The 57,671-nt window shown below is 41.8% G+C and carries 59 protein-coding genes (1 of these 59 running past the window's edge); 14 read left to right on the forward strand and 45 right to left on the reverse strand.

All coding sequences use genetic code 11. The features are described 5' to 3' along the window. The first annotated feature begins 382 nt into the window (after positions 1-382). The 5 genes from CYK47_RS06915 (at position 383) to CYK47_RS06935 (ending at position 4,305) form a co-directional block, all read left to right on the forward strand. Positions 383-1,255, forward strand: a complete 873-nt coding sequence (locus CYK47_RS06915) for an MlaA family lipoprotein (RefSeq protein ID WP_122900182.1) — start codon at positions 383-385, stop codon at positions 1,253-1,255. Between the two features lie 115 nt (positions 1,256-1,370). Then, positions 1,371-2,339: an RsbU family protein phosphatase GigA gene (gene gigA / locus CYK47_RS06920; protein ID WP_122900183.1), complete on the forward strand. Its 969-nt coding sequence runs from the start codon at positions 1,371-1,373 to the stop codon at positions 2,337-2,339. 113 nt (positions 2,340-2,452) lie between these two features. Beyond that, positions 2,453-2,968 (forward strand): anti-anti-sigma factor GigB, encoded by a 516-nt coding sequence (gene gigB, locus CYK47_RS06925; RefSeq protein ID WP_122900185.1) that lies wholly within the window; start codon positions 2,453-2,455, stop codon positions 2,966-2,968. A gap of 12 nt (positions 2,969-2,980) precedes the next feature. After that, positions 2,981-3,811 (forward strand): carbon-nitrogen hydrolase family protein, encoded by an 831-nt coding sequence (locus tag CYK47_RS06930; RefSeq protein WP_122900187.1) that lies wholly within the window; start codon positions 2,981-2,983, stop codon positions 3,809-3,811. A gap of 101 nt (positions 3,812-3,912) precedes the next feature. After that, the gene (locus tag CYK47_RS06935; RefSeq protein WP_122900189.1) at positions 3,913-4,305 is read left to right on the forward strand and encodes a DUF4951 domain-containing protein; all 393 of its coding nucleotides are present in this window, start codon (positions 3,913-3,915) and stop codon (positions 4,303-4,305) included. On the opposite strand, the gene gspE is transcribed toward CYK47_RS06935, so the two are convergent. Continuing rightward, positions 4,306-5,793 (reverse strand): type II secretion system ATPase GspE, encoded by a 1,488-nt coding sequence (gene gspE, locus CYK47_RS06940; RefSeq protein WP_122900191.1) that lies wholly within the window; start codon positions 5,791-5,793, stop codon positions 4,306-4,308. Between the two features lie 88 nt (positions 5,794-5,881). Between gspE and CYK47_RS06945 the strand changes: the two genes are divergently transcribed. Together CYK47_RS06945 and CYK47_RS06950 are read left to right on the forward strand one after the other, a co-directional pair. After that, the gene (locus CYK47_RS06945; protein ID WP_122900193.1) at positions 5,882-6,688 is read left to right on the forward strand and encodes a DUF432 domain-containing protein; all 807 of its coding nucleotides are present in this window, start codon (positions 5,882-5,884) and stop codon (positions 6,686-6,688) included. Positions 6,689-6,696: 8 nt separating this feature from the next. Further along, on the forward strand, positions 6,697-7,620 hold the full coding sequence (locus CYK47_RS06950; RefSeq protein WP_122900195.1) for a mechanosensitive ion channel family protein: 924 nt from the start codon (positions 6,697-6,699) through the stop codon (positions 7,618-7,620). Positions 7,621-7,651: 31 nt separating this feature from the next. On the opposite strand, the gene CYK47_RS06955 is transcribed toward CYK47_RS06950, so the two are convergent. Next, positions 7,652-10,306 carry a DUF2339 domain-containing protein gene (locus CYK47_RS06955; RefSeq protein ID WP_122900197.1) on the reverse strand — a complete coding sequence of 885 codons (2,655 nt, stop codon included), beginning with the start codon at positions 10,304-10,306 and terminating at the stop codon, positions 7,652-7,654. Between the two features lie 110 nt (positions 10,307-10,416). Here CYK47_RS06955 and polA point away from each other — a divergent pair, with 110 nt between their 5' ends. Next, positions 10,417-13,173 carry a DNA polymerase I gene (gene polA / locus CYK47_RS06960; protein WP_122900199.1) on the forward strand — a complete coding sequence of 919 codons (2,757 nt, stop codon included), beginning with the start codon at positions 10,417-10,419 and terminating at the stop codon, positions 13,171-13,173. 52 nt (positions 13,174-13,225) lie between these two features. Here the strand turns inward: polA and CYK47_RS06965 are convergent, their stop codons facing one another. From CYK47_RS06965 to ppx, 5 genes are read right to left on the reverse strand one after another with little or no spacing between them, the layout of a single operon-like run. Further along, entirely contained in the window at positions 13,226-13,774 is a 549-nt protein-coding gene (locus CYK47_RS06965; RefSeq protein ID WP_122900201.1) for a YggT family protein, read from the reverse strand. Between the two features lie 25 nt (positions 13,775-13,799). Beyond that, positions 13,800-14,630 (reverse strand): pyrroline-5-carboxylate reductase, encoded by an 831-nt coding sequence (gene proC / locus CYK47_RS06970; protein ID WP_122900203.1) that lies wholly within the window; start codon positions 14,628-14,630, stop codon positions 13,800-13,802. Positions 14,631-14,647: 17 nt separating this feature from the next. Further along, positions 14,648-15,988, reverse strand: coding sequence for a tRNA lysidine(34) synthetase TilS (tilS, locus tag CYK47_RS06975; protein ID WP_122900205.1), 1,341 nt, complete (start codon positions 15,986-15,988; stop codon positions 14,648-14,650). Further along, positions 15,925-16,746 carry an acetyl-CoA carboxylase carboxyltransferase subunit alpha gene (locus tag CYK47_RS06980; protein ID WP_122900207.1) on the reverse strand — a complete coding sequence of 274 codons (822 nt, stop codon included), beginning with the start codon at positions 16,744-16,746 and terminating at the stop codon, positions 15,925-15,927. Before CYK47_RS06980 ends, tilS begins: the two co-directional genes overlap by 64 nt. A 33-nt stretch (positions 16,747-16,779) precedes the next feature. Then, complete coding sequence (ppx, locus tag CYK47_RS06985) at positions 16,780-18,300, reverse strand: exopolyphosphatase (RefSeq protein ID WP_122900209.1); 1,521 nt, start codon at positions 18,298-18,300, stop codon at positions 16,780-16,782. Positions 18,301-18,565: 265 nt separating this feature from the next. On the opposite strand from ppx, the gene trxA reads away from it, so the two are divergent. The 3 genes from trxA (at position 18,566) to CYK47_RS07000 (ending at position 21,196) form a co-directional block, all read left to right on the forward strand. Further along, the gene (gene trxA / locus CYK47_RS06990; protein WP_122900211.1) at positions 18,566-18,886 is read left to right on the forward strand and encodes a thioredoxin; all 321 of its coding nucleotides are present in this window, start codon (positions 18,566-18,568) and stop codon (positions 18,884-18,886) included. Between the two features lie 336 nt (positions 18,887-19,222). Further along, positions 19,223-20,491: a transcription termination factor Rho gene (rho, locus tag CYK47_RS06995; RefSeq protein WP_004812998.1), complete on the forward strand. Its 1,269-nt coding sequence runs from the start codon at positions 19,223-19,225 to the stop codon at positions 20,489-20,491. A 420-nt stretch (positions 20,492-20,911) separates the two neighbouring features. Continuing rightward, on the forward strand, positions 20,912-21,196 hold the full coding sequence (locus CYK47_RS07000) for a hypothetical protein (RefSeq protein ID WP_122900213.1): 285 nt from the start codon (positions 20,912-20,914) through the stop codon (positions 21,194-21,196). 121 nt (positions 21,197-21,317) lie between these two features. Here the strand turns inward: CYK47_RS07000 and CYK47_RS07005 are convergent, their stop codons facing one another. The 3 genes from CYK47_RS07005 to pheS all read right to left on the reverse strand — a co-directional run bounded on the left by CYK47_RS07005 (position 21,318) and on the right by pheS (position 25,149). Beyond that, on the reverse strand, positions 21,318-21,614 hold the full coding sequence (locus CYK47_RS07005) for an integration host factor subunit alpha (protein WP_067731076.1): 297 nt from the start codon (positions 21,612-21,614) through the stop codon (positions 21,318-21,320). Continuing rightward, positions 21,611-23,992, reverse strand: coding sequence for a phenylalanine--tRNA ligase subunit beta (gene pheT, locus CYK47_RS07010; RefSeq protein WP_122900215.1), 2,382 nt, complete (start codon positions 23,990-23,992; stop codon positions 21,611-21,613). The genes CYK47_RS07005 and pheT overlap by 4 nt, the downstream gene beginning before the upstream one ends. Positions 23,993-24,168: 176 nt before the next feature. Continuing rightward, the gene (gene pheS, locus CYK47_RS07015; RefSeq protein ID WP_122900217.1) at positions 24,169-25,149 is read right to left on the reverse strand and encodes a phenylalanine--tRNA ligase subunit alpha; all 981 of its coding nucleotides are present in this window, start codon (positions 25,147-25,149) and stop codon (positions 24,169-24,171) included. 153 nt (positions 25,150-25,302) lie between these two features. Between pheS and CYK47_RS07020 the strand changes: the two genes are divergently transcribed. After that, on the forward strand, positions 25,303-26,304 hold the full coding sequence (locus CYK47_RS07020) for a hypothetical protein (RefSeq protein ID WP_122900219.1): 1,002 nt from the start codon (positions 25,303-25,305) through the stop codon (positions 26,302-26,304). Between the two features lie 60 nt (positions 26,305-26,364). On the opposite strand, the gene CYK47_RS07025 is transcribed toward CYK47_RS07020, so the two are convergent. From CYK47_RS07025 to rpmI, 4 genes are all read right to left on the reverse strand, one after another. Then, positions 26,365-26,559, reverse strand: coding sequence for a hypothetical protein (locus CYK47_RS07025; protein WP_122900221.1), 195 nt, complete (start codon positions 26,557-26,559; stop codon positions 26,365-26,367). 226 nt (positions 26,560-26,785) lie between these two features. Then, positions 26,786-27,349, reverse strand: coding sequence for a hypothetical protein (locus CYK47_RS07030; protein ID WP_164709163.1), 564 nt, complete (start codon positions 27,347-27,349; stop codon positions 26,786-26,788). 162 nt (positions 27,350-27,511) lie between these two features. Further along, the gene (gene rplT, locus CYK47_RS07035) at positions 27,512-27,871 is read right to left on the reverse strand and encodes a 50S ribosomal protein L20 (RefSeq protein WP_004647525.1); all 360 of its coding nucleotides are present in this window, start codon (positions 27,869-27,871) and stop codon (positions 27,512-27,514) included. A gap of 11 nt (positions 27,872-27,882) precedes the next feature. Beyond that, positions 27,883-28,077 (reverse strand): 50S ribosomal protein L35, encoded by a 195-nt coding sequence (gene rpmI, locus CYK47_RS07040; RefSeq protein WP_122900225.1) that lies wholly within the window; start codon positions 28,075-28,077, stop codon positions 27,883-27,885. A 202-nt stretch (positions 28,078-28,279) separates the two neighbouring features. Between rpmI and CYK47_RS07045 the strand changes: the two genes are divergently transcribed. Then, positions 28,280-29,005 carry an energy transducer TonB family protein gene (locus CYK47_RS07045; protein ID WP_122900226.1) on the forward strand — a complete coding sequence of 242 codons (726 nt, stop codon included), beginning with the start codon at positions 28,280-28,282 and terminating at the stop codon, positions 29,003-29,005. A gap of 5 nt (positions 29,006-29,010) precedes the next feature. Here the strand turns inward: CYK47_RS07045 and CYK47_RS07050 are convergent, their stop codons facing one another. Genes CYK47_RS07050 through CYK47_RS07060 form a run of 3 tightly spaced genes read right to left on the reverse strand, consistent with a single transcriptional unit; the run spans position 29,011 to position 30,386 of the window. Continuing rightward, entirely contained in the window at positions 29,011-29,433 is a 423-nt protein-coding gene (locus CYK47_RS07050; RefSeq protein ID WP_122900228.1) for a YqaA family protein, read from the reverse strand. A gap of 1 nt (position 29,434) precedes the next feature. Continuing rightward, complete coding sequence (locus CYK47_RS07055; protein WP_122900230.1) at positions 29,435-29,719, reverse strand: hypothetical protein; 285 nt, start codon at positions 29,717-29,719, stop codon at positions 29,435-29,437. 43 nt (positions 29,720-29,762) lie between these two features. After that, a complete protein-coding gene (locus CYK47_RS07060) occupies positions 29,763-30,386 on the reverse strand; it encodes a glutathione S-transferase N-terminal domain-containing protein (RefSeq protein WP_122900355.1) in 624 nt (207 codons plus the stop codon). A 240-nt stretch (positions 30,387-30,626) separates the two neighbouring features. Here CYK47_RS07060 and CYK47_RS07065 point away from each other — a divergent pair, with 240 nt between their 5' ends. Continuing rightward, positions 30,627-31,091 (forward strand): Hsp20 family protein, encoded by a 465-nt coding sequence (locus CYK47_RS07065; RefSeq protein ID WP_122900232.1) that lies wholly within the window; start codon positions 30,627-30,629, stop codon positions 31,089-31,091. 47 nt (positions 31,092-31,138) lie between these two features. Here CYK47_RS07065 and infC read toward each other — a convergent pair whose 3' ends face one another. The 28 genes from infC to CYK47_RS07205 all read right to left on the reverse strand — a co-directional run. Beyond that, on the reverse strand, positions 31,139-31,687 hold the full coding sequence (infC, locus tag CYK47_RS07070) for a translation initiation factor IF-3 (RefSeq protein ID WP_122900234.1): 549 nt from the start codon (positions 31,685-31,687) through the stop codon (positions 31,139-31,141). A 5-nt stretch (positions 31,688-31,692) separates the two neighbouring features. Then, positions 31,693-33,615, reverse strand: a complete 1,923-nt coding sequence (gene thrS, locus CYK47_RS07075; protein WP_122900236.1) for a threonine--tRNA ligase — start codon at positions 33,613-33,615, stop codon at positions 31,693-31,695. Between the two features lie 468 nt (positions 33,616-34,083). Then, a complete protein-coding gene (gene yjgA / locus CYK47_RS07080) occupies positions 34,084-34,617 on the reverse strand; it encodes a ribosome biogenesis factor YjgA (RefSeq protein ID WP_122900238.1) in 534 nt (177 codons plus the stop codon). Between the two features lie 2 nt (positions 34,618-34,619). Continuing rightward, a complete protein-coding gene (locus CYK47_RS07085) occupies positions 34,620-34,889 on the reverse strand; it encodes an HPr family phosphocarrier protein (RefSeq protein WP_122900240.1) in 270 nt (89 codons plus the stop codon). Next, positions 34,886-35,737 (reverse strand): RNase adapter RapZ, encoded by an 852-nt coding sequence (rapZ, locus tag CYK47_RS07090; protein WP_122900242.1) that lies wholly within the window; start codon positions 35,735-35,737, stop codon positions 34,886-34,888. Before rapZ ends, CYK47_RS07085 begins: the two co-directional genes overlap by 4 nt. Positions 35,738-35,758: 21 nt before the next feature. After that, complete coding sequence (panC, locus tag CYK47_RS07095) at positions 35,759-36,604, reverse strand: pantoate--beta-alanine ligase (RefSeq protein ID WP_122900244.1); 846 nt, start codon at positions 36,602-36,604, stop codon at positions 35,759-35,761. A gap of 3 nt (positions 36,605-36,607) precedes the next feature. Then, positions 36,608-37,417, reverse strand: a complete 810-nt coding sequence (gene panB / locus CYK47_RS07100) for a 3-methyl-2-oxobutanoate hydroxymethyltransferase (protein WP_122900246.1) — start codon at positions 37,415-37,417, stop codon at positions 36,608-36,610. A 46-nt stretch (positions 37,418-37,463) separates the two neighbouring features. Then, entirely contained in the window at positions 37,464-37,949 is a 486-nt protein-coding gene (gene folK / locus CYK47_RS07105; protein WP_122900248.1) for a 2-amino-4-hydroxy-6-hydroxymethyldihydropteridine diphosphokinase, read from the reverse strand. Further along, positions 37,946-39,406 (reverse strand): polynucleotide adenylyltransferase PcnB, encoded by a 1,461-nt coding sequence (gene pcnB, locus CYK47_RS07110; RefSeq protein ID WP_122900250.1) that lies wholly within the window; start codon positions 39,404-39,406, stop codon positions 37,946-37,948. Before pcnB ends, folK begins: the two co-directional genes overlap by 4 nt. A 138-nt stretch (positions 39,407-39,544) precedes the next feature. Continuing rightward, a complete protein-coding gene (locus tag CYK47_RS07115) occupies positions 39,545-39,931 on the reverse strand; it encodes a ComEA family DNA-binding protein (RefSeq protein WP_122900252.1) in 387 nt (128 codons plus the stop codon). Beyond that, on the reverse strand, positions 39,932-40,690 hold the full coding sequence (gene mazG / locus CYK47_RS07120) for a nucleoside triphosphate pyrophosphohydrolase (protein WP_122900357.1): 759 nt from the start codon (positions 40,688-40,690) through the stop codon (positions 39,932-39,934). It lies immediately after the preceding gene. An 85-nt stretch (positions 40,691-40,775) separates the two neighbouring features. Continuing rightward, positions 40,776-42,185 carry a ribosome biogenesis GTPase Der gene (der, locus tag CYK47_RS07125; RefSeq protein ID WP_122900254.1) on the reverse strand — a complete coding sequence of 470 codons (1,410 nt, stop codon included), beginning with the start codon at positions 42,183-42,185 and terminating at the stop codon, positions 40,776-40,778. 163 nt (positions 42,186-42,348) lie between these two features. After that, positions 42,349-43,497, reverse strand: coding sequence for an outer membrane protein assembly factor BamB (bamB, locus tag CYK47_RS07130; RefSeq protein WP_122900256.1), 1,149 nt, complete (start codon positions 43,495-43,497; stop codon positions 42,349-42,351). After that, positions 43,497-44,201 carry a YfgM family protein gene (locus CYK47_RS07135; RefSeq protein WP_122900258.1) on the reverse strand — a complete coding sequence of 235 codons (705 nt, stop codon included), beginning with the start codon at positions 44,199-44,201 and terminating at the stop codon, positions 43,497-43,499. Before CYK47_RS07135 ends, bamB begins: the two co-directional genes overlap by 1 nt. Positions 44,202-44,224: 23 nt before the next feature. After that, positions 44,225-45,520: a histidine--tRNA ligase gene (gene hisS, locus CYK47_RS07140; RefSeq protein ID WP_122900260.1), complete on the reverse strand. Its 1,296-nt coding sequence runs from the start codon at positions 45,518-45,520 to the stop codon at positions 44,225-44,227. A gap of 3 nt (positions 45,521-45,523) precedes the next feature. After that, on the reverse strand, positions 45,524-46,645 hold the full coding sequence (gene ispG, locus CYK47_RS07145) for a flavodoxin-dependent (E)-4-hydroxy-3-methylbut-2-enyl-diphosphate synthase (protein WP_122900262.1): 1,122 nt from the start codon (positions 46,643-46,645) through the stop codon (positions 45,524-45,526). 16 nt (positions 46,646-46,661) lie between these two features. Further along, a complete protein-coding gene (locus tag CYK47_RS07150) occupies positions 46,662-47,441 on the reverse strand; it encodes a helix-turn-helix domain-containing protein (protein ID WP_122900264.1) in 780 nt (259 codons plus the stop codon). Beyond that, on the reverse strand, positions 47,432-48,244 hold the full coding sequence (gene pilW / locus CYK47_RS07155) for a type IV pilus biogenesis/stability protein PilW (protein ID WP_228722432.1): 813 nt from the start codon (positions 48,242-48,244) through the stop codon (positions 47,432-47,434). Before pilW ends, CYK47_RS07150 begins: the two co-directional genes overlap by 10 nt. Before the next feature lie 22 nt (positions 48,245-48,266). Continuing rightward, on the reverse strand, positions 48,267-49,499 hold the full coding sequence (gene rlmN, locus CYK47_RS07160; protein ID WP_122900268.1) for a dual-specificity RNA methyltransferase RlmN: 1,233 nt from the start codon (positions 49,497-49,499) through the stop codon (positions 48,267-48,269). Between the two features lie 123 nt (positions 49,500-49,622). Further along, positions 49,623-50,054, reverse strand: coding sequence for a nucleoside-diphosphate kinase (gene ndk / locus CYK47_RS07165; protein ID WP_122900270.1), 432 nt, complete (start codon positions 50,052-50,054; stop codon positions 49,623-49,625). A 106-nt stretch (positions 50,055-50,160) separates the two neighbouring features. Continuing rightward, on the reverse strand, positions 50,161-50,361 hold the full coding sequence (iscX, locus tag CYK47_RS07170) for a Fe-S cluster assembly protein IscX (RefSeq protein WP_122900272.1): 201 nt from the start codon (positions 50,359-50,361) through the stop codon (positions 50,161-50,163). A 48-nt stretch (positions 50,362-50,409) separates the two neighbouring features. Continuing rightward, the gene (locus CYK47_RS07175) at positions 50,410-50,961 is read right to left on the reverse strand and encodes a phosphatase PAP2 family protein (protein WP_122900274.1); all 552 of its coding nucleotides are present in this window, start codon (positions 50,959-50,961) and stop codon (positions 50,410-50,412) included. 26 nt (positions 50,962-50,987) lie between these two features. Next, a complete protein-coding gene (locus CYK47_RS07180) occupies positions 50,988-52,265 on the reverse strand; it encodes a glycosyltransferase family 4 protein (protein WP_122900277.1) in 1,278 nt (425 codons plus the stop codon). Positions 52,266-52,340: 75 nt separating this feature from the next. Continuing rightward, positions 52,341-53,105: an XAC2610-related protein gene (locus CYK47_RS07185; RefSeq protein WP_122900279.1), complete on the reverse strand. Its 765-nt coding sequence runs from the start codon at positions 53,103-53,105 to the stop codon at positions 52,341-52,343. Positions 53,106-53,187: 82 nt separating this feature from the next. Beyond that, positions 53,188-54,516 (reverse strand): putative phage abortive infection protein, encoded by a 1,329-nt coding sequence (locus CYK47_RS07190; RefSeq protein ID WP_122900281.1) that lies wholly within the window; start codon positions 54,514-54,516, stop codon positions 53,188-53,190. A 60-nt stretch (positions 54,517-54,576) separates the two neighbouring features. Next, complete coding sequence (gene ilvC, locus CYK47_RS07195) at positions 54,577-55,593, reverse strand: ketol-acid reductoisomerase (protein WP_122900283.1); 1,017 nt, start codon at positions 55,591-55,593, stop codon at positions 54,577-54,579. Positions 55,594-55,710: 117 nt separating this feature from the next. After that, positions 55,711-56,202 carry an acetolactate synthase small subunit gene (gene ilvN / locus CYK47_RS07200; protein ID WP_122900285.1) on the reverse strand — a complete coding sequence of 164 codons (492 nt, stop codon included), beginning with the start codon at positions 56,200-56,202 and terminating at the stop codon, positions 55,711-55,713. Beyond that, positions 56,202-57,671, reverse strand: the 3' portion of a protein-coding gene (locus tag CYK47_RS07205; RefSeq protein WP_122900287.1) for an acetolactate synthase 3 large subunit. The gene runs 255 nt beyond the window's last position; the window shows 1,470 of its 1,725 coding nt (coding positions 256-1,725); its start codon lies off the right edge, out of view — the gene reads right to left on this strand; its stop codon occupies positions 56,202-56,204. Before CYK47_RS07205 ends, ilvN begins: the two co-directional genes overlap by 1 nt.

The raw sequence follows: 57,671 nt of genomic DNA on the forward strand, positions 1-57,671 counted from the left end.
CAATTACTGACAAAAAATTTGCTCAAATAAACTTCGAGAAATTCTTACCAATTATCAATGAAAATATATTCGATTGATCAACCAGTAAAAATCCACACAAGTTGTTCTTCATAATCTCTTAATGATTTTCTTACTTCTTCGTCAGAAGTAAGACGGTCAGCAAATCTCGTTCGCTACCGATGGATGAGCATTATAGAGAGATTTAAAGAGCTTGCAAGTGTTTTATTCAAAAAACGAATAAAAATACTTGTGCTCGAATATATTTTATCCATTTTAGGCTTTTTTCTGTATTTTTCGCCTAAATTTGCTTTAATAGCTTTTATACAACGCTGTGGCCTTGCCCGATTCACCTTGATAACACATTCATCAATTAGGATTTTATATGCGTCATTGTTCTTATCTATGGATAGGTCTTAGCGGTTTATTGCTAAGTGCGCCAAGTTTTGCAACAGAACATCAATCCAATACGTCAGCAAGCAGCGAAGTTTCGCGTCTTGAAAGCCTAAAACAATTAAAAGAATTGCGTGTTGATCAATTTAAAGTCGATGCTAATGCAGCTCAGAGTGAAGAGCTTAAAGATCCCCTGCAACCTTTAAACCGTCAGGTTTATGCATTTAATGAGGCTTTAGATCGTACTTTGTTAAGGCCTGTTGCGGTTACATATAGTGAAAAAGTACCTGAACAGGTGCGTGGTTCTTTTACGCAAGCGCGTAAAAACTTGGATGAACCTTGGAATGCTGTCAATCAACTGGTGCAAGGCAAACCGTTACGTGCTGCAAAAACCCTTGGCCGTTTTACCATTAATACCTTAACCACTTTAGGTTTAGCTGATCCTGCTCGTCGTTTAGGTCTAGACAGTGAAGATGAAAGCCTAGGCACGACTTTAGGCTTTTATGGGGTAGCATCTGGTCCTTATTTAGTATTGCCTTTACTCGGCCCAAGTACTCTACGTGATGGCATAGGCAGCATAGTCGATAGCCAAGCACGACCACAAAAATATATGCTTGATGATCATGATGGCTTATATTGGGGTGAAATTGCGTGGCGTGGTGTCGATACGCGGGCGCGTTTACTGGATTTAGAGAACGTTTTACAAGGTGATAAATATGCCGCAATGCGTGATATTTATTTACAACGTAAAAACTTTGAAATTGCGCAAAAACGCGATGCCGATGGTAGCTCTATCAGTTTTATTGATGATGAATTTGAAGATGCTAGTGATCTAGAGCAAGAAAAGCTTGAACTAGATCAATAAAATCTAAAAACTTTTGCAAAAATTGCAGCATCGCGTAATTGCTGCTGCACTTTTGCCGGCAATTGATTGCTATAGTAGTTCAACTTACTGTTATTTAGGATCATACACAGTCTTTATGTATTTCATTCAACCGACTCGCGATATCGCTTATTTAGATCAGGTCTTAGATACACTACCCAGTGTACAAATGATTCGCATAGAAGACATTCACTTGTATGACCCTACCATCATTGCCATCGCTGATGTGCAAGATTACTTGAACCATAAATGGAGCTTGCCTACCATCGTCTTGGCCTTCGATCAAGAAGGCAGTGCCTTGTCACAAGCATGGGAACAAGGCGCTTTAGCGGGTTGGATTTGGAATCGTTTACCTGAAAATCCACAAGCAGCATTATTGCGTATTGATGCTAAGTACAAACGCAATCAGGACAGTCGTGATTTACCTTCGGCAGCTGAATTACAACAACGTTTACTGCCAAATCCCATCGAACTACCAAATTACCAAATAGAAACGCTATTTAAACCTTCAGCATATCTATCTGGGGATTGGTACGACTATTGGAAAATCAGTGACAAAGAAATTATATTCTATTTAGCTGATGTTTCAGGTCATGGTGTGACGAGTTCTTTACTTACCTCATGGATGGCGGCTTTTCATGGTCGTTCTAAAACTCCACGCGAGCTACTCAAAAAACTCAATGGCATGTTGGTGCAAGAAAATATTGAAAAACATATCACCATGCTGGCGGGAATTTTAAACCTCGATACCCACCAAATCCGTTGGTCAAGTGCAGGACATTATCCACCTGCAATTATTTTTGAGAAAAATCAGCCACCTAAGGTACTCAACACCAGTAGTTTCCCTTTAGGCTTAACCGAAGATTTAGAAGTTGAAGAATTCGAATGTACTTTAAATCGCGACGCGCGGTTTATTATTTGTTCAGATGGTGCGCTTGAACCATTCACAGGCGGCTTAAGCGAACAATTTGAACAATTGGTATTTCACTTGCAAAATCAATCATTTCAAGCGCCTGAGCACGTTGCAGATGACATTGCCATCTTAAGTTTAAGACGTATGAAATAAAATATTTATCAAATAGTTACAATACTTACAAAGCCTATACGACTGATCCATACTTGAGTTATCCCTATCGGCTATGGGATAATTTTCTATCCTTCTCTGCAAATGGCATTTATATGTCAACAGGTCATGTTGAATACGCAAGTTTGGACGGAACGCACATTTTTAAGCTTATTGGCGAAGTGCGAGCCCAATCTTGTATCAGTCTCGATAAACTTCTCAATAAATTAGAACAACATGAAAATGTTGTGGGTGCGCTTGTGGATCTCACCCAAACCACCTTTATTGATAGCACTGTACTTGGTGTTTTGGCGAAACTTGGGCTGAAGCTGAAGCAAATCCACCAAATTCAAGCCGTGATGTTGTCCACCAATCCAGATATCACCACTTTGGCCAATAGTATGGGCTTAGGTCAGGTGTTTGTGATTTTAAATTATTGTGGCGATCCTCAGGTGTGTACCCGTGCTTTGGTAGACGAAAATGTTAACCATCGTAATATGTTGACGACTGTGCTCGATGCACATAAAACATTAATGAAGCTTAACCAAAATAACCAAAATATGTTTGAGCCTTTGGTTAAACAACTTGAAAAAGAACAAGAAAACTTACAACAGTCCAATCAAAATGTATAACACGGAGTAGCCATGACTTTAGTTTCTGTTGCACAAATGAATTCACAAGATGATATTGAAGCCAACTTCAGCGTCATTGAACAATTGATGCAGCAGAGTCAGGCAGCTGGCGCATCTTTGATTGTGTTCCCGGAAAACTTTGTCTGCTTTGCAGGTGGTAAACAACGCCAAACCGCAGAGCAGTTTGAAGTGCTTCAAGCACGTTTAGAACAACTGGCACATCGCTACAATCTATGGATTGTGGCGGGTACCTTACCCTGCCCTTATCGCCCGGATGGTTCGATCATTCAAGATGGTCGGGTACGTACTGTAAGCTTATGCATTAGTCCAGAAAAGACCGAAGCGCGTTATGACAAAATTCATTTGTTTGATGTGCAAGTGGGCGATGCAGTCGGTGGCTATCAAGAATCAAAGTATTTTGAGCCAGGTACCGATGTGGTCGTGGCAAACACGCCTTTTGGCAATATTGGTTTAATGGTATGTTATGACCTACGTTTTCCCGAACTTGCGCTTAAATTGCGTCAACAAGGCGCGAATATTTTAACTGCGCCTGCAGCGTTTACGTATACCACTGGTCAAATGCATTGGCAGTTATTATTGCAAGCTCGTGCCATGGACAGTCAATGTCAGGTATTAGGTTCAGCACAGCAAGGCTGGCATGGTGAAAAACGCCAAACTTGGGGACATAGCGCAGCCACACATTCCCGTGGTCATGTGCTTGCGCATATTGATACACAAGGTGCAGGCTTAATTACAGTGCCTTTTGATTTAGCCGAGCAAGCTAAGATTCGTGAATCAATGCCGCTGATGCAGCACCGTGTTTTAATCAATTATTCATTCTAATTTTCCGATACAAAAACAGCGCTAGTTAGCACCAATCTAGCAGCGCTGTTTTTTATAGTGAATTTTTCTATAATCAAAGATTATTTGTTTAGGTTATTCCAATGCTAAAACTGCTCTTTATCGCTGCGAGTCTTGTCGCACTTGCGCCTTTAGCACAAGCTGAATTAGTCATTTCTGAAAAAGTCCGTCCTGCGCTTAAATCTTTGGTGAATCCTGCTTATCAACGTTTGCAAATTCCAGCAACACCACATGACATGAATTTACCCGCATTTGGTAAAGGTGTGATTGCTTGGGGCGGTGGCCCACATGATGCCAAAGCACGTTTTGAGAATGTCACTCGTGCCGATGTAAACCTCATGAAACAAAAAGGCTTAACCTTAGACATGGCGCAAGCATGGCAAGCCTTTTATGAAAATGAAACCTTGCGCAACCCCGGCAATCCAACTGCACCGTTTCGTGATCAGTTAATGCAAAAAATTGTCAGCCTGTGGTAATTATTCACTAGCAGCATTGGTGACACGTAACACCTCTTCTAAAGTGGTCTTACCTTCTAAAACTTTTCTTAAACCATCGGCACGAATTGAGCCTGCCGACTGGCGGGCGTACTGTTCTAATTCAAATTCTGCGGCATTGCCATGAATTAAGCGGCGCATCTGTTCATCTACCGGCACAATTTCATAAATTGCAGTACGACCACTAAAACCAGTATTCCCGCAATGCTCACAGCCTTTAGGGTGCGGTAGCTGCAACTGCTGTTGTACAGTCACATCAGCAAAGACTTGTTGTTCAAACTCATCTGCCGCGCGCCACATCAGACAATGATGACATAAGGTTCGTACCAAACGCTGGGCAATCACGCCAATTAACGAGCTTGATAATAAAAACGGCTCAATGCCCATATCTTTTAAACGCGTTACCGCACCAATTGCGGTATTGGTATGTAATGTCGATAACACTAAATGACCGGTTAACGATGCTTGAACTGCAATTTCTGCGGTTTCTAAATCACGAATCTCACCTACCATGACCACATCTGGATCCTGACGTAGCATGGCTTTTAAGGCGCGTGCAAAAGTCATATCTACTTTGGTGTTGACTTGGGTCTGACCAATGCCTTCAAGTTGATACTCGATTGGGTCTTCAGCGGTTAAAATATTGCGTGAACCATCATTAAGATCCGCCAATGCTGCATACAAGGTGGTGGTTTTACCGGAACCGGTTGGTCCCGTCACCAAAATAATGCCATGCGGACGATGCACTAAAGTGCTTAAACGGCTGTAATCCTCTTGCATCAAGCCTAAATGACTCATATTTAAACGGCCGGCTTGTTTATCGAGTAAACGCATCACCACACGCTCACCATGACTCGATGGCAAAGTTGAGACACGCACATCTACTTCACGTCCGGCTAAACGTAGCGAAATACGCCCATCTTGTGGGACACGTTTTTCGGCAATATCTAAACGCGCCATGACTTTAATTCGTGACACTAAAAGGGGTGCGAGTTCACGGCGCGGTTGGACAATCTCACGCAATTGCCCATCGACGCGCAAACGTACCGAAAGTTTTTTTTCAAAAGATTCAATATGAATATCCGATGCACCCACACGAATCGCTTCAGACAATAAGGCATTGATGAGACGCACAATCGGCGCATCATCTTCTTGATCCATTAAATCTTCAGCTTCAGGTACAGAATCAGCTAAAGACAATAAGTCAGGATGATCTTCTAAACCTGCAGCCACTTGTTGTGATTCACCGCTATCCCCTGCAAAACTACTACTGAGCAGTTGGTTAAATTGTTGTTCATCATACAATTCATGCTGTGCAGGAACGCCTAAAATGCGTCTGGCTTCTTGAATGGCAAGTAAAGGGGTCTGGTCACGGCGCACGATAATGGGTTGATCACCTGCATAGCGAATTAAAATGGCATGCCGCTTGGCAAAACTATAAGGAAGTTGGACGTGTTTTAATGGCTGCATCACAAATTATCATGATGAAAAAAATTATTTTGAGTGTACTCTAAGCACATGACAGCGTGAAGTCAGTTTTTTGCGGACTAGGATATTAATGCACTCCAATGCCTTTAGCCCGATTGCCAAATGGTGGGGCGAATATAGTTTTGAGATTGGTCAGGCGCGTGCTTGGCAATTTGGTTCACTGCTCTTACGTTTAACGCGTGGCTTACAAGAGTGGCGCTTAGAATATCATCGCCCACAAGTGCAATATGATTATGAACAGCAGTGGCACCCAATAGAAGATCCTGCTTTTGCCTTTCCACAGCCAGTGCATATCGAACGCTATATGTTTAAAAGCACGCACGGTACTGTACAGTTGATGCCACGTTTAGCCAATCGTTCGGTGGTGATTAAACCCGTTGACCCGATTTATATTCCAGCCAGTCAACGCGGTACTTTATATATTAGTACTCCGCTTTGGATTGCAGGCTTTGTCGAAGGTCAACGTGAACCATTATTTGATATCCCCGTAATTTTACCCAAAGATACTTGGTTTGGCCCGAATCATCGTTTAGGTGAGATTTGTTATGCCACCTCTGTGGATGGTCGTACCGAACTTAATCAACTCAAGCCACGAGCCTTTCGTGCCATTACCCCCATTGAGTTTCATAACACCAGCAATCAACAACTGCGCTTTGACCGCATGAATGTGCCTGTTACTGCCCTGCCGCTTTTTTTTAGCGAAAGTACCGGACGTTTATGGACCTCACAAATTCGGGTCAATCATGAAGGCTTAGATCGACCGCCACGCATTCGTATTGAAAACCGCACCCCCATTCATGCTGGAGAAGTCACCTATCTACAGCCGCCACGCGAATCAGGCAGCGTATTATTTAATATGTTTGATTCATTCTTCTAGGGATTGTCATGTCAGATTCAAAAATTGTCGATGGTGTGTTTAGCAGTCTCTCTAGCACCTTTGCTGGTTGGAAAAGCGATCGCATTATTGAAATTATCATTGCTATTGTCATTATTAGCTTAGGTTTTTTTATTGCGCGAGTTGTGTCCAACACCTTTATTCGCACCGTAGGCACGAAGTTTAATGCCCATCAAAGTTTGGTGTGGCGGCGTGGGATTTTTTACAGTATTTTTTTACTGTTTATGATTGCTGGCCTAAAAGAAGCGGGTTTTAAACTCAGTGTATTTTTAGGTGCTGCGGGGATTTTGACGGTCGCCTTGGGTTTTGCCTCGCAAACATCTGCGAGTAACTTAATTAGCGGTATGTTTTTAATTGGCGAAGGCTCTTTTGAAGTGGGTGATACCATTCAAATTACTTTAATTCGTGGCCATACCATTGAAGGCGAAGTGATTTCCATTGATTTACTTTCAGTCAAACTCCTCACCCAAGATAACGTTTATGTGCGTTTACCTAATGAACAACTGATTCGTGCGCCTGTACAAAACTTATCTAAATTCCCGATTCGCAGAATTCCCATTACCCTTGCCATCAACTTTGATGAAGACATCATTAAAGTGCGCCGCGTGTTGTTAGATGTGGCACAAAAATATCCATTGGTTTTGGCTGATCCTAAACCTGCGGTGACCGTGACTTCCTTTGGAGAATCTTCGATTGAGATTTTATTTGCAGTGTGGTGTCAGCGTGAAAACTTTTTAAAAGTCAAAGATGAATTGCACGAGCGTATTCGTAATGGCTTTGTTGATAATCAAATTGAGATTCCCGTGCCTAAAATGGGCTTTGTCGATCGCCCAATTCCATCTGCTCAAAGCAAGCAGCTAGACGTTGATCAATATGCTAATCAAGAACAGATACAACGCGAACCTAAACTCTAAAAAAAGCCCAACTTCAAGTTGGGCTTTAGATTTAATGGCTTTGTTCAGGCATGGGGGCAATATAGGCAATCAGCAGCATCAGCCCACCTGCACCTAAAAATGATAAAACCCGACTTAAGGTACCAATATGGGCTAAGTCCAATAGCACTAATTTCAAACTCACCAATAGCAACACACTACCCCCTAACAGCCAAACACGTTTAAAGCGCTTACGACTGGCAAACTGCATGGTGATAAAGGCTAAACTGACCCACAGCAAAGTTAGGCTCATTTGTACGGTGGCATCTTGCCAAAGCGCAAGGCTGTTATAGGGCGTATCTAAATAAACATGTAAGGCACGCAGCACGATATAGCTGCTTAACCACAGCGCACCCAACACACTACATAAGCCCAACAAGCCACGCTCTAAACCAGATTTTTGCTGTTGCAGTAACAGCCAAATAAAGGTGATCAGCACCACAATACTGAGCGCATCAAATGGATTGACGATGGGCAATAGGTAAGCTTTAAAACTTTCTTGGGCAAATAACTGTGAGCTCAGCATCCACAGCGCCATCAGCACTAAACTACTGCGCGCTTGCCAAAGTTGCTGCCACAGCCCACCTTGCTGACTACAGTAAAATGCAAAACCAAGCGGTAACAACAACATACTCACAAATGGCATACTTGGGAGCAGACTCACACTGGCTAAAGCTAAACTAGTTAAAGTCGTTAGGCTCATCCATTCACGATCATGCGCAATGGCTTGCAAGGGTCGAATACAGACCATGCTTAGCAATAACAAAGCCACAAAAAATAAGCTCTGCTCCATTGTACTTTGCCAAATGATTTGACCTTGCTGGACATGCCCAAACAAGAGCCAAAATGCGTAAACAAATATCGGTAATATGCCAATCCATTTTGGCAACGCCCATGTCCATGTGGCACGGCGATACAGCAACACCTCATTGATCAGCATATAGCCGAAACTCATCACACTTAAGGTGATAACACTTTGTAAACTGCCCGCTAAAGCATCTAACAGCAGCACATGCAACATCAACACAGCAAGCAACATTAAGCCAGTTAAAAACACTACATCCAAGGTTTTGAGTTGCTCACGTGAAAGCTGCTGTAAATTACTCACAATCACCACAGCAATATAGCAACCAGCTAGAATCCAATAAACCGTACTTGGGAAATACGCTAAGTCAATAAGGTAATACCCTGCGCTACAAGCGGCAAACGTTAATAGCGCCATTGCCACATAACGGCTAATATCAGATTGACGCTGTAAGGCGAAGATAAATAGTGCCATGCCTAACACCGCCCAACCCACTACACTCCATTCTGCGGGCAATAAAATTGCCGGAATAAAGGCCATAAATATCAGCGCTAAATTAAAATAGCTCTGCTTAATCCATGCCAGATGATGCTGTTGTTTAGCAAAAAGATACAGCAACACATACAACACGGCATAAGCTGCACTTAACCAAGCCTGCTGGGTATTTTGCTGAAAATAAATGAGATAAATTGCGCCATAGCTTAACAGCGGTGCACCAAACAATAAGCCTAAATCTAGGGTTGGCTTTAGGGCAAAATGCTGCACATCTTGTTGCGACAATAACTGACTAAAACGAAACGCCAGCCAAATGAATACCATGCTATGCAGCACCACAAATGCAGCAAGGACATCTTGTTGGCTATCTTGCCCGTGTAAAAACACATAAGCTCCGCCCACCAACAGGGTAATTAAAAAGCCAACTTGGTTGAGCACTTTCCATGGGCGCAGCGTACTCAACACCGCAAGTGCGATATTGATTGCCAAATAATAAGCTAAGAATTCTGGTGCGGTCGCGTCACGCACAGGTAAGGTAAATGGTGCAATATAGGCAATCAGCATCGCCATTAAAGCAAGTTCAATACTATTTTGTTTCAGACTTAAATAAATGCTCAATGCCATCAATGCAGCAAAGATGCAACTTGCCACGGCAAAACTAGGTAAAATTTGATTGTAATAACTAAAAAATAAATCTAAACATAAAGTGGCAATGCCTAAACCTTGTAAAGCTAAGGCAAAGCTACGATTTTTAGGGGTTAAATACACGCCAAATGCAGTAGTGACTGCGGCTACAGCAGCTAAAGCGGCTAACTTTAAGCTTAAGCTGATCTGCCAATATTCAGTGGCAAAACGCAGTAATAAAATAATCCCGATGACTAAAACGACAATAGCGCCCTTTAAAACCGGATTACCGCCAAACAGCCAATTGCTTACACTATCACTGAGTGAAGTTGGCGCATGACTCGTTGGCTGTTCAAGTGCTGCAATTTCGGGGAATGGTGTAGCCATAACGCCATCAGTGCTGTGTTCGGGCAGCTGATTCAGCTTACGCTCCAGTTGTTGTAACCAACTAAGTAAAAAATAAACCCATAAACTTAAAGCCAACGCAAACAACCAAGACCAAGATAAAAATCCCGCCACCACCGCAGTAATCGAGCATAAATATAAAGGGATACGTGAACGTGGCGGTGTCTGAGTATGGGCTTTAGTGGCTAAGGCATTGACATACTGCATAATGCTCATCACAAAGGCCAAGCCACATAACAAGCTGATCACATAGTTGTCTAAGCTGACCCATGCCCCGACTCCGACAATCAGCAAGCACATTAACCACATCATGCGCAGTTCAGATTGCTTATTGGTCATTGTTTTGTTCTCAAGTGTTTTAATGATGATACAACAGCCGATGGGATGTTGAATGGCGTATGCTAAAATCAACAACAATACTATTGATGCTAAAAATTAGGATTTTTCCCATGCCACCATTTGTCTTGGTCGATGGCTCATACTTTTTATTCCGCGCCTTTCACGCGCTCCCACCGCTGACCACCTCTACCGGTTTACATACCAACGCGGTACGTGGCGCGATTTCTGCCATTCAAAAATTGATGCGTCGTATTGGCCCAACCCATATGGCGGTGATTTTTGATACCTCAGAACCGACCTTCCGTCATCATTTATCGCCAATTTATAAAGGCGATCGCCCCACTATGCCGACCGAATTGGCAGAGCAAATCCCTTATCTGCATGCGCTTATTCGCGCCTTAGGAATTCCGCTGCATTATTTAGCCGGTGCCGAAGCCGATGATATTATTGGTACTTTAGCCAAACGTGCTGAAGCCTTAGGTCATCAAGTACTGATTTCGACTGGCGATAAAGACATGGCGCAATTGGTCACAGAAAAAGTGACTTTAGAAGATAGCTTTAAAGACCGTCCGATGGACATTCAAGCGGTGTTTGATAAATTTGGGGTGTGGCCACATCAAATTATCGACTACCTTACCCTCATGGGTGATGCATCGGACGGCATTATGGGTGTACCGGGTGTCGGTGCCAAAACTGCAGCCAAACTGTTAACAGAATATGGTTCCATTGGTGGTATTTTAGAAAACGTCGATAAGATCAAAGGGAAAGTCGGTCAAAACCTCAAAGACAGCGTGGAAGGCATTGTGCTTGACCATCAATTGGCCAGTATTGTGTGCGACCTCGATTTAAACTTTGGTTATGATGATTTGAAACTGCAAGAACCGAATGTCGATGAGTTGCGTCGTTTATATACCGAACTTGAATTCCGTAACCAATTACAGTCTTTAGACCATCCTAATAACCCTAACAGCCCACAATATAAAAAGATCAATCAGGCTTTAGAGACTCAGCCGCAAAGCGTGGACGTGGTACAACACGCTGCGCAAACCAGTACAGATGATCAATTGGGTCAAGCCAAATACCATACGGTACTGAGTCAAGCCGATTGGGAAAATTTATGGGCGCGTTTAAATACTGCAACGCGTTTTGCTTTTGATACTGAAACCACGAGTCTTGATTATCGCGTAGCAGAAATTGTTGGTTTTTCAGTCGCATTTGATGCCACGGATGCCTACTACGTCCCACTCGCTCATGATTACGAAGGCGCGCCTGAACAGCTCAATCGCGATGCGATCCTCGCGCAAATCAAACCGATTCTAGAAAATCCAAACATTGATAAAATCGGTCATCATCTTAAATATGATGCGCATGTCCTAGAGAATCACGGCATTCATCTGCAAGGTTGGTATTTTGATACCATGCTGGCCTCTTATGTTCTAAATTCTGTAGCGACACGTCATGGTATGGATGATGTCGCACGGGTCTATTTAAGTCACTTTACCACCACATTTGAGCAAATTGCCGGTAAAGGTGCCAAGCAAAAAACCTTTAATCAAATTGAGATTGAAACGGCTGCCCACTATGCCGCAGAAGATGCGCATGTGACTTATCGTCTCTACCAAGTATTGGATGAAAAGCTGAAAGCCATCCCTGAACTCAGCAATATTTTGCATCATATTGAAATGCCAACCGCACGCGTATTAACGCTGATGGAAGAAAATGGCATTCAGCTTGATTTAGCTTTCTTGGAGCAATTAGGCAATGATTTTGCCACTGCCATTGCAGCGTTAGAGCAAAAGATCACTGAAATTGCCGGTGAAAGCTTTAACGTCAGCTCACCGAAGCAAGTCGGTGAAGTACTGTTTGAAAAATTGGGCTTAAAAGGCGGTAAAAAAACCTCAACCGGTCAATACAGTACCAGCGAAAGCGTACTTGAAAAAATTGAGCACCCAATCGCGGAATTGATTCTAGAATACCGTGGCTTAACCAAGCTAAAAAGCACCTACACCGATGGCCTGATCAAACAAGCCAATGATGCAAGTGCGCGTGTACATACCAGTTATCATCAAGCCTTAACCGCAACAGGGCGTTTATCCTCTACCGATCCTAACTTACAAAATATTCCAGTCCGTGAGCAAATCGGGCGTCAAATTCGTAAAGCCTTTGTGGCACCTGAAGGTCGTGTGTTACTCGCAGCCGATTACTCGCAAATTGAATTACGTCTCATGGCGCATTTCTCGCAAGATGAAGCCTTGGTGGATGCCTTTAATCATAATCAAGACGTGCATCGTCGTACCGCAGCTGAAGTTTTAGGAATTGCTTTAGACGATGTCAGCAATGACCAACGTCGCCAAGCCAAAGCGGTTAACTTTGGTCTGCTGTATGGCATGTCGGAATTTGGCTTAACTCGTCAGCTCGGCTTTAGCCGCCAAGAATCGCAAGAGTATATTAAAAAGTACTTTAACCGTTATCCGGGCATTTACGAATATATGCAGCGCACTCGTCAAGTGGCATTAGAGCAAGGCTTTATTGAAACTATTAGCGGGCGTCGTTTATATACGCCTGATATTGATGCACGTAATATGATGGTCCGTAAAGCCGCAGAACGTGCTGCGATTAACGCACCGCTGCAAGGTTCAGCCGCAGATATTATTAAAATGGCGATGATTGAAGTGGATAAAATCTTACCCAAAGATCAAGCCAAATTGTTACTACAAGTACACGATGAATTGGTGTTTGAAGTGGATGCAGCGATTGCCAATCAACTCGCTGAACAATTACGTGAAGTGATGCAATCTGTTGTTCAACTCTCTGTACCTTTAATTGTGGAAGTCGGCCAAGGTCAAAACTGGGACGAAGCGCACTAAAACGTGAAAAACAAAAAAGGACGCCACGGCGTCCTTTTTTTTGAAGCTTGATTTATACAATTGAGCTCAGCATCATTTGTGCAATATACAAGGTAAAGAATGCCAAGATCGGTGACAAGTCAATCATTCCCATATTAGGCATAATTTTACGAAACGGTGCTAACATCGGTTCAGCCAACTCTTGAATCACATCAATATACGGTGAGCGGGTTTGGCTAAACATTTGAATCCAGCTACAAATAATGTAAGCAAACAATAAATATTTAAGAATCGACACCAATGAATGCAACATCGAAAGTACAGTGCTCATAATAAAATAGCCTGCACCACCCATTGGCTGCGCATTTAAGTATTTAAAGCCAAAGACTTTGAGAAAATACAATAATATTGTAAGCACCAAAGCAGCTAAATTGACGCGACCGCCCGCAATTGTAGGCAAGATACTACCAAATACATCTACAATTTTAGTGGCTTTGGCCGTTGATTGGACCACTGGGTTATAGGCATTCACCCCAGCAAGCTGCATTAAAAAGCGGAAGAATACCAATAAAATTGCGACATTAATGATAATGTCAAAAAATAGCGCAGAGGTTGCACCCATACTTAAACTTTCCTAAATAAAAAACTTATTTACTGCTTTCGCTTAATTCTTGCGCCAACTCTTGGCTACGGGTTTTGGCTGCTGCCAATGCCGCTTGAATATTTTGTGAAATTTGCGCGTGATCAAACACTTCAATCGCAGCTTGGGTGGTACCATTTGGTGAAGTGACGTTTTTACGCAATTCTGCTGGCGTATTGGCACTGGTAATTGCCATTTGTGCTGCGCCTAAAGCGGTTTGCAAGGTTAATGCTGTGGCAGTTTTTTCATCTAAACCTAGATTTCTACCCGCACGAATCATACTTTCCATCATATAGAAGAAGTATGCCGGACCCGAACCTGACACTGCCGTCACTGCATCAATTTGTGACTCAGCAGGCACCCAAAGCGTTAAACCCGTTGCCGCTAATACTTGGCTGGCTAAATCACGATCCGCTTGATCGACTGCGTCGTTAGCAAATAAACCATGTGCACCGGTTTGTACTAACGCCGGTGTATTTGGCATGACACGTACAATACGCTGTGTATCTAACAAATGAGCGATGGTCGCGACTTCAGCACCTGCCACAATCGAAATCACCAATTTACCGGCAAATAACCCCTGTAATGGCTTTAAAACTTGCGCCAATACTTGTGGTTTAACGGCAAACACTACTACATCCGCATTTAAAATCGCCTGTGCATTGTCTGTGGTGACTTGTACACCTTTTTCAGCCAATAAATCACGTACCCCTTCAACTGGGTCAGATACTGTAATACGCGTCGGCGCTAAACCACGAGCAAGCAAGCCACCAATTAAGGCTTGAGCCATATTTCCGCCACCAATAAAACTAATATTACGATCTAAAACAGCACTCATGATTTTTTTGCTCAAAGTTAATGACACAATAATTTAGGTTGCCAGCCATTTTTTTTACAATAGATTGACTCGGCAAGCCAAAATCCTTTTGGGGTAAAAACACCTAGCATAACATCATCTTTGCTTAATATTTGTATCTGATGACGTTGCCACGGAAAAATTTGCGCCTCCTGAATGGCTTTTTTCAGTGGCCAGCGCCCGACCCGCCCATACAAATGAATTTTTTCACCGCCCATACGTGGGCTTAACATCAGGTTTTGACCCAAGAGTTTTGGGTCTAAGCCAAGTGGTGCTGTTTGAATAGCAAATTGCCCTGCGGCAACTTGAATTGTCTGTTGCTCATCAAGCTGTAAATTTTGCGTAGAGATCGGCTGTTGCTGTGCCAGATAATCAGCTTTACTGATTTTATACAGCATATTTTGATAACGCAGATAATAAAATCCAGCATGATGTAATGCCGCCTGCGCATCAGTTTTTGCCAAAATCACTTCCGCTTGAATGCGCTCCACCATGGCTAAACTTGGACGATATTGTGCACTGCCCTTCATCCAATTAGAGAGTAATTGCCTTTGCCGTGCATTGGACAGTTGTTGTAGTTTGACAATGTCCAATTGCTGCGCTGTGCCACAGTGTTGTAAATCTTGCTCGGCGACTTCTGCCAAAATTTGGTTGGCATCTTGCATTAAATAACTGCTACGACTCACTGCTTGCTGCATTTTAGGAAAACGCGAGTTTAACAGTGGCCACAAAGTTTCACGGCACCATGCACGGTCGTAATGGGTATCAAAATTGGTGGGATCTTGAATATAGGTAATGTTGCTTTGTTGAACCCAAAATTCGATATTTTCGCGTGATAAGTCTAAAAATGGACGCCAAATGGTCAAAGCATCACGCTGATCTACTGCCGACATCGCGCTTAAACCACCAACGCCACTGCCTGAAAACAAATTCAGCAGTACGGTTTCAGCTTGATCTTGTTGATGATGTGCCAGCACCAAAATTTCATTAGGCAAGATATGCTGCTTAAAGGCTTGATAACGGGCAATACGCGCTTGGTTTTCTAAATTACCTTGTTGCACGTCAACATTTGCAATAATGCACGGTACATCTAGTTTGTGACATTCTGCGCGCACAAAATCACCCCAACTGGTCGCAATATCTTGCAGTTGGTGATTAATATAAATGGCACGGATTTGATTGGGGAAGACAGCAGACATCACCTGTAGTAGTAGCATGGAGTCCATACCACCACTACAGGCGATTAAAAATTTTGACTCAGCACAAGGCCAAGTTTTTAAGATGCGAGACCTAAGTTGTTGCTGCCAAACTTCATTAAACGTTGGTAACGTGCTTCGCATCGTTCTTCGGCACTCATTGGTTGTAATTCAGCTAAAGCTTGTTTTAACACATCTTTAAGCGCATACATCACATTTTCAGGATCTAAATGCGCTCCTTCACCTTCATCGACCACATACTCAACAATACCAATTTGTTTGAGTTTTTCTGCAGTTAAGGCTAAAGCTTCACTGGCTTGTTCGGCTTTTTCAGCAGTTTTCCATAAAATAGATGCACAGCCTTCCGGTGAAATCACTGAATAAATACTGTGTGACAGCATAATCACGCGGTCAGCTACACCAATACCGAGTGCACCACCAGAACCACCTTCACCCAATACTGTTGCAACCACAGGCACTTTAAGGCTTGAAAGCTGTGCAAGGCTAGAAGCAATTGCTTCCGCTTGACCACGCTCTTCTGCACCTACGCCTGGGTATGCGCCCATAGTGTCAATAAAGGTAAATACGGGTAAGTTAAAACGCTCCGCCATATCGAGCAGACGTTGTGATTTACGGTAACCTTCTGGGTTACACATCCCAAAATTGTGTTGTAGTTTTTCACGTGTACTACGACCACGGTGCTGACCAATCACCATTACAGGTTGACCATCTAAGCGGGCTAAGCCACCAATCATGGCACCATCATCACCAAATAAGCGGTCGCCATGCAACGCATCAAATTCAGTGAAGATTTCACCAACATAATCCAAAAATTGCGGACGTTCCGGATGACGTGCAATTTGAACCGTTGTCCATGCTTTAGATACAGCTTTATTTTTCATAGGTCGACCATTATCCCTTAATTAACCCGTTCGTTAATCGATAAATTGTTCCGACTGAATATTCAATTCAATATCCCAATGCTTAAATTGCACTTGTTCATCATGTAACTCGGCAACGAGCAGAGGCCATTGTTTGGCATCACCAGAAACGCTAAGTTGCCATTGTTGCGCATTGATCACCTGTAATTCAATGGCAGGAAGCATCTCATCGCTACGACTGTGATTGAGCAAAACTGCAAGGCGAAGTAATAAACATAAATAGATGAGTTTTTGCCCACCCACGCGTGAAACGTCAATTCTAGCGTCACTGCGTAGCTTACGACGATGATGTGCAACTAAATGCGAGAGATAATTTTGGTCAATTTGTGAGAAGCCGGCAATATCGGAATGTTGCAAAAGATATGCACCATGACGATGGTAGCCACTGTGACTAATCGCTAAGCCAATCTCATGTAAATACGCGGCACGGCGCAGTAAATCACTGTCGTCTACTGTTAAATTTAAGGCATTAGCGACCCGTTCAAACAAATACTGCGCTGTTGCAACTACACGTTCTGCTTGTTTAGGGTCGGCATTATAACGTCCCATTAAAGCATGTACAGAACGATCACGAATGTCTTCATGCTGGAAACGACCTAGCAAGTCATACATCACCCCTTCACGTAATGCGCCATCTGAATAGACCAGTTTATTAATGTTTAATACATCAAAAACCGCATATAAAATGGCAATACCGGCTGGCAAAACTGCTCGACGGTCATCTTTTAGACCATCAAATTCCATATCGGCAACATGCTTATATTTGAGTAATTTGTCTTTGAGTTTTTCTAAGCCTTCACGAGTAAGTTCTTCTTTGTCGTTGCTCCAACCCATATTCACGCAAATTTGACGACAAGCTTTAATGGTGCCACTTGAACCAACGACAGTATCCCATCCAGATTCTTTATAGGTATTCACCAAGCCAGAGACCTCTTTACGTGCTGCTGTGGTCGCGCGTTCAAAGGCTTTGCTGCTAATTTCACCATCACTAAAATAAGCTTTGGTAAATGCCACACAGCCCATTTGTACTGATTCGGTATGAATTGGTTCAAATTCTTCACCAATGATCAACTCAGTTGAACCACCACCAATATCAATCACCAAACGGCGACCGCTATTTTCCATGGTATGTGACACGCCCAAGTAAATTAAACGCGCTTCTTCACGACCCGCAATAATTTCAATCGGTTTAGGTAGAATTTCTGCGGCTTTTTGAATAAATTCATGCCCATTTTTCGCTTGACGCAAAGCATTGGTTGCCACGATTCGTAAACGATTCGGTTGTACCGAACCCAAACGTCCAACAAAACGCGCCAAACATGCAAGGCCTCGTTGCTGTGCGGCTTCGGTTAAATTTTTGTTTTCATCTAGACCTGCAGCCAGCTGCACTTTTTCTGACATTGAGGCAACTTTTTTCACTTCGCCATGATCAACACGCGCAATCGCCAAGTGGAAGCTATTTGACCCCATATCAATAGCAGCAAGTAACTCTTCATCAATCAAAAAATCAGACATTATTTAAACAAATCCTTGCAGAATTGTGCCTAGATTAATTCACATATATGCAATTTAAAAGCCATTTATGCATTGATTTTACTAAGTTGGGCTTTTTTAGCCTTATGTGACAATTGTGTTACACGATAGTCGCAATCGTGATCATCTATTAGACAAATTCTCAAGAAAGCCGCAAAATCGTAATATTCCCCTACATTGTTCTAGATGGCTATGTAATACTAATAATTATAGAGCTATCTTAAAAATATCATTTGGAGCCAAATCCATGTCTATCGTAAATACCACTGAAGCAACTTTCGCGGCTGACGTTTTAGAGTCTGATGTACCTGTTCTGGTTGACTTCTGGGCTGGCTGGTGTGCGCCATGTAAAGCAATTGCACCAGTACTTGAAGTGCTTGCAACTGAATACGAAGGTAAAGTGAAAATTGTTAAAGTTGATGTGACTCAACTACAATCAGTTGCAGCTGATTATAACATTCGTAACATCCCTGCATTATTAATGTTCAAAAACGGTGAAGTTGTAGGTACACAAGTCGGTGCTGCACCTAAATCTAAATTAGCTGCTTTCATTGACGAAAATATCTAAGTTTTTTGTGGTCGCTTAAAGATCGCCAAAATACGCTGACACCGTTCAGCGTATTTTTTTGCCTGCTAAATTGACAAAGCACGCTTTCTCTTCTATATTGCATGTTCAAGGAATAAAGGATGTCAATCCTGTCATTTTCTTACAAGACACAACACATAACATGCCGCTCGGCAACAGCAATTGTTTTTACACAATTCTGAAACAATCGAACCAAATTTTGAATTTTTGAATTGTTGCTGTACAAAACAATGACGTGCATCTCTTGTCCGTTTGCGCTCGTATGTTGCTTCCTTTCTTACACTTTATCCTAGAATTTTACATTCTATCTGACCACCTATGAATTTAACAGAACTCAAGAAAAAACCGATTGGCGAACTCATCAAGATTGCCGAATTTATGGGCCTTGAAGGAATGGCACGTAATCGCAAGCAAGATATTATTTTTGCGATTTTAAAGCGCCACGCAATGAATGGTGAAGAAATCTTTGGTGACGGCGTTCTCGAAATTCTGTCAGATGGTTTCGGCTTTTTACGTTCAGCAGCGGGTTCTTATCTTGCCGGCCCAGATGACATCTACGTAAGCCCATCGCAAATCCGTCGTTTTAACTTACGCACGGGTGACACGATTACAGGGACAATTCGTCCACCAAAAGAAGGTGAACGTTATTTTGCCTTGCTTAAAGTCAATCAAATTAACTACGACACCCCTGAAAACTCACGCAATAAAATTCTATTTGAAAACCTAACGCCTCTTTTCCCAACCGAACAATTGGTGATGGAATTGGGTAACGGTACCACTGAAGATTTAACTGCGCGTGTGGTTGATTTAGTTGCGCCAATTGGTAAAGGTCAGCGTTCGATTATTGTCGCGCCGCCAAAAGCTGGTAAAACCATGTTGTTACAAAACATCGCGCAATCGATTGTTCGTAATAACCCAGAATGTTTCCTGATTGTACTTTTAATTGACGAACGTCCTGAAGAAGTTACCGAAATGGAACGTACTGTACGTGGTGAAGTGATTGCATCTACATTCGATGAATCACCTGCGCGTCACGTTCAAGTCGCTGAAATGGTGATTGAAAAAGCGAAACGTTTGGTTGAGCACAAAAAAGACGTGGTGATTTTACTTGACTCGATTACTCGTCTTGCGCGTGCTTACAACACCGTGATTCCTTCATCAGGTAAGGTCCTAACCGGTGGTGTGGATGCTCATGCCCTAGAACGTCCAAAACGTTTCTTTGGTGCAGCACGTAACATCGAAGAAGGTGGCTCACTCACCATTATTTCAACTGCTTTAATTGAAACAGGCAGTAAAATGGATGAAGTGATTTACGAAGAATTCAAAGGTACAGGTAACCAAGAAATTACCCTTGATCGCCGTATTGCGGAAAAGCGCGTCTTCCCTGCCATGAACATTAAGAAATCAGGTACACGTCGTGAAGAACGTTTGATGTCTGAAGATAACTTACGTAAAGTTTGGATTTTACGTAAATTACTACATACTCAAGACGAACTTGCGGCAATGGAATTCTTACTTGATCGTATGAAAGAAACCAAGACCAATGATGACTTCTTCGATCAAATGAAACGTAAGGCTAGTAATTAAATCTTAGCTTGATCGGCAATTTAAATTGAAGGCTGTCTATAACGACAGCCTTTTATTTTGGTTGACAAAAGTTACATAACTACACAATTCACCCCGTACTATGTAAACTTATTTTTAAATCTATGATTCTAAAAACTTAAATATAAAAAACACCAGTGTTTTTAACCAGTTATTAAGCATTTCTCCAATATAAACCTTTTCCTTGATTGTTATTTTCTGTTAAAAAATCGGCAATTTCTGCAATTTTTCACACTTTTTTTCCAGTTGCCTAGTGGCATTTCAAAAAGCGCAGTGATAGCATATTCACATACCAGTTAGGCTGCTCCTGCATTGTTAAACCTAATGTTAAAATTAGGCCAAATAACAGCACACAACAGGCTAACTTAGGTCTTTTTTATCTCATATTTAGAGAGTGATGCCATGTTATTCAAAAAAATCGCTATTGCTGCTGCAGTTGCTACTACTTTAGCTTTCGTTGGTTGTGCTAAAAAAACTGAAGAAGCTGCTGCTGACGCTAACGCTGCTGCATCTGAAGCTGTTGTAGCTGCATCTGAAGCTACTGCTGCTGCTGAAGCTGCTTCTGTAGCTGCTCCTGCATCTGCTGCTGCTGCTGCATCTGAAGCTGTTGACGCTGCTGCTGAAGCGACTGCTGCTGCTTCTGAAGCGACTGCTGCTGCTTCTGAAGCTGCTACTGCTGCTCAATAATCTAAACTTTAGATTATTCGAAAAAAAGAGAGCCTTGTGGCTCTCTTTTTTTATGTCTATCTAAAAGTTTTTAAGTATAAAAAAACCTGAGCCATAGCTCAGGTTTTTTACTTTACAAGTATTAGTCTACTTGCTCAGTACCCACACGTTGACGGAATTTTTGACCCGCACGGAAAGTCACGACACGGCGCGCAGAAATCGGAATTTCTTCACCCGTCTTCGGATTACGACCTGGACGCTGACGTTTATCACGTAGCTCAAAGTTACCAAACCCCGATAATTTTACTTGTTCACCTGAAATCAACGCTTGGCTGATCTCATCAAAAAACAACTCAACCATTTGTTTCGCTTCACGACGGTTTAAACTCGTGAGCTCACTTAAATGATCAGCCATTTCTGCTTTTGTTAATGCTGTCATGAAGCCCTCAATGTCGCTTGGTAAGTGTCTGCTAACACTTGTAGGATATTATCCATACCGGATTTAATTTCAGCATCTTCGAGTGTACGACTTGGATGCTGCCATAAAATAGCAAATGCCAAAGAGCGCTTGCCTTCTTCTACGCCTTGTCCAGTATACACATCGAATAACCAAGTTGAGTCTAGAAGCTCACCACCCGTTTTTTCGATAAGTTGCTGAATTTCGCTAACATTAATCTTATCACTAATTAAAAGCGCAATATCACGTCGAACCGATGGAAAACGTGATAATTCTGTAAAATTAGATACATAAGTTTGCAAAACAGCCGCTTGATCGAGCTCAGCTACCCAAGTCATGCCTAAATCTAAATCAGCTTCCAAAGATGGATGCAGACGACCTAAGTAACCAATCGACTGACCATCCACCATAATCTCTGCAGATTGACCAGGATGTAACCAGCTACGCTCTGAACGTACAAAGTCCGCTTTTACGCGTGCCGCAGTAAGAATCTCTTCTACATCACCTTTAAAGTCAAAGAAGTCCATTGGCTGTGGTTTACCGTGCCAAGATTCTTGAGTTTTTGCACCAACAGCAATTAAAGCCAAAGTTGGGATTTGTTTGAGATCATGGATGCTTGCTGCATCTTGATAATCAAAACGCAAACCCAACTCAAAGAAACGCACACGGCTTTGCTGACGGTTAATGTTGTACTGTACACAAGGAATTAAGCTAGAAAGTAAAGTCGAACGCATCACTGCTAAATCGCTTGAAATTGGGTTTGCCAATGCCAATGGATTTACACTTGGATTCAATTGTTTTTCAAGTTTTAAATCGGCAAAGCTAAAGCTGATGGCTTCTTGATAACCTAAAGTCACCGCAGTTTGACGCAACTGTGCCAACTCAAACTGATCTTGATACTTGGCTAATTTTGCTTCAATGACAGGCAAGCTAATTTGAATATTGTCATAGCCGTGAATACGTGCCACTTCTTCAATTAAGTCTTGGTAAATCGCCATATCATAACGATGTGATGGTGGTACAACAGTCCACTCACCTTGCGCTTTTACAGTTACAGTACACCCCAGACGAGTTAAAGCATCAGTGATAAAGTCAGATTCAACTTTATAACCAAGCAGTTGATCAACTTGGGCTTGATTGAGTTCAATCGCTTCACGCGTTGGCAATACTGCTGCATTTTCAGCCACTGTAATTGGACCGAATTCACCACCTGCCAATTCAGAAATCAACTGAGACGCACGGTGCATGGCAATTAATGGCAATTCAAAATCAACACCACGTTCATAACGTTGTGAGGCATCTGTGTGTAAACCGAAGCTACGTGCGCGACCTGCAATGGCAAGCGGTGCAAAGAATGCTGATTCTAAGAAAATTTCAGTCGTCGCATCGGTCACAGATGAAGATAAGCCACCCATGATACCGGCAATCGCTAATGCTTTATTGTCATCGGCAATGACCATCACGTTGTCTTGTAGTTCAACTTCTTGTTCATTCAGAAGGACAAGTTTTTCGCCTGCTGTGGCTTGACGTACACGTACTGCACCTTCAACCTTACCAGCATCAAAGGCATGTAATGGTTGACCGAGTTCCATTAACACGTAGTTGGTAATATCCACCAAAATACTGTGCTGACGAATACCTGAACGTGCCAGTGCGCGCTCCATCCATTCTGGTGTTGGTGCTTTGGTATTCACGTTTTTGATCACACGACCTAAGTAACGTGGGCAACCTTCAGTTTCAACCACAACTTGCTTTTCATCCGCAATTGTTGCTGCTACTTCTTTGATTTCAGGTGCAGTTACAGGCAATTGGTTAATCACACCAATTTCACGCGCAATACCACGAATACTGAAACAATCACCACGGTTAGGTGTAATGCTGATATCAATCACATTGTCGTCTAGTTGCAAATATTCACGGATGTTCACGCCTACAGGTGCATCATTTGGTAATTCTAAAAGACCATCAATTTTGTCTTCTAAATCAATTTCCGACGCGCCGCACAGCATACCTTGTGATTCGATACCACGTAGCTTGCCCTTTTTGATTTTAAAATCACCCGGTAGTACTGCACCAATGGTTGCAACAGGCGCTTTCATACCAACGCATACGTTTGGCGCGCCACATACAATTTGTAATGGTTCAGCTGCACCAATGTTAACAGTCGTTACACGTAAACGGTCTGCATCAGGGTGTTGTTCTACTGTTAATACTTCACCGACAACCACACCGGTAAATGGTTTTGCTGCTGGAGATAAATCATCTACTTCTAAACCAAGCATCGTCAGTTGGTCAGAAAGTTTATCGCTATCAATGGCTGGGTTTACCCACGTACGTAACCAATTTTCGCTAATTTTCATACATTCAATTCCTGAATCTCCCCTAACCCCTCTTTAATAAAGAGAGGAATACCCACACGTCTATTTGTTCCGTATAAGTCCCCTTTCTCAAAGGGGACTTTAGGGGGATTATTTAAAATCTAAAAACTAATTTATTTCCCAAACCCCAATTTATATAGGGAGAGGATTAAAAATTCTTAAGCAAACTGACGTAAGAAACGTACGTCGTTTTGGTAGAACATACGTAAGTCATTAATGCCATAACGCAGCATCGCAAAACGTTCTACACCTAAACCAAAGGCAAAGCCTTTGTATTTATCAGGGTCAATACCCGCAGAACGTAATACGTTTGGATGTACCATACCGCAGCCCAATACTTCTAACCATTTGCCACGTTCGTCCATAATATCCACTTCAGCACTTGGCTCTGTGAATGGGAAATAAGATGGGCGGAAACGCACTTTTAAATCTTTTTCAAAGAATTCATTTAAAAGATTCACCAACAAACCTTTCAGTTCAGCAAAGCTAGTATTTTCAGCGACATATAAACCTTCGATTTGATGGAACATTGGTGAATGGGTTTGATCCGAGTCACAACGGTAAACACGACCTGGGCAGACAATACGGATTGGTGGTTGCTGCGTTTCCATAGTACGAATCTGTACGCCCGAAGTATGGGTACGTAGCAAATGATTCACATCAAAATAGAACGTGTCGTGCATGGCGCGTGCAGGGTGATGCCCTGGAATATTTAAGGCTTCAAAGTTGTGATAGTCATCTTCAACTTCAGGGCCAGTTGCCACAGTAAAGCCAGCTTTGGTAAAGAATTGACAGATACGTTCTTGTACTTGGGTCACCGGATGGATACTACCCACACGTTGGCCACGGCCTGGTAAACTAATATCAATTGTTTCACTGGCAAGTTTTGCGGCCAATGCAGCTTGTTGTAGCGCAGTTTGACGTTCAGTTAACGCAGCATTAATCGCTTCACGTACAGCATGAATTTGGGCACCAAACTCTTTACGCTGTTCAGGATCCATTTTGCCTAAAGACTTCGATTGCTCAGCAAGCTGGCTCTTCTTACCAGTAAATTGCACTCGTACTTGATCGAGTGTAGCAAGGTCCTCTGCTGCTGCGATGGCAGCGAGCGCTTCAGTGGTCAGGGCTTCCAGTGACATAGTAACTCTCAAAGCAACATTTAAAATATAATTAAAACCCATCATTCTAACAGTTTTTCAGTATTTTAATGAAGCAAGTCTTTAACGAAAATTTTATTGTCAGTGCCTTTTTACACAGGCTAAGATAAAGCCAAATTTTCTGAGAAGAATAGCATGGCGCTCGACCCCATTTGGCAACAACAACTCACCCTTGTCACTTACGGTAATCAATACCTTACCCAAGACTTCAGTTTTAGCCGTTGGGTGAATCATTCTATTTTCCAGCAACATAGCTTTGCTTTTCGTGATCTGATCTCGCAGCAACTGTTGGCGCAGCATTTTCAAGTTTGGCTTGAAGGCTTAAAAGCCCAAGGTGTAACGCGTTTAAGTTTGCATTGTTCGAGTTTATTGGTGGATGAAGACAATCCCAATCCAAGTGTAGAACTGGTGCCTTATGCGCACTTTATTGTCAGCCATAGCCCCAAACATACACACGCATGGATTTGTGGACGTGAGTTAGCTGCATGGTACACATTAGAGCAAGATTACCAAGCACCTTTGGGGCAGGAAATTCCAATTCGCCTAGAAACGCTATGGCGTTATGAATTGAATCATAAATTGGCGAAACGTGTTATGGCAGACTTACAACAGCCAAATTGGGATGAAATCGAGCAATTTTTACAAACAGAACTCTTCCAAACACCATTTGCACAAGACTTCCCTGTGCCAAAGTTTGATTTACCTTATTATGGTATGGAAGATCCACAAGATAGCAGCGTGTATTTGGCATTAATGCCTACAGATATTCAAGCCGATTATGCCCATCAAAGTTTGCATCGTTTAAATGCTTTAAGCCAATATATTGCACAGCGCCAACAAACTGCCTTGTATGCAGATGGTTCGACGTTTAGTGCAGAGGAACACTTAAAATATCGTCACTTTAGCCAAAAGCTCGATGATTTACAGGGAAAGTTTATTGTTAAAGTCGCCAATCATTATCCGACTGCACGTTTAAGTTATGTGGCACAAGAAAGCACGCCTTTAGATAGCACAATACACACGCCATCTCGGCAGTTAGCTGAAAAAAGCCCGAAAAAAGCCGGTGCGGGTAATGTGATTGCGTTAATTTTTATTACCGCTATGCTGTGTGCAGCGGCTTATTATTTTGGTTTTTAAAGCTCAATTTCAATGCATATAGGTGGCTGCTCTTAAAGAGAATCTCGCCACCTATAACCATTAATTAATTGGTTTTAATGCAATTTTGATTTGATGCTCACTTTGATGAAGATAAATGCTATGCGTCACTGACGCCACTTCACCTTCAATGATATCGTCTTTATTATGCAATTTAAGGTATTCACCTTCACGCGGCAGCACTAAAAACTCCACCTCAAGATCACCTTGTTCTAAACCGGTAATTACAGCACGCATTATTGTTATTCCTATGGTTTTTTATTTACTATAAACTGATTTATAGGTTGATCTAGCACCAATATGTAAAAATGATTCAATGCAACTGATATAAAATTAAAAGCGACATATAAATTACTGTCTAATGACACTTCAAAATTCTCAGATATTGTTAGATAGCAGCTATTGCTATTTGTTACATCTACTCTTTTGGGTGATTGTTTGTGGCTTAGAAATTTTAAAATTTCTATAGATTAACTTCCTTAGGAGCTATCATTGCATCAAAACCATCCACATCACAAAATTCATCTCTATAATCTGTCACCGTTAGGTCGTAATAAAAATTTAATTTTTTACCCATTTCATTGATACATTCAATTTTTATTTCCCGCCTAGCTTGACCTGATTTACATAAGTCACAATCAATCAAGAACTCAAAGCTATTTATTGTGTTTTTTTCAAAAATAAGGATTTGTTTCCCGTTTTGACACCATATACCAGAACCTTTAATAAATACTGTGGTAGTCGTAGCAATCCCTCTAATATTCACAATTTGAAATTTAAATATATAATATTGCTTAGTTACATCATGTTCAGAATAGTATTCTTCATGTTTAACAATATCTTTAAATATCCATATAAAAAATGGATCACTTGCCTTGTTACGCTCTTTTTCAATATTTAATAAGTCCTGCGTATCATTTTTGTGATTTTGAATAGTTACCATCAAACCTAAGAAAGCTAAAGGTGCAAAAACGCCCGCAAAAAAATCTCCCATTTCATTGGGAGGTAAAATATTGCAATAGTCCAACCTCAAATCGTAGCAATCAGAGAAATACCAAATATAAATGATGGCTAGAATAATCCATAAAATAGAAATTATTTTAAAATTTTCAGTTAGAAATTTAATTTTTATAACCCCTAAAGCAAAAAAAAGACCGCTAAAAGCGGTCTTTTTTTAAGTCATAAAGACTTATGCAGCCAATGCATCTTTAGCTTTAGAAGCTAAAGCAGCAAACGCAACTGCGTCATGCATAGCGATGTCAGCAAGTACACGACGGTCGATAATCACTTGAGCTTTTTTCAAGCCAGCGATCATACGGCTGTACGATAAACCATTTTGACGAGCACCAGCATTGATACGCGCAATCCATAAAGCACGGAATTGACGTTTCTTTTGACGGCGGTCACGGTAAGCATATTGACCAGCTTTGATTACCGCTTGGAACGCTACGCGGTAAACGCGTGAACGAGCACCATAGTAACCTTTAGCGCGAGCAAGAATTTTTTTGTGACGGCGATGAGCCTGTACACCACGTTTTACACGAGCCATTTATAATCTCCTTAGATGTACGGGCACATAGCGCGAACTGCAGCAACGTCACTTACGTGAACCATTACACAGCCGCGTAATTGACGAATACGCTTAGCAGATTTTTTGGTCAAAATGTGGCGTTTGAACGCTTGTTTACGCTTAAAACCGTTTGCAGTCGCTTTGAAGCGTTTAGCTGCACCACGGCGAGTTTTCATCTTAGGCATAACAACCTCTTTTGAACACCTGTTCGGCTCGTTTGCACCATTGCAAAACGACCTGCAGGTAAGGGAGCCGATATTCTAAAGCATCTTTGTCTAAAACAAAAGCATCCTTGTTCAATATAAACTGATCTTTTTACTTGCGAGCGCATCGGTTTTTGGAAATACTTGAGCGCATTATTTTTGTTCGCTGATTAAAATATTGGTTATGAAAGCAATTCTCGCTTTAGCACTCTGTAGTTTTCCACTTACCCTTGCCTATAGTGCCGAGGTAAAAACTCAACAACTCAGCCCACAAAAGAGTGCAGCGCTGCCTGCTCACCTCACCACGCGGATTAATTGGAGCCACTTTCCGAAGCCCAACTACCAAAACCAAGATTTAAATGGTCAAGATCGTAGTGCGATTTTGCGTATTTATGCCGATGAAACAGGCCAAGTCACCAAAGCACAAGTTCAAGAAAGTACGGGACTTAAAAAATTAGATGAAGCGTTAATCAAAGCTGTCTATGCCGCCAAAGTTAAACCTGAGCAGCGTCAAGATACTTTGCTGCCTGTCATTGGTTACCAAGTCTTTAATTTAAATTATCAAGAAGATGGTTCTGAAGTTTGCCAATATCAATTTGACTCTAAAGTATGGCAAGCACAGCAAAACGCTAAAAAAGTCACCTTCCGTTATGTCAACCAACCTGTTCTAGCACTCAGCGAAAATGAGTTAAATGCACATCATCGTCGTGTCGCATTTAAGCTGAAGGTCAACAATAAGGGGCAAGTCAAAAAAGTAAAAATCACCCAAGGCTCAGGTGTTTATGCAGTCGATCAAAAGGTTAAAGCTGCTGCACAATCTGCACAAGTTAAAGTAGCACGCAAATATTGGCTGTATAAACCGAATACCTTAAAAGATGAAATTACTTTTAAATTAAATGCTTGCGATTAATAGCCTTACCACGCTAAAAAAGCCAGATAAATAAACAGATAACGTCCGATTTTTGCCACACTGACCAAGAGTAAAAATCGGACGATATTTTCTTTCATTAAGCCGGCAATTAAGGTAATTGGATCACCAATGATCGGTGTCCAACTTAACAAGAGCGACCAATAACCATAACGCTGATAGATCTTTTGTGCTTTAAGCAGTTTTTGATCTGAAACTGGAAACCATTTTTTATTTTTGTATTGCTCAGCTTTGACACCCAACCACCAATTGACACAGCTGCCTAAAATATTACCCATGCTCGCCACCGCAATTAATACAGCGGGCGCATAATCAGTTTGACTGAGTAAACCCAGCAATACCGCTTCCGATTGCAGCGGCAATAAGGTCGCAGCGCCAAAAGCGCTGATCCACAACAGCCATAATGCCAAATTACAAGCCTAAACGCTTTTTAGTTAGACTATATTCAAGGCTTGACCACACACACATTAAAATCAGCACAGCAATACGTGCCCATGTATAGAGCTGCGCAATCGGTTGAATCGCTTCACGTAATACATCCTGATCTTTGGTGGCAAGGCTTTCAGCAATTTTTTGCACATGCACCGCTTCTGCCACAAACAGCAACAAACACAAAGCAATACCAAAAATAATGCTTAAATAGATCCGTGCGTTGTTTTCAATAATACGAGTAAGATTTAAGAAAAACTGCTGCATTGATCAAGACCATCTAAAAGAAATCGCCTGCATGGTAGCAGATTTAGGCGCTGACCTGAATGCTCAAGGCGCGTTGTACTGCCGGCCGCGCGGTTAAGCGTGTGACATAGTCTTCTACATGCGGATAATCCGCTAAATCAATCTGCTGCCATTCATGCCTTAAAATCCAAGGTAAAATCGCCATATCCGCAATCGAATACTCACCTGCTACATATTTTCGTCCAGTCAGCTGTGTATTTAACACTTGATATAGACGTTTGGTTTCCTTGACATAGCGCTCAGTCGCGTAGGCAATTCGTTCCGGTGCAAAACGACCAAAATGATGATTTTGTCCTAGCATGGGGCCAAAACCACCCATTTGCCACATTAACCATTGCTCAACCTCTACGCGCTCAACTTCATCACTTGGATAAAATAAGCCCGTTTTACGGCCTAAATATTGCAAAATTGCGCCCGATTCAAAAATTGAAATCGACTCACCGCGCGGCCCATCCCGATCAACAATGGCAGGGATTTTGTTATTGGGTGAAATCTTTAAAAATTCAGGCTGAAACTGATCATCTTTTAAAATATTGATCGGGAAAATTTGGTAGTCCAAGCCCATTTCTTCTAAGGCAATACTAATTTTATGTCCGTTGGGAGTACCCCAATAATATAAATCAATCATGAACTTTACAGACTCCATGTCTATTTTTCGCTCTCTTTTATAACATGCTTTACTCCATAAAGCCGTGCATAAATTGTGCAAATCCATGCAAAAAATTGCGCATTTTTTACTTGAAAAATTTTAACCCATACCGATATAAAAAATACGCAAACGATCTATGATGATGTTGAGCGTCAGGTTGTGAATTTTGATTACAGCCACTTATTTATATGACTTTGCTAACCTTAGGAGGTTTTATCAATGAGTAACATGACTTTAAGCCCATTATTCCGTCGTGGTATTGGCTTTGACCGTCTAAACGATTTCTTTGACTATGCGATGCAAAGCGACACTCCAAATTATCCACCGTATAACATCGAAAAACGCGGTGATAATGCTTACCGCATTGTGGTAGCAGCGGCTGGTTTTTCCCAAGATGAACTTGCCATTCATTTAGAAAATCAGGTGCTAACCATTAGTGCACAACCACAAAACCAAGCCGATGAACAAGTTGAGTTTTTGCATAAAGGCATTGCACGCCGCGCGTTTAAACTGTCATTACGTTTAGATGAACATATTGAAGTGCAACAAGCTGATTATCAAAATGGACTTTTAGCCATTGATCTGCAACGCATTATTCCTGAAGAAAAACTTCCGCGCCAAATCCCAATTGGTCGTAAACTCGAACAGATTGAGAATGTAACGGCAGAGGTCGTTTCAGAATAAAGCATAAAAAAAGCGCTGCAATTGCAGCGCTTTTTTCTCATGAGTGCTTACTTTTTCTTTTTAGGACCAAGTAGCATACCCATTTGACGACCTTCCATTTTTGGTGCTTGTTCAACAACACCATAGTCAACTACGTCAGCTTCAACTTTTTGTAGTTGTGCTAGACCCAATTGTTGGTGTGCCATTTCACGACCACGGAAGCGTAAAGTGATTTTCACCTTGTTGCCTTCTTCAAGGAACTTGATGATTGCACGTAATTTTACGTTGTAATCACCAACATCAGTACCAGGGCGGAGTTTGATTTCTTTCACCTGTACTTGATGTTGTTTTTTCTTCGCTTCTTTCTGCTTTTGTTTGAGATCAAACAAATGCTTGTTAAAGTCCATGATTTTACAAACAGGTGGCTCAGCATTAGCTACGATCTCAACTAAGTCAAGATCTACAGCTTCTGCAGCACGTACTGCATCAGCTAAGCTTACAATACCTTTTTGCTCACCATTTTCGTCTACAAGACGAACTTCTTTAGCACGAATTTCATCATTCAAAGCAGGACGGTTTGATTTACCACCCTGTTGATTACGGTCAGGCTGTTTAATCGCTTTTACTCCACAATGTACCGGCCGCGTTCGGCAACGGCTACTTTCACTAAGTCAACGAAAGCATCGATTGACATAGTACCCAAATTTTTCCCTGAACGGGTACGTACGTTAACAGTACCTTCCTCAACTTCACGGTCACCTAAAACCAATAAGTAAGGAATACGCTCTAAAGTACGTTCACGAATCTTAAAGCCGATTTTCTCATTTCTCAAGTCTGAAATCGCGCGGATACCACTTTCTTTAAGTTTTGCGACCACTGACTCACATGCTTCAGCTTGTGAATCAGTAATATTCATCACACATGCTTGAATTGGCGCTAACCATGGTGGCATAAAGCCTGCATAGTGTTCAATTAAAATACCAATGAAACGCTCAAAACTACCCAAAATCGCACGGTGTAACATCACTGGCTGGTCACGGTCGTTGTCTTCTGTAACATACGACGCATCAAGACGTTCTGGTAAGTTAAAGTCACATTGAATCGTACCACATTGCCATACACGGCCTAAGCAGTCTTTGAGTGAGAATTCAATCTTCGGACCATAGAACGCGCCTTCACCTGGTTGAAGTTCCCAAGCCAAACCTGCTGCATCTAAAGCATCTGCTAAAGATTTTTCTGCCACGTCCCAAAGTGCTTCTTCACCCACACGTTTTTCAGGACGTGTAGACAACTTCATTTGTACTTCTTCAAAGCCAAAGTCTTTATACACATCAAGGGTTAACTTAATAAAGTCAGCAACTTCTTGACCAATTTGTTCTGTGGTACAGAAGATATGCGCATCATCTTGGGTAAAACCACGTACACGCATAATCCCGTGTAAAGAACCCGATGGTTCGTTACGGTGACAAGAACCAAATTCCGCTAAACGGATTGGCAGGTCACGGTAAGATTTTAAACCTTGGTTGAATACTTGTACGTGACATGGGCAGTTCATTGGTTTCACTGCATAGTTACGGCTTTCTGAATGCGTGGTGAACATGTTGTCTGCATAGTTTGCAGCATGTCCTGATTTTTCCCAAAGCGTGAAATCAACAATTTGTGGCGTTTTAATTTCTAAATAGCCATTTTCTTGCTGAACTTTACGCATGTATTGTTCTAATACTTGGTAAATCGTCCAACCATTTGGATGCCAGAACACCATACCTGGTGCTTCTTCTTGCATATGAAACAAATCAAGCGCTTTACCAATTTTACGGTGATCGCGTTTTTCAGCTTCTTCAATACGTTTTACATAAGCTGCAAGCTGTTTTTTATCAGCCCAAGCTGTACCGTAAATACGCTGTAATTGTTCGTTTTTCGCATCACCACGCCAGTAAGCGCCTGACATTTTAGTCAGTTTAAATGCTTTTAAGAATTTAGTGTTTGGAACATGCGGACCACGGCACATATCCAAGTAGTCTTGATGGTAGTACAAGCCCATTTGCGTTTCTTCAGGCATGTCTTCGATCAAACGTAATTTATAGTCTTCGCCACGCTTGGTGAATTCTGCAATCACTTCGTCACGTGGGGTCATTTTTTTAATAACATCGTAGTCTTGATCGATGAGCTTTTTCATACGCTCTTCAATGGCAGCCATATCTTCTGGAGTAAATGGCTTTTCGCTGAAGATATCGTAATAGAAACCGTCTTCAATGACTGGACCAATGACCATCTTTGCTTCAGGGAACAATTGCTTAACTGCATGACCTACAAGATGCGCGCAAGAGTGACGAATGATGTGTACACCATCTTCATCTTTCGGCGTGATAATTTGTAGCGTTGCATCTTCGGTGATTAAGTCAGATGCATCAACAAGTTGACCGTTTACACGACCTGCAACTGTATTTTTAGCAAGACCAGGACCGATGCTCAGCGCAACGTCCATCACAGATACGGCTTGATCAAATTGTTTTTGATCGCCATTTGGCAAAGTGATAATTGGCATAAAAAATCCTTAAGGAGTGATGCCCCGTACCATAGAGCATGTCACCGCGAGATTATGATCGAGGGAAACCCTCAAAAGATAAAAACGGTGCATAAATAAAAATCGTGTAAAATTTTACACGGCTTCGGGGTTTTAATAAACCGTTAAATTATGCTCAATGTGCAGCAATTGCTGATTTTAGGTCAGATTCAGGCACAGATCTGTAAAGCAATTTTGGCTTTAAACGCCATGATAAGCCCCAAAAAATTACTTTTGCTTCAACTTTACTTTTCTGTCACTTAAATCACACTTATTTAGCCCATGTTAATACAAAGCTTAACCACTGATGGCCATATAAACTTAAAACGAAAATTTAACCTCAAACCGTGGCATTTTACTAAAGCCACACAACATTCAAGCATTGTGTAAATAATTTGGCTTAAATTTATGCTACTCAGCCGATAAAAAAAGCGGCCAAAGCCGCTTTTTTTAGTTGTCTGAAATTAAAACCACTTGCTGAATATAGTTAAACAATTTTAACTTTGAAGCAGCGATTTCTTCCTCAGATGCCTGTTTTGCCATATCACGATGAATACGTAAAATATGCTGACGAATCGGATGATGTTCCGCTGCATTATGCGCTTTCATAAACTCTTTAATCACAGGTTCGCCTTGATTGACCATACGATCAACCCAGCGCTGTAATTGCGCAGTTTTCTTAGCACCTTGTTGCGGGGTTAAATAAGATAAAATCATGCTTTCATCTTCATTACGCAACAATTTACCAATCCGTAAAAATTGACGACGACGTGCTTCACCTGAAGTAATCGCGCGTACATCGAGTAGTGCATCAATCAGGCGTTCTTCCACTGGGAGATTATTGATTTGCTTAATACTAAGCTGTGCAAGCTGCTCACCTAAAGCTGCCATACGTTGTACGGCTTTTTTCTGTTCGGTTTTACTTGCACGTCCTTCCAAAGATTCAAAGTCATCTTCGGTAAAACGGGTTGGTCGACGTGCCACGATTAATCTGCCTCGTAAAATTTTGCTGCAAATAGTGCTTGAATCTCAGATAAAGCTTTTTCTTCATCTGCACCTTCAACCACTAAGCGTAAAGTTGTGCCCTTGCCCGCACCAAGCATCAGCAAAGACATAATATTTTTTGCATCTACTAATTTATCACCTTTGCCAATTTGAATGGACGAACGAAATTTGGTGGTGACTTCAATCAGCTTACCAGATGCACGCGCATGTAAACCTAGTTTATTAATTACGTCAACAGTTGTGTCGATCATGACCAGTGCTTCATTTCTCGGTGGAGGACTTGAATAGACCATTTTGCCTCAAGGGCTTGTCTGAGTCTATCCACGATATATACAGAACGATGCTGACCACCGGTACAACCAATAGAAACGGTCATATAGTGACGATGCCCTTCGGCAAAGGTTGGCAGCCATTTTTCTAAAAAGTGATGAATATCGTTAAACATCTCATGCACTTGATCACTTTGCGCTAAAAAATCCTGAACAGGTTGATCAAGGCCTGAATATTGACGTAGTTCTAAATCCCAATGTGGATTGGGTAAGTGGCGTACATCAAAGACGTAATCGGCATCGAGTGGAATACCGTGTTTATATCCAAAGGATTGTAAAATTAAAATTAAGCGTTCATTTTGCCCAAGTTTAGACAACAACACATGCTTTAAATCATGCACACTTTTATCTGTGGTATCAATACTGACTGTAGCACGCATTTGGATGGGCAACAGTAGATTTTTTTCTTCTTGAATACACAGACTTAAACTTTGAAAACGGTTAGATAATGGATGTGGTCGGCGTGAGGCACTAAAACGGGCAAACAGTTCTTTATCTTGGGTGGTTAAAAAAATCACTTCCACTTCGCCATGTTGTTGTAACAAAGCAAAGACGTCATCAAATTCTTCTAAGTCCGCACGGGTGCTGCGTACATCCACCCCTAATGCCAACAGTTCTAGATTATTTTCATAATCGAGTTTCGCCACAATTTCAGGGAGCAATGCCAAGGGCAAATTATCAATACAGTAGTAGCCCAAATCTTCTAAAACCTGTAAGGCCGATGATTTTCCTGAGCCTGATTGTCCTGTAACGATTAAGATCCGCTTCATGGCAATGCTTCCTGTAAAACGCTAAGCGTTATATTTAACCTGTAAATTATCGATTAAGCGGGTTTCACCTAATTTTGCCGCAACAAATAACACCACGTCTTGATCAAATTGTTCGATTTTGTGAAGTTGTGGGCTACGTGCTTCGACATAATCCACCACAAAACCCGCATCAGTTAAGGTTTGCGCTAAATTTGCTAATACTTGTGCCAAGGCTGTACCCGCCTGTAAGTCAGCTGCGGCTGTTTTCAGGCTTTGGTAAATCGTGGGAGCAAGCGCACGATGTTCTGGGCTTAAATAACCATTACGTGAGCTTAAAGCTAAACCATCTTCAGCACGGGCAATCGGCACGCCAATCACTTCAAGTGGAATATTAAGATCACGTACAAACTGACGAATCACGGCCAATTGTTGGTAATCTTTTTCACCAAAGAAAGCATAAGTCGGCTGTACCATATTAAACAGTTTCGTCACCACAACCGCGACACCATCAAAATGCCCTGGACGTTGCAGGCCACATAAGTCCTCGGTGATACCACTGACAGAAATATTGGTCAAACGTGGCTGAGTGCCATACATTTGTTCAACGGTTGGTGCAAAGACAATATCACAGCCCACTTCAGCCAATAAACGCTGATCTTGCTCTAGCGTACGTGGGTAGCTGTCGAAATCTTCGTCCGGCCCAAATTGAATAGGATTGACAAAGATACTGACCACCACCACATCACATAGTTTTTTTGCTTCACGCACCAGATTTAAATGACCTTCGTGCAGATTCCCCATTGTGGGTACAAAGCCAATCATTTTGCGTGCTGCACGAGCTGGGCTTAAAGATGCGCTTAAGCCTTGAATTGTGGTTTCTGTTTTCATTGTTTACAGTTCTACCTGAAAGGTTTGCTCTTTCGCTGGGAAAGATCCATCTAATACTGCGGCATGATAGGCTTTAAAAGCATCTAAAATGGCAGTTTCCCCTGCTTGTTCTTTCATAAAGTTACGTACAAATTTTGCTACGCGACCAAATGTTAAACCAAGCATGTCTTGTACAACCAAGACTTGCCCATCTGTGGCATTACCCGCACCAATCCCAATGACTGGCGTATTTGGGAATAGTTCGGTAATTTCTTGACCTAATTGCGCAGGCACGCATTCGAGTAATAATACCGCTGCACCCGCTGCAACTACCGCTTTACAATCGGCAATCAATTGGTCTGCTGCTTCACGGGTACGCGCTTGCAGTTTATAACCACCTAGTACATGCACCGATTGCGGCGTTAAACCTAAATGTACACATACTGGAATACCATTACGGGTCAGTACTTCCACAGTTTCAGCCAACCACGCGCCACCTTCCATTTTGACCATTTGCGCACCCGCTTGCATCACGGTACGTGAGTTTTGCAAAGCATCATTTAAGGTGGCATAACTCATAAATGGTAAGTCAGTCATAATAAAAGAATGCGTATTACCACGGCGCACCGCTGCAGTATGATAGGCCATATCTTCTACGGTCACAGGTAAGGTCGAATCACGCCCTTGAATTGACATGCCTAATGAATCGCCAATCAAAATACTATCAATTTTGGCAATTTCCATGGCCTTGGCCATGCTGGCGTCATAACAAGTAAGACATGAAAATTTACGTGCTTCAGCTTTAAACTTACGCAAATCGCTTAGACTGATCATGTAGCTATTCCTCTATGGAAGTAAAAAGGACTTCCCTCAAAAAATCTTAAAATTGTACCCAGTTTCGTTCTGCACATACCGTTAAGTTGGCATTTTTCACTTGACTTAAGTCTTTTAGTGTTTGACCTTGAACTTGTAAAAATGGGTCAATATCTAACAGCGGCAATAAAACAAATTCACGTTCTAGCACACCCACATGTGGCACAGTTAAACGCGCGTTTTGAATCTGCTCATCACCATAAAGTAACAAGTCCAGATCTAAAGTCCGCTCACCCCAATGGCGTAAACGTACCCGACCCGCTTCTTGTTCAAAGCGTTGTAATTGATCTAATAAATCTAAAGGCGCAAGATCTGTCATCAGTTGCACCACTGCATTTAGGTAATCAGGTTGATCTTGCGGCCCCATCGGTGGGCTTTGGTATAACTTTGAGGTTTTCACCTCACCTAAAGTAGCCAGTTTTACCACCGCCTCAGCTAAAATCTCGCGTGAGTCGCCTAAGTTACTGCCTAAGCCAATATAAGTTACCGTCATTGCGTTGGTCCAAAAATCACTTGGCTTAAATCGCGTTGCACACGTTTACGCTTTAAGATTGGATGATCAGAGCCAATACTACCGTCCGTTGAGCCAGAAGCCACAGAGCGCTCCACTTTGGCTTGTACTTCTTGTTTGGCTTTACGCTGGCGACGACTGCGCGACTCTGGTTCTTGTACCAAAGGTTCAAGTTCTTGAGTATGTACCTTAGTGAGTACCACTTCATCAGTTTTGCTACGACGATTCTTGGCACGTTGGCGGTTATATTGACTAATGGCACGTTCTTTTTGGTCGCCACTCATCAACTGATAAGCATCCCACCATTCACCCATACCTTGCGTGGTCGGATCACCTGATTTTTCACGCAATAACAAGAAGTCAAAACCAGCACGGAAACGTGCATGACCCGACAAAGCCTCAATTTGCTGTGGCTTTGGACTGAGTAATCGGGTTTGCATTTCCCACACTTCACGAATAAAAGTTTCTGCAAAACGCGGAATAATGGTACGCGTACTTTGACGTTTTAACACATCCAGACCCGCTTGAGCACGCGCCTCAGCCGCCACAACACCTTTATGTAAATAAAAATGACAGCGCTCTTGGAATTGCTCCCACAATAGCACTGCATAGAAAAATGCAGGGTTAATGGTTTTACCAATTGAAATACGTTGATCGGTATTTTTTGCGGCACGCTCCACAAATGGCGTAACATGCGGCTTAATATCGGCAAAGAGTTGTTGCCAAATACCAAACTCAATTAACATTGGCATCACGCGATTGAGATGCCCCATGGTAAACAGCTTTTGGGATTCATCATATAAGCGATGTGGTGATACATCACGTAATAATTGCGTTAATTGTGGCGTAAATACATCTAAAATTTCTGGTGCAATATTAAAGTTTAATTTGGCTGCAAAGCGTAAAGTACGCAGCATACGCACAGGATCTTCTTCAAAACGCGTTTGCGGATCACCAAGTAGACGTAATGTTTTATGTTTAATATCGTCCACCGCGTTGCAAAAGTCTAAGACAATGCCTTTACGTGGTTGGTAATACATCGCATTAATTGAGAAGTCACGGCGCGCAAAATCTTGCTCAATCGTACCCCAATTGTTATCGCGTAAAATCATGCCTTGAGCAGATGTCACTGCTTTTTTGGGTGGCGCACGGAAAGTCGCCACTTCCACCAGTTCACGACCAGAATAAACATGTGCCAACTCAAAACGACGACCGATAATTCGACAACGACGACCGAAGACTTCTTTGACTTGGCTTGGGGTTGCGTTAGTGACAGCGTCAAAATCCTTTGGATTAAGACCAAGCATTAAGTCACGAACACCACCGCCCACAATATAGGCCTCATAACCCGCTTTGGTTAAAGCATCGATGACATCTAAAATATAAGAAGGTAATTGTGCGGTAGATAAACCGCATTTTGACGCGCGCAAGGTTTGCAAAAGACGCTGTCTCCTACGTCTGAACGTAATGTATTAAGATGTCGCTAATCATATCGCTTACACCTAAAAAGGGCAATTTGATAATCAACTAGAAATTATCGAGCAGGCCCAGAATCAGTAGTTTTTTTGCAAATTCTATTATAAAGCTAGGCGTGCCCGATTTTTCTCCAATAATTTTGGCCCGATGCCTTTGACATTTTGTAAGTCATTGACTGCTTTAAACGGGCCATGTTGCTCGCGATATTGAATAATGGCTTCGGCTTTTTTCTGCCCCACACCAGAGAGTTGCTGCAACTCAGTTAAAGACGCGCGATTAATATTGACTTTAGCGCCCTGTGCAGCCGCGCTTACACTTGGTTTAGAGAGGTAATAATTGGGGTCTTGACCCGCTTTTTGCGCTTTTAAACGTGCATCAATGGCCTTTTGCTGCGCTTGCCATTTGGCATAGTCATGATCAAATTTAGGATTGGCATGTACAAGCGTTGCAGTAAATAAACACATCAGTATCCAAATGATTCGCATCATTTATCTCCTTTGCTTCGCGGCCTCCCATAATTGATCCATTTCTTCTAAGCTCATACTTTCGACCTGTTTGCCTTGTAACGCGGCTTGTTGCTCAATATAGGCAAAACGTGTACGGAATTTATGGATAGTACCGAGTAATGCAGTTTCACTAGATACCCCTAGTTTACGCCCAACATTCACCAGTGAGAATAAACAGTCACCCAACTCGTCTTGAATTTCATCGGAATTTTGATTGAGCATGGCTTGCTTGAGTTCGCCCAATTCTTCTTCCAATTTGCCGTAAGCATCTTGCACATTGGCAAAATCAAAACCAATTTTTGCAGCATTTTTTTGTATGGCTTGTGCTTGTTGTAAACTTGGGCCAGGTTTAATTTCATCTAGACGCGTTTGTGGCTTGCCTTGTTTTTCTTTGGCTTTAATTTGATGCCACAACTCAGAGACTTGCGCAGGGCTCATCTGCTTAAATTTTTCTGTCTCAAAAACATGCGGATGACGACGAATGAGCTTTTGGCTAATCGCATTTACTACATCATTAAAATCAAAGGCGCCCTGCTCACTGTACATTTGCGCTTGAAATACCACCTGCAACAATAAATCGCCCAATTCATCGCGGATATCATCGACTTGACCACCACGCACAGCGTCTTCGACCTCATAGGCTTCTTCAATGGCGTAACGGGTCAGGCTAAGCGGCGTTTGCTCACGATCCCACGGACATTTTTCGCGTAGTTCACGCATAATCTCTAACAGTTGTTGCATCAAAATGTACTCATGTATTTTGTATTGATTGTAAAGAAAAAACCCAGTCATTTAGACTGGGCTTAAGCTCAAGCAAAAGAAAAACTTAGCGTTTAAATTTCTTCTCAGCTTTCTTAAATTTCTGTACATAACGACGTTTACGCGCAGCAGCACGCTCGTCCATTTGTGATTTACGACCTTCAAATGGGTTTTCTGAGGTTTTAAATTCAATTTTGACTGGCGTACCTTCAAGCTTATACACTTTACGGAACACGTTTTCTAAATAACGACGGTAATCGGCAGGGGTTTTATCTACCTTGTTACCGTGAATCACAATCGTTGGTGGGTTTTGACCGCCAATATGCGCATAACGCATTTTAATACGACGCCCTTGTACCATACCCGGTGGGTGAGCTTCTGTCGCGTCTTGCAAAATCTGGGTGATTTTTGCAGGAGATACTTTAAGACGTGATGACTCGTAAGCACGGTGGATAGAAGGATAAAGCTCACCTACGCCTGTACCATGCAAGGCAGAGATTAAGTGAATTTTTGCCCATGGAATGAAGTCAAAGCGACGTTCTACATCCAATTTACATTGCTTACGATCATACTCAGACATATTGTCCCATTTATTGATCGCAATCACCATGGCACGACCTGCTTCTAAAGCATAGCCGATTAAGTGTAAATCTTGCTCTACAATACCTTCACGGGCATCGACAACAACTACAACCACATTGGCATCTTTCATGGCTTGTAAAGTTTTCACAATCGAGAATTTCTCGATCATTTCATCCACTTTACCTTTACGACGTACACCTGCGGTGTCGATTAGCGTGTATTTACGCCCTTCGCGCTCAAATGGAATGTAAATCGAGTCACGGGTTGTACCCGGTTGGTCAAAGGCAACCACACGCTCTTCGCCTAATAGACGGTTAACGAGTGTTGATTTACCTACGTTTGGACGACCAATAATGGCTAAACGTAAGCCCGTGTCTTCATCACGTTGCTCAGATAAATCATCTTCAGGCACATCTTGCAATACATCTTCAAGCATTTGCTGTACGCCACGACCATGACTCGCAGCAACCTGAAGTGGCTCACCCATACCCAGCTTAAAGAATTCAACTAAAGCAGCTTCAGCATGTACCCCATCTACTTTGTTGGCAACAAGATAAACTTTTTTACCTAATGTGCGTAATTCACGGGCAATTTGCTCATCAGATGCGAGTAAACCTGCACGCGCATCCACCACAAAAATGATGATGTCTGCTTCGTTAATAGCAGTTTTTGATTGCTCTGCCATGTATGAGTCAATACCACCTTCACTTTCACCAATACCACCAGTATCGACAACGATGAAAGATTTATTTTGGTAAGTGGCATCACCATATTTACGGTCACGTGTCAGACCTGCGAAGTCTGCCACCAATGCGTCACGGCTCTTGGTAATCTGGTTGAACAGCGTTGATTTTCCGACGTTCGGACGACCAATGAGCGCAATTACGGGTTTCATAGATTAACCTTATAGTTAAGATCAGCCAGTACAAGTGGCCTGAACATCAGAAACAATGGGAAGAAAAATGAGTCAAAGACTAAATAAAACACGGGGGCATTGCTAAGTATGTCCCCGTGTAAAAAATACGATTGTGCTTAGTTTACCACAAGCGTGTAAAAAATTAACGATTCTGCCAAATGCTATATGTGCCCTTTTGACTAGAAACATATAACTGCTGGTCAATGCTACGTAATGAACGTACTTCGCCTGCGGTTTTAGCACGTCCAACTAAGTGACCAGTGTTTGGATCAATTAGATGCAAAACACCATCTAAATCGCCAACTACAAGCTGGTTGCCTAAGATAGCAGGGTTACTTAACTTGCGATGCAGTAATTGTTCATTCTGCCAAAGCTGCTGACCCGTTGTGATGTCATGTGCGCTGATTTTACCTGTGCTTTGTGTCACAAAAACTTTGTTATCAAATATAACAGGGCTACGTAAGCTTGAAGCGTCTTCACTCCAAATGACTTGTTGTGAAGCCAAATCTAAAGCAGTCAGCTGACCTTGATAGCTGGTGCTAATCAAATAGCGACCTGCAACAACAGGTTCACCATCAATATCATTTAAACGCTGAATATCAGAACGACCATCGTTAATGGATACACGGCGCTGTAGGTGTGGAATACCTGTTACAGTATCAATCACATACACATAACTATTTGCCCAAGCCACCAACACGGTACGCGGATCTACCGCAACAGGTGCAGCTGTACCACGCATACTAAAGTCAATTTTTGGTAAGTTATAGGTCCACACTTGCTGACCCGTTGCAATATCGTGTGCAAATACAGTGCCATCATTGGCAAGTGTAATGACACGACCCGCTTGAATTAAAGACGGTGCTAAGACTGCTCCAGTCAACTGGCTATGCCATTTTTTACTACCTGTAGCTTGATCAAGGGCAAACAGTTGACCTTTTTTATTGGCAACAACCACAATGCCTTCGCCTGCAACAGCACCTGCACTAATGCCCGCTTTAGACACTTGAGTTTGCCACAAGCGTTGTTTGCCTTGGTAAGCTGTCACTTCACCTTTTGGATCTGCAGCAAAAACTCGACCCTGATCGACGCCAAGTTGTAAACGTAATGGGTCAACTTTATGGGTGGCTGCAACACTATAACTTGCAATGGGTGCAATACTTTGTGAAGCAGAAATTTTAGGCAATGGATTAGGTTTTATTTGTTCTACTTTGACTGCTTTACTCGAGCAACCTACCAAAGCGAGGCTTAGAACGGTAAAAGCCAAAGGAATTTTATAACTCATTTTCATTAAGACTCATCCATTTGTGTCTCTAAAACTGGGCGTTCGATTTCAGGATCATCTACTAAAACGCCGACGCTTTCGAGTTTAATTTGTAAAATTTGGCGTTCTTGTTTACGTTCTAACAACGCATCCCATGCGCTCATATAAGCTTTTTTTGCTTTGGCGATATCATTTTTGGCCACATACACATCCCCCATTGCTTCATCAGCAGTGGCTTTAAAAGCAGGGTCTGTGACTGCGCTTAAGCTTTTTAAAGCTTCATCGTATTTATTTTGCGCTAACTGACTGTAGGCTAAACGTAATTTTAGCAATTGGATTAAGCCTTGGTCGTCCACTTTTGAGTGTTCAACTTTTTTTAAGGCTTTTTCAGCTGCAGCATAATTGCCTTGATCATAGGCTAATTTTGCCAGCATAAACTGAGTTTGAATGGCCTGTGCCGAATCTGGATATTTTTTTACAATTTCATCTGCAGTTTTGGTCAAGCTATTCCACGCATTGGCATCTTTGACATCTAGGCTTGCCGCTTGATCCATTAACTGCTGAACCTTGGCAGTTTCCAACTGCGCTGCTGCGAGCTGGTTTTTCTGCCAATAAGTCCAACCGAAATAGGCAATCAGCGCAACCAATACCCCAGAAACCACGGCAGAGCCGTATTTCTTAGTATTATCTTTTAAGCTATTGAGTTGTTCATCATCACTTAGTGCGCTCATGTGATTACCCTTTTCCTTATATTTTATTGTGAAGACAATTGTTCTAGCATAAATGCAGTGATGTGCGTTAACGCAACTTCACTTTGCTCAGCGGTGGCTAATTTTTTTAGCAACACTTGCTCAGTTTCCCATTCACGCTCACCACAGATCAAGGCATAGATCGCGCCTGATTGATCGGCTTTTTTCATCTGTGATTTCATCGAACCTTGTGAGCCGACTTTAAGACGAATCGTACTACCCGCAGCTTCTAATTGATCACGTAGTTGTTCTGCTAATACCAGTGCTTTACCTTGTGCAGCAGGCTCTGAAACCAAAAACACTTCACAATCACGTACAGGCTCAGCCTCACCCACTTGCTCAAGTAGCAACAATAAACGTTCCATACCCATGGCAAAACCAACCGCAGGTACAGATTGATCTGCTTTACCTTTAAGCTGACCCACTAAACCGTCGTAACGACCACCTGCACACACGGTACCTTGTGAACCTAAATGCGTCGTGGTCCATTCAAATACGGTTTTGTTGTAATAATCTAAACCACGAACCAGTTTTTGATTAATCACAAAGCTCACTCCAGCATCCTTTAAATACTGCTGCAATTGAGCAAAATGTGCCAACGTTTCTTCACCCATAAAGTCATGCAATTTTGGTGCATTTTCTAAGATGCTTTGAGTTTTAGCATCTTTAGAGTCCAAAATACGCAGTGGATTGGTGGTCAAGCGGCGCTGAGAATCTTCATCTAAATCATCTTTATGTGCTGCTAAGAAATCAACCAAAGCTGCACGGTATGCTGCACGTTCATCTGACTCACCTAAGGTATTGAGTTCAAGTTGAACTTTATCAGCAACACCCATACGTTTCCATAAACGCGCCGTCATTAAGATCAATTCCGCGTCCATATCTGGTGTTGCAACCCCAAAGGTTTCGACACCAAATTGATGGAACTGACGATAGCGACCTTTTTGCGGCTTTTCATAGCGGAACATTGGGCCAACGTACCACACGCGCGGCGTTGCACCACGCAGCAAATTATGCTCAAGCATGGCACGTACACAACCTGCTGTCCCTTCTGGACGTAAGGTCAAAGACTCAGGTGGATTACCTTTATCTAAAAAGGTGTACATTTCCTTTTCAACGATATCGGTTGCATCACCAATTGAACGTTTGAACAAATTGGTTTGTTCAACGATCGGCAAACGGATTTGTTGATAGCCATAGGCATCCATCAAGCTCGAGAGATGCTGTTCTAGACGTCGCCACGCTGGAGTTTGCGTTGGAAGACAGTCGTTAAAACCTTTAATTGCGACGATTGAACTCATGATTTACTCAGGAAAACTTGTACGAATAATTTCTTTAGATTTAGCTTCTTCAAGCTGGCTGACACGTTGACGAACCATGTTTTCAATTTCATCAACCAGCTGATTGGTATCAATTAAATGGCTTTTTTCACCATTCTTATATACCAAAGAACGTGGTGCTGCACCTACGACACCAATATCAGCTTCTTTGGCTTCGCCTGGGCCATTGACCTTACAGCCAATCACCGAGACATCCATTGGGGTACGGACATCTTCAAGGCGTTCTTCTAGCTGCTGCATCACTTTAATCACGTTAAATTCTTGACGTGAACAACTTGGGCAAGCAATAAAATTAATACCGTTAGAACGAAGACCGAGTGATTTTAAAATATCAAAACCAATCTTCACTTCTTCTTCAGGTTCAGCCGCCAGCGAAATACGCATGGTGTCACCAATGCCTTCCATGAGCAGACCGCCAAGCGCAATCGCTGATTTCACTGACCCTGTACGATAAATTCCCGCTTCGGTTACCCCTAAATGCAGTGGATTATCAATTTGTTGTGATAACAAACGATAAGCATCCATGGTTAAAAATACATTGGATGCCTTAACTGAAATTTTAAATTCTTGGAAATCTAAACGATCTAAAATATCAATATGACGCATCGCTGATTCAAGCAATGCTTGACCTGTTGGTTCGCCATATTTCTTTTGAATATCTTTTTCTAAAGAGCCGGCATTGACGCCAATACGCATTGAAATATCGTTATGACGTGCCGCAGCCACTACTTCTCGGATTTTGGCTTCTGAACCAATATTACCTGGGTTAATTCGCAAGCAATCTGCGCCTAAGTCAGCTACAGCTAAGGCAATTTTGTAGTCAAAGTGAATATCGGCAACTAAAGGTACTTGGACTTGTTTACGAATTTCACCAAAAGCGGCGGCGGCTTCCATAGTCGGCACAGACACACGCATAATATCCGCACCCGCATCCATGCAACGTTGGATTTGTGCCACAGTTGCTGCCACGTCACAGGTTTCTGTGTTGGTCATACTTTGAATGCTAATCGGCGCATCACCACCGACATACACCGAACCCACGCGAATTTTACGAGTTGGACGGCGTTGAATTGGATTTACGATCATAACAATACTCTTAAGCCTAGCGTGACAGACGGAATTCGGCCTTGCCATTGACAGTGTATGGGCTCAATGAAATATTTTCATTGTTTAAGTTTAATGACACAGCAGTCGCATCATCAAGGCGAATCTGGAAAGGTGCCTCACCGCTGACTGTTGTCGCAGTCGCTTGACGACCTGTTAACAATACCTTACCTGTTGAATCAACAATATGCACAGAAGTTGGACGATTAAAGCTTAATGCCAGTTGATCGCCTGTAGTTGCGATGGTTGAACCATCCATAGATAGCACTTCTACCGCAGCTTCGGCAGGTACTGGCTCTTGATCATCAGAGCGGCTCTTTAAAGCAGCAATCAATGCCCACAGCAGCACCAACACCGCTACACTTATTGCAGCACGTTTTAACCATTTTTTATTGCGATCACGATTAGAACCCGGCAATTTACCCATGATTTTAATCGGTGAATTATCTAAGGCATGATTGGCCATTAGACCGGTATCATTGGCATAAATTTCATCAAAACGTTGAATAATATTGCTAGCATCTACCTGCAAAAACTTGGCATAGCTACGGTAATAGCCTTTGATAAAGGTCGCTTCTGGGAGTGCTTTATAATCATCCTGCTCAAGTGCAGTTAACGTTTTTTCAGGAATATTTAACGCTTTAGCCACATCAGCTAAGTCACGTTTTTGATTAATACGAACTTGACGTAAGTACTCACCTGGACGTTGTACATTTCCTAATGCGTTTGGAGCTGTGCTTGAACCAGTCGATTGCGATGAATTAGGATTTATTTCCATACGGCCTCAGTACTGTACTGTAATTGCAGATAACGTTGGTATTCTTGACTATTGGGGAATAAGGCACGCAATTGATTGACTAAGGCTTGCTGCCCGAGCTGATCTGAATTGGCACGCGCAATACGTATTCCTAGCCAAAGCGCACGTGAACTTTGATTATGTGAGCCAACCCGATGCACAAATTGTTCATACAACTGAGTCGCGCCCGCATATTGTTCGCGTAAATAAAAAATTTCAGCTAACTCTAACATTGAAATTGTCGAATCGCGATTTACTGATAAGGCCTGTTTGAACGTTTTTTCAGCATTCAACTCATCCCCTTGGCGTAAATAAACCCGACCTAAATTTTCCAATGCCAGATAACGCTGCTCATAACCCAGCGCAGCGCCCGCAATTGACAGCTGTTCAATTGCATCATTATAACGTTCTAAACGATATAAATAGGTACCATAGTTATTGCGTGCTTGCGCATTATCTGGATCACTGCTGATCGCACGCTTAAAATAACTTTCAGCTTTATCTAAATTGAGTTTGCTGCCTTCTTGTTGCAGCAAAATCCCCATCATCATATTGGCATTACTGTCACGCCAATCATGCGCTAAGGCTTGATCAAGAGAACGCTTTGCCGCATCTAAATCACCATTGCGTAGATGCTCGGCCGCCAATTGGGTGCGCACCTGTAGCGATTTCGCTGGGTCTTTTTTATAAGGAGTGGAAGAAGAGCTGGTTTGACAGCCACTCAAGAGCAGTGCCGTCGCAACAAAGAACCCTACAGCAAGCTGTTTAACTATTGTCTGTTGCACCCAATCTTCCCCCTTTATTTGCTTATCCTTGCGAACGCATAATTTCGTTTTGCGCTGCAACTTTCTTTTTCCACTGTTCCGCACGGCGAGTACGGTCAGCCACTTGTCCAACCAATTGACCACATGCCGCATCAATATCATCACCACGAGTCTGACGAATCGTACACACAAAACCGGCATCAGACAAAGTTTTTTGGAAAGAAATAATGCGGTTACGGCTTGAGCGACCGTATGGCGCGTGTGGGAACGGGTTAAACGGAATTAAATTAATTTTGCTTGGTAAGTCTTTTAGCAATTTAATCATTTGCTGCGCATGTTCAGGTTTGTCATTCACACCATCCAGCATCACATATTCAATCGTGACGTGTTTACGTGAGCTTTCATTGCCGTCTTTGGCGATATAACGCTGACATGCAGCAATCAATTGCTCAAGTGGATATTTCTTGTTGATTGGTACTAATTCATCACGCAGCTCATTATTGGTTGCATGTAATGAAATGGCTAAAGCGACATCAATATCTTGTGCCAATTGGTCAATTTTAGGCACCACACCTGAAGTTGACAGGGTGACACGGCGCTTCGACATACCATAAGCAAAGTCATCGAGCATAATACGCATTGAGTTTAACACTGCGTCGTAGTTAAGGAGGGGTTCACCCATACCCATCATCACCACGTTAGTTACAGAACGTTCACGCTCTGCCACGGCTACATCTTCCATATAGGAATAGTTCGCCATCCACAGCTGACCAATAATTTCCGCTTGCGATAAGTCACGTTGGAAACCTTGTTTACCTGTAGAACAGAATGAACAATCGAGTGCACAGCCCACTTGTGATGAAATACATAAGGTTTTACGTAAACCAGTTTTATCTTCGGCAGGAATCAGGACAGTTTCAACCAATGAACCCGCCCCATCACCAACACGGAATACCCATTTACGGGTACCGTCTTTAGAATAGTTTTTATGCACCACTTCTGGCGCTTTAATTTCAGCGATTTTTTCTAATTTTTCACGTAATTTGCCCGAAATATTGGTCATCTCGGCAAAATCAGTAACAAAAAATTGGTGAATCCATTTCATGACCTGTCCGGCACGAAACTTCTTCTCTCCCATGTCCTCAAAGAATTTTTCCATTTGCGGACGTGACATGCCAAGTAAGTTCACTTTTGCCACCGGTGTATGCGTCTGAACAGACGTAGATTGTTGCTTTTCATCAGAATGTGCAGATGAAGCGACCACTTCAGTACTCATGTGTAATTACCTAGACCATGCTTTCAATAGAGAAGGAGATGTTCAATAAGTGAACAAATTAAATTTCAGGAATAAAAAAACCAGATAAGTATAATAACACTTATCTGGTTTGAATACTGCGTATTAACGAGTACGTGGAGCAATCTCAGTTTGAGCGAAGAAGTAGTTAACTTCACGATCAGCAGATGCTACAGAGTCAGAACCGTGAGCAGCGTTTTCGTCGATGCTTACAGCAAAGTCAGCGCGGATTGTACCAGGAGCAGCTTCTTTAGGATTCGTTGCGCCAAGGATTTCGCGGTGAGCAAGAACAGCGTTTTCGCCTTCAAGAACAGATACAACAACTGGACCAGAAGTCATGAAAGCAACGAGGTCAGCAAAGAAACCACGTTCTTTGTGCTCAGCGTAGAAGCCTTCAGCTTCAGCTTGAGTCAAGTGTTTCATTTTAGTTGCAACGATTTGAAGACCAGCTTTCTCGAAACGAGCAAAGATTTCGCCTACAACGTTTTTAGCAACTGCGTCTGGTTTTACGATAGATAATGTACGTTCAATCGCCATGATAGGCTCCTTAAGTCAAATTGACATGAAAATTTGCCGCATTATACCGAATAATGGGCTTTTTTCTGCTTTTGATATGTAAAAAAATTGCTTTTTTTCGTGGCAATTAGTTTGCTTCATCAATCCATGCCATTTGAATGGCTTCTAATAAACCTTCAGTTGACTTTTCTGGGTTGTCTTCAAAGTCAGGTAAGGCACACACCCATGCATGCAAATCAGTAAAACGAATCCACTGCGGATCGACATCTGGGTGTGCCTCTAAAAGCTCAATTGCGATGTCAATTGTATCTGTCCAACGTAAGCCCATAATTCATCCTAAATCAATATGTCTGCCTACTTTAGCAAATTTTAGCTGTTATAACAGCACATCAAAATATGGTGCACAGAGGATAATTAAACTACCCACCGCTGCTCCAATTAATGCTCCGACCATCACATCACTAGGATAATGCAGCCCTAAAATCATGCGTGAAAGTGCTACTAAAAGCGTAAATGGCAGCATCAACACCAGTAATAATGGTTCAATATACCCCAATACCACGGTCGCCAATACCGCATGCAAGGTATGCCCTGATGGAAAACTAAAATGATCTAGCGGCCTTTCACCCAAATGAATCACCTGATGCACTTGATAAGGACGGGGACGAATGGTTTTAGTTTTTAAAATTTTATAAATTGCTGTGCCTACTAATGTACCGAGTAGCACATACAACACACTGCCTTTAAAGTCCCAACCGCGTACCCACCATGCCAGTGCTAACATAGCATACCAAAACGGACCATCGCCCATACGACTAATGCCACGAAAGACATAGCAAATTCGCTGTGAATGTGAAAAATGATTTAAATAAACACAACCCTTTAAATCGAGTGCCAATATTCTTATTTTTGCGCGTCTAAAATTCATTTGCTTCTCCTTGTGATCAAGGATGGCTAGGTATGCATCACGCTCTCCCGAGCCACACGATAAAGAGCTTGTTCAAGCTGTCCAACTGGATAATCCCAACCGATTTGATTAGCCATTTGGCGTGCTTGTTGCCCCATTTTTTGTAAAGTTTTTTGTTGTGGTAGCTGTTGCATATACTGTGCAAAGCCGTGTTGATCACCTTTGGGCGCTAACCAGCCCATCTGCTTATGTTTAATATATAAATGGGCAGCGGCATAATCATAGGCAATCACAGCTAAACCACTGGCCATGGCTTCGAGCACCACATTACCAAAGGTTTCAACTTGGCTGGCAAATACAAAGACGTCACAGCTTGCATAAACTGTTGCAAGTTCTATACCGCTTAAACTGCCTGTAAAAATAATGTTACGGTTTTCATTCAATGCTAAGAGTTCATTACGCTGTGGCCCATCGCCAACAATGACCAACTTAAGCGCCTGCCCCGTAGCCAGTATTTGTTTGTAGTGCTGAATAATAAACTCGATTTCTTTTTCAGGTGATAAACGTCCTACATACAGCATCACCCGCGTATTGGCTTGCACGCCCCATTGTTGTCTTAATTGTTCAGAACGTCGCTCTGGGTGAAATAGCTCAGTATCTACCCCACGCCCAACCACTGTTAATGGACAGGTCACGCCAAAGTCACGTAAGGCACGTTCGGTATCACGGCTAGGGACACATGTGAGATTGGTATTGTTATGAAACCAACGTAAATAACTTTGAATCGGTTTAACCAAAAAAGCCAAATCAAAAAAGCGACTAAAATCTTGAAATGGCGAATGAAAACCACTGGATACTGGAATGCCTTTACTTTTGGCAGCATGTAACACTGCAAAGCCTAATGGCCCTTCAGTCACAATATGCACCACATCTGGCATAAACTCATCTAATGCTTGCGTGACTTTAAGCATTTGTGGCCAACCAAATTGTAAGCTCGGATAACGCGGAATTTGTTGGGCTTTGACCAAGCATTCTTGATTGGGGCTAAAACTCGTACAACGCCCACGTTGTTCTGGTCGAATGAGTAAAATTTTATGACCGTTTTTTTGCAGACCTTGGCTTAAATGCAATAAGGAGTGTGCCACCCCATTAATTTCGGGTGGCCATGTTTCGGTCACAATCGCGATTTTAAGACGCGGTCGCACTAAAGCTTCTAAAACAGTGATTTCATCCGTGAAATTAACATGTTGATTTTTTAAATAAAATTTAAAATTATCCGGAAAATCTTGTTGTTTAAAGAGGCCGCCAATATTGAGATTGTCCATCACGCAGCTCGCTCTGTTTTTATTTTTAGTTCAGCATAGCTGCGTTGTATGACAGTTTAATGTCCTTAGAATAATTTAAAGCGGGCGCAATAAACCCTGTTCAACTTTAAAAGTTTGCTCACCAAAACTCACTTGTCGTGTTAAGCCATCAATTTTAGGCTGACCTGCTAATTTTTCTAATTGTGGCGCACGTTGGAATTGTGCAGTTTTCGGATTATACATCCAGTAAATATAACGATCTGCTTCACGCGCATTCACAAACACAAGGTCATAATAACCATCAAAGTTGAGATCCATATAGTCCATACGTTCAGGGCTAGCGTTAAAACCTGTTAAGTTTTGCACTACACGTTGGCTACTACGATCTGTAATACTTACTTGCTGAATTGTGGCACCGCCATAGAATTTAAAGCTAAAGCTTGGGCGATTTTGTACTTTGATTAAAGGTTGAAAATCCACATTTTTGTCAAAGCGGCTGCTGATAATTTGGCTGTTTAGATTGCCACTACTAATATTTACATCTGCATTGATTTTATGGGTATTGGTTTCTGTACCTGCAAGCAACTGGTTTACCGAGTATAAGCTCAGATTATTGCCTTTTTGTGTGCCATTAAAATACACGGTGCTGTTATTAATACGGTCAAACAAGGTAGCTTGTGGATTCCAAACGCCTGTGGTGACTTGTAATAAGTAGCGTTGTTCCGCTGATTCTAAGACACGATGCACAGGTACATAGACGTTATTAATTTGTGGCAAATTGCTATTTGCAATCGTCATTGAGGTTAAACCTAAAACAGGTAAAGCAAGTACAAGTGATTGTATAAGCAAACGTTTTTTCATGATTTAACCTCAAAATAGTTAGATTGGGAGAAGGCTAATTTAGCATATAGATATATTATAAAGATCAAAAATTACTTTATTACTAAGGATATATACCATCTAAATGTGATTCGTCTCCGCTCTCAATTCTCTTAAGTAAAACGTGTTTCTTATCTAAATCTAGAACAATGAATTCTTCTCGGTCTCCAACAATGTGTATTTGTTCTATATTAAAAATCACTCTATTTATTTTTATGTCTATTTCTTTAAGAATATTTTGATTAATTATTTGAAACTCTAAATTTAATGACGATTCTCTCAAAAAACTTAATCTTTTTAATAAAACATTTTTATCATGTAGTGTATGTTCACCTACATGTAAAAAATCACACGTTATCTGTTGTAAAAATTGCATTTCAGTGAAAGATTTTTCTTTCTTTTGATAAATAATTTTTAATAAAGGTGCAATTTCAGGTTGAGTTAATCCCAATAAGCCTAACCCCTCATCAAAAAATGGAATATTTTTAGATTTTTTGAGTTCTTTATCATCCAAAATATAAAAAGGTAATGCACACAGTAATTGATAATTATAGCCAACATCATTAGTTAAACTCATATGTTCAAAAAAACTTGCTTCCCTTAAATATCGTTTATACTCCGAAAATCCATCATCAAAACAGTTGATAAAAAGTAGTTGTAGTATTTTATCCTCTTGCTGACTTCTAATTAAATTAGTATAAAATTTTTTCTGTTTTTTTATCTCAATTTTCCATTCTTCAGTATCTTTTTTATATTCGCTAGGGAAATTTTTCACTTCATTATCTATTAATTTCATAATTTGATATAGCAGAATAAAGTATCCACTAATTTTTCTTGAATTTATGAGCTGTTTCTTAGTACCAAAAACATTTAATTCACTGTTCAAGATACTATCTATTTTTCCGACATATTCTTCTAGTAAATAATCTTGTAAGTTATTAAGCTGCGAAAACAATTGATAAAAATTATTTTCAAATTGTTGTAGTTTTTGAGTCTTTTCTATTTCCTGATGTGCTTTGGTTGCTAAAGCTAACTCTGCATTATTTATTTCTAAAGCATTAGCATTCTGGGACAAAGCTTTTTCATTTTGTTGGATTGCAAGAATTGCTTGCTCTAAAGCTTGTTCATTTTGTCGTAATTGAGTTGTTGTCTGTTCAATTTGATCACGCTGATATTTGAGTGCTGCCAATAACGCTATAAAACTTAAGAAAGCTAGCATTGGGTTAATGAGACCACCAAAATAGTCCCCAACAGATCCCCATTTAGAAATATCATCAGAAAATTCAAATGTAGAAAATTTTGCAATCAATAAAGTAAGTATTAGAAAAGTATACAAAATTATCCACGGTACAAATTTTGAGATTAAGCCTTTATCTTCTTTATTATCACTCATAAAAAAACCCTCGTTTTCACGAGGGTCTTTTTAGCATTTAAAATCTGCTAGATCAAAGAATTAGTTCTTTTCTTTGTCTACGATTTTGTTTGCTTGAATCCAAGGCATCATTGCACGAAGTTTGTTACCAGTTACTTCGATACCGTGCGCAGCATTTTGACGACGACGAGCAGTCATAGAAGGATAGTTTAAAGCACCTTCTTGGATGAACATCTTCGCGTATTCGCCAGATTGAATACGTTTAAGTGCATTACGCATTGCTTCACGAGATTGTTCGTTGATTACTTCAGTACCAGTTACATATTCGCCATATTCAGCGTTGTTAGATACAGAGTAGTTCATGTCCGCGATACCGCCTTCGAACATTAAGTCAACGATCAATTTAAGTTCGTGTAGACATTCGAAGTAAGCCATTTCAGGCGCATAACCAGCTTCAACTAAAGTTTCGAAGCCCATTTTAACTAATTCTACTGCACCACCACAAAGAACTGCTTGCTCACCAAAAAGGTCAGTTTCAGTTTCTTCACGGAATGAAGTTTCGATAATACCAGTACGGCCGCCACCTACACCTGAAGCGTAAGAAAGAGCTAAGTTACGCGCGTTACCAGAAGCATTTTGGTGGATCGCGATTAAGTCAGGAACACCTGAACCACGTTGGTATTCAGAACGTACTGTGTGACCAGGTGCTTTTGGAGCAACCATGATTACATCAAGATCTTTACGTGGAACAACTTGGTTATAAAGAACAGAGAAACCGTGAGCAAATGCTAAAGTTGCGCCTTGTTTGATGTTTGGCTCAATCTCGTCGCGGTAAAGTTGAGCTTGGAACTCATCTGGAGTCAAGATCATCACTACGTCAGCTTGTGCAACAGCAGCAGCAACTTCAGCAACTTTAAGACCAGAATTCTCAGCTTTCTTCCAAGAAGTAGAGTTAGCGCGAAGACCAACAGTTACGTCTACACCAGAATCTTTAAGGTTAAGCGCATGTGCGTGACCTTGTGAACCGTAACCAATGATTGCTACTTTTTTGCTTTGGATGATAGATAAGTCGCAGTCTTTATCGTAAAAAATTTGCATTGCTGTCTCCGCTTGAATGCTTTGTTTCCCTCATGGCTTAACCACTTTTTGCTTGGGTTAAGCCTTACCTAGTTGTATAGGTTTATATTGAGGTTGTCAAAAAATTATTTAATTAAATTAGATTGTTAAAACTTTTTCGCCACGCGCAATGCCTGACACACCAGAACGCACTACTTCTAAAATAGTGTTCTCGGCTAAGGCATCAATAAAACCGTCAATCTTGTCGGTTGTACCTGCGATTTGAATGGTATATGTCGTTGGGGTGACATCGACGATCTGACCACGGAAGATATCTGCGGTGCGCTTAATTTCAGCACGCGCAGAACCTAAAGCTTTGACTTTAATCAACATCAGCTCACGTTCAATGTGCGCGCCTTCTGACAAGTCAACCACTTTCACCACTTCAACCAATTTATTCAGTTGCTTAGTGATTTGCTCGATTTTGTGCTCATCACCATAAGTGGTTAAAGTTAAACGCGATAATGTTGGGTCTTCCGTTGGTGCAACGTTTAGGGTCTCAATGTTATAACCACGTTGAGAAAATAAACCCACTAGACGAGAAAGCGCACCTGCTTCGTTTTCAACGAGTACAGAGATAATATGACGCATTATGTACGCTCCCCTTTGCCTAACCACATATCTTGCATAGATTGACCCGCAACAAGCATCGGATAAACGTGCTCAGTACGATCTACCATGACGTTAATAAATACGCATTTGTCATTAATCGCCATCGCCTCTGCAAGCTTAGATTCAAGCTCATCAGCATGGTCAATTTGAATACCTACGTGACCATAAGCTTCCATCAATTTTGCAAAGTCAGGTAAAGACTCAACATAAGAGCTAGAATGACGACCTTCGTAGTTCATATCTTGCCACTGTTTCACCATACCTAAAGCACGGTTGTTTAAGCACAAGATTTTTACGTTTAAGCCGTATTGCTTACACGTCGAAAGCTCTTGGATACACATCTGAATCGATGCTTCACCTGTGATACACACGACTTGTTGATCAGGGAATGCAAGCTTCGCTGCCATGGCATAAGGTAAACCTACGCCCATAGTGCCTAAGCCACCTGAGTTAATCCATTGACGTGGACGGGTATAACGGTAGTACAACGCGCCAAACATTTGATGCTGACCTACGTCAGAAGTAATAATCGCCTGACTGTTGGTAATTTTATCTAATGCTTGCACCACTTGTTGTGGCTTCATGACACCGTCTGTACCAGCTTCATACTTCAAGCCGTGTACTTTGCGCCATTCATTAATTTGTGCCCACCACGCTGCAATCTCTTCAGGATTTGGCTTAGAAACGTTGAGTTGTTTCAATTGTGCCAACATCTCGTTGAGTACAGGTTCAACCGCGCCCACAATTGGAATGTGCGCCATAATGGTTTTTGAAATGGTTGCTGGGTCAATATCAATATGAATGACTTTGGCATTTGGGCAGAATTTTGCTGGATTATTGGTCACGCGGTCATCAAAACGCGCACCAATACACAAGATCACGTCTGCATTATGCATGGTCATGTTGGCTTCGTAAGTACCGTGCATACCCAACATACCAATGAACTGTGGGTCATTGCCTGGGAACGCACCTAAGCCCATTAAAGTATTGGTTACAGGGAAACCTAACAAATGCGCCAATTCAGTCAACTGCGCTGAGGCATTGCCTTGTACCACACCACCACCTGTATAAATCACAGGACGTTTAGCATGTAAAAGTTCGTCAATGGCTTTACGAATTTGACCTGTGTGACCACGATGCGGGGGTTGATAAGAACGCATCTTCACTTTTTCAGGATATTCATAGGCGAATTTTTCTGCAGGATTAGTCGCATCTTTTGGAATATCAACCACAACAGGACCTGGACGACCTGAAGACGCGATATAAAATGCTTTTTTAATCACTGACGGAATTTCGCTGGCATGACGCACTTGGAAACTGTGTTTTACGATTGGGCGAGAAATACCCACCATATCGGTTTCTTGGAACGCATCCTCACCAATAAGATGGCTTGCAACCTGACCTGACAAAATCACCATTGGGATTGAGTCCATATAAGCTGTTGCAAT

The organism is Acinetobacter sp. B51(2017) (assembly GCF_003711395.1).
GTDB lineage: Bacteria > Pseudomonadota > Gammaproteobacteria > Pseudomonadales > Moraxellaceae > Acinetobacter.

What these genes read in the sequence shown, in the direction of transcription:
- CYK47_RS07115 (WP_122900252.1), bottom strand. Translation starts at nt 39,931, where the DNA reads ATGATGCGAATCATTTGGATACTGATGTGTTTATTTACTGCAACGCTT.
- CYK47_RS06945 (WP_122900193.1), top strand. Translation starts at nt 5,882, where the DNA reads ATGCACTCCAATGCCTTTAGCCCGATTGCCAAATGGTGGGGCGAATAT.
- CYK47_RS07135 (WP_122900258.1), bottom strand. Translation starts at nt 44,201, where the DNA reads ATGAGCGCACTAAGTGATGATGAACAACTCAATAGCTTAAAAGATAAT.
- CYK47_RS07025 (WP_122900221.1), bottom strand. Translation starts at nt 26,559, where the DNA reads ATGCGTGCTGTAATTACCGGTTTAGAACAAGGTGATCTTGAGGTGGAG.
- CYK47_RS07020 (WP_122900219.1), top strand. Translation starts at nt 25,303, where the DNA reads ATGGCGCTCGACCCCATTTGGCAACAACAACTCACCCTTGTCACTTAC.
- CYK47_RS06935 (WP_122900189.1), top strand. Translation starts at nt 3,913, where the DNA reads ATGCTAAAACTGCTCTTTATCGCTGCGAGTCTTGTCGCACTTGCGCCT.
- folK (WP_122900248.1), bottom strand. Translation starts at nt 37,949, where the DNA reads ATGACGGTAACTTATATTGGCTTAGGCAGTAACTTAGGCGACTCACGC.
- CYK47_RS07055 (WP_122900230.1), bottom strand. Translation starts at nt 29,719, where the DNA reads ATGCAGCAGTTTTTCTTAAATCTTACTCGTATTATTGAAAACAACGCA.
- gigB (WP_122900185.1), top strand. Translation starts at nt 2,453, where the DNA reads ATGTCAACAGGTCATGTTGAATACGCAAGTTTGGACGGAACGCACATT.
- CYK47_RS06915 (WP_122900182.1), top strand. Translation starts at nt 383, where the DNA reads ATGCGTCATTGTTCTTATCTATGGATAGGTCTTAGCGGTTTATTGCTA.
- rpmI (WP_122900225.1), bottom strand. Translation starts at nt 28,077, where the DNA reads ATGCCTAAGATGAAAACTCGCCGTGGTGCAGCTAAACGCTTCAAAGCG.
- CYK47_RS07000 (WP_122900213.1), top strand. Translation starts at nt 20,912, where the DNA reads ATGTTATTCAAAAAAATCGCTATTGCTGCTGCAGTTGCTACTACTTTA.
- CYK47_RS07060 (WP_122900355.1), bottom strand. Translation starts at nt 30,386, where the DNA reads ATGATTGATTTATATTATTGGGGTACTCCCAACGGACATAAAATTAGT.
- rplT (WP_004647525.1), bottom strand. Translation starts at nt 27,871, where the DNA reads ATGGCTCGTGTAAAACGTGGTGTACAGGCTCATCGCCGTCACAAAAAA.
- CYK47_RS07180 (WP_122900277.1), bottom strand. Translation starts at nt 52,265, where the DNA reads ATGGACAATCTCAATATTGGCGGCCTCTTTAAACAACAAGATTTTCCG.
- tilS (WP_122900205.1), bottom strand. Translation starts at nt 15,988, where the DNA reads ATGCGAAGCACGTTACCAACGTTTAATGAAGTTTGGCAGCAACAACTT.
- CYK47_RS06980 (WP_122900207.1), bottom strand. Translation starts at nt 16,746, where the DNA reads ATGAAAAATAAAGCTGTATCTAAAGCATGGACAACGGTTCAAATTGCA.
- bamB (WP_122900256.1), bottom strand. Translation starts at nt 43,497, where the DNA reads ATGAAAATGAGTTATAAAATTCCTTTGGCTTTTACCGTTCTAAGCCTC.
- panC (WP_122900244.1), bottom strand. Translation starts at nt 36,604, where the DNA reads ATGAAAACAGAAACCACAATTCAAGGCTTAAGCGCATCTTTAAGCCCA.
- thrS (WP_122900236.1), bottom strand. Translation starts at nt 33,615, where the DNA reads ATGCCAATTATCACTTTGCCAAATGGCGATCAAAAACAATTTGATCAA.
- rho (WP_004812998.1), top strand. Translation starts at nt 19,223, where the DNA reads ATGAATTTAACAGAACTCAAGAAAAAACCGATTGGCGAACTCATCAAG.
- CYK47_RS07185 (WP_122900279.1), bottom strand. Translation starts at nt 53,105, where the DNA reads ATGAAAAAACGTTTGCTTATACAATCACTTGTACTTGCTTTACCTGTT.
- pheS (WP_122900217.1), bottom strand. Translation starts at nt 25,149, where the DNA reads ATGTCACTGGAAGCCCTGACCACTGAAGCGCTCGCTGCCATCGCAGCA.
- ilvC (WP_122900283.1), bottom strand. Translation starts at nt 55,593, where the DNA reads ATGCAAATTTTTTACGATAAAGACTGCGACTTATCTATCATCCAAAGC.
- rapZ (WP_122900242.1), bottom strand. Translation starts at nt 35,737, where the DNA reads ATGAAGCGGATCTTAATCGTTACAGGACAATCAGGCTCAGGAAAATCA.
- CYK47_RS07065 (WP_122900232.1), top strand. Translation starts at nt 30,627, where the DNA reads ATGAGTAACATGACTTTAAGCCCATTATTCCGTCGTGGTATTGGCTTT.
- CYK47_RS06955 (WP_122900197.1), bottom strand. Translation starts at nt 10,306, where the DNA reads ATGACCAATAAGCAATCTGAACTGCGCATGATGTGGTTAATGTGCTTG.
- CYK47_RS07045 (WP_122900226.1), top strand. Translation starts at nt 28,280, where the DNA reads ATGAAAGCAATTCTCGCTTTAGCACTCTGTAGTTTTCCACTTACCCTT.
- panB (WP_122900246.1), bottom strand. Translation starts at nt 37,417, where the DNA reads ATGATCAGTCTAAGCGATTTGCGTAAGTTTAAAGCTGAAGCACGTAAA.
- CYK47_RS06950 (WP_122900195.1), top strand. Translation starts at nt 6,697, where the DNA reads ATGTCAGATTCAAAAATTGTCGATGGTGTGTTTAGCAGTCTCTCTAGC.
- rlmN (WP_122900268.1), bottom strand. Translation starts at nt 49,499, where the DNA reads ATGAGTACTGAAGTGGTCGCTTCATCTGCACATTCTGATGAAAAGCAA.
- CYK47_RS07190 (WP_122900281.1), bottom strand. Translation starts at nt 54,516, where the DNA reads ATGAGTGATAATAAAGAAGATAAAGGCTTAATCTCAAAATTTGTACCG.
- der (WP_122900254.1), bottom strand. Translation starts at nt 42,185, where the DNA reads ATGAAACCCGTAATTGCGCTCATTGGTCGTCCGAACGTCGGAAAATCA.
- CYK47_RS06930 (WP_122900187.1), top strand. Translation starts at nt 2,981, where the DNA reads ATGACTTTAGTTTCTGTTGCACAAATGAATTCACAAGATGATATTGAA.
- ppx (WP_122900209.1), bottom strand. Translation starts at nt 18,300, where the DNA reads ATGTCTGATTTTTTGATTGATGAAGAGTTACTTGCTGCTATTGATATG.
- proC (WP_122900203.1), bottom strand. Translation starts at nt 14,630, where the DNA reads ATGAGTGCTGTTTTAGATCGTAATATTAGTTTTATTGGTGGCGGAAAT.
- iscX (WP_122900272.1), bottom strand. Translation starts at nt 50,361, where the DNA reads ATGGGCTTACGTTGGACAGATACAATTGACATCGCAATTGAGCTTTTA.
- pheT (WP_122900215.1), bottom strand. Translation starts at nt 23,992, where the DNA reads ATGAAAATTAGCGAAAATTGGTTACGTACGTGGGTAAACCCAGCCATT.
- trxA (WP_122900211.1), top strand. Translation starts at nt 18,566, where the DNA reads ATGTCTATCGTAAATACCACTGAAGCAACTTTCGCGGCTGACGTTTTA.
- gigA (WP_122900183.1), top strand. Translation starts at nt 1,371, where the DNA reads ATGTATTTCATTCAACCGACTCGCGATATCGCTTATTTAGATCAGGTC.
- mazG (WP_122900357.1), bottom strand. Translation starts at nt 40,690, where the DNA reads ATGCAACAACTGTTAGAGATTATGCGTGAACTACGCGAAAAATGTCCG.
- polA (WP_122900199.1), top strand. Translation starts at nt 10,417, where the DNA reads ATGCCACCATTTGTCTTGGTCGATGGCTCATACTTTTTATTCCGCGCC.
- CYK47_RS07085 (WP_122900240.1), bottom strand. Translation starts at nt 34,889, where the DNA reads ATGATCGACACAACTGTTGACGTAATTAATAAACTAGGTTTACATGCG.
- CYK47_RS06965 (WP_122900201.1), bottom strand. Translation starts at nt 13,774, where the DNA reads ATGGGTGCAACCTCTGCGCTATTTTTTGACATTATCATTAATGTCGCA.
- hisS (WP_122900260.1), bottom strand. Translation starts at nt 45,520, where the DNA reads ATGAGTTCAATCGTCGCAATTAAAGGTTTTAACGACTGTCTTCCAACG.
- ispG (WP_122900262.1), bottom strand. Translation starts at nt 46,645, where the DNA reads ATGATCGTAAATCCAATTCAACGCCGTCCAACTCGTAAAATTCGCGTG.
- CYK47_RS07150 (WP_122900264.1), bottom strand. Translation starts at nt 47,441, where the DNA reads ATGGAAATAAATCCTAATTCATCGCAATCGACTGGTTCAAGCACAGCT.
- gspE (WP_122900191.1), bottom strand. Translation starts at nt 5,793, where the DNA reads ATGCAGCCATTAAAACACGTCCAACTTCCTTATAGTTTTGCCAAGCGG.
- ndk (WP_122900270.1), bottom strand. Translation starts at nt 50,054, where the DNA reads ATGGCGATTGAACGTACATTATCTATCGTAAAACCAGACGCAGTTGCT.
- ilvN (WP_122900285.1), bottom strand. Translation starts at nt 56,202, where the DNA reads ATGCGTCATATTATCTCTGTACTCGTTGAAAACGAAGCAGGTGCGCTT.
- CYK47_RS07175 (WP_122900274.1), bottom strand. Translation starts at nt 50,961, where the DNA reads ATGAATTTTAGACGCGCAAAAATAAGAATATTGGCACTCGATTTAAAG.
- CYK47_RS07005 (WP_067731076.1), bottom strand. Translation starts at nt 21,614, where the DNA reads ATGACAGCATTAACAAAAGCAGAAATGGCTGATCATTTAAGTGAGCTC.